This window comes from Mycobacterium sp. D16Q13, assembly GCF_002013375.1.
Lineage (GTDB): Bacteria > Actinomycetota > Actinomycetes > Mycobacteriales > Mycobacteriaceae > Mycobacterium.
In genome coordinates, this window is record NZ_MAEW01000023.1 from 1 (window position 1) to 57,671 (window position 57,671).

Below are 57,671 nucleotides of genomic sequence, written 5' to 3' on the forward strand. Positions count from 1 at the left end.
GGGGCGGTCCTCGGGGTGGAACCGGACAGGCCACGGCCGCAGACCGGCCAGGCGCCACGGCCTTGGCCCGCGAGCACCTTCTCGGCGATCGCGATCTGCTGTTCCTTGGTGGCCAGGTGAGCGGACGGGGCGTACTGGCCACCACCGCTGTTGATCCAGGTGCTGGGCGAGAACTGCAGTCCGCCCTGGTACCCGTTACCGGTGTTGATGGCCCAGTTGTTACCCGATTCGCAGCGCGCGACCTGGTCCCACTCGCCATCGGTGGCTGCTGCGGCCGTCGCGGCCATCATCAGACCGCCACCGACAAGGCCTGCACCTGCTACCGCGACCTTGGCCGCTTTAGCGCCCGCCTTGGTGGGCTTACTGTGCCGTCCACTCATATGTCCGTCGTATTCCTCTCTGTGACGCACCTGCGAGGTCAGCTGTCGGGTTCGAACGAGAGGTCGCTCGGCCCGGTTGCCCGGGCTTCACCCCAAGAACCATGGAGGTTCGTGCTGGAGATCGAGATCTCCGGCGGTTGGGTTCCCCGCCTCCGTCCCTTGGTTTACCGACGAGGTGCCACACCCGAGGGACGGAGCTCGGTGCGCGGGTATGGACTTCGGATGACGGTACGTGCCCGCGCGCATCTCGTCATGTTGGACATTCCCCGGTGTTTCGTCCACAACGGGGTGGGTTTATTCCCATCGGCGGTGAGGTCTGCGCAGGTTATTGGGTAGCTCCACCACCCCGTGTCCGCGTCGTGACCCTTCTGTGACCTTCGGATGTGTGTCGTAGATCACGGAATTACCTAGGGGTCCCTGTATGCAACTCTCAGAGTTACCTTAGAGCTTCCTTAGGAAAAGGACGGGCCAGCGCACTTCTATCCTCCAGCGAACGGAGGAAGAACATCCACGACAGAGCCTGATTCCGGCCGGTGGGAGCGGTCGCGGACCGCCACGCCGTCATAAAGAAAGGAACAACGCGCCAATACGCGTTCCAGTTCCGGTCCTTTCGTGGCCAGTTGACGGGTTAGATCGTCGAAAGAGGCCCCCGTGGGGAGCTCGACGGTCTCCTCCTGGACACCTGCGGCGGTCGCGGCAGCGGCGAAATACCGGACGTGGATGCTCACCTAGCCGCCGATCGCGCTCATCGGACGATCTGGCTGCAGGAACGAGGGGTCGTTGATCCCATGCCCCGGTTTCTTCCCCCACATGGCGACCTGCCACGCCGACGCCACCATCGCGTCGGTGGCGCCGGAGCGGAGCAGCCCGCGCAGGTCTGACTCTGCCGTGGCGAACAGGCAATTGCGCACCTGTCCGTCGGCCGTCAGCCGGGTGCGATCACAGTCCCCGCAGAACGGCCGCGATACCGACGCGATGATCCCGACCGTGGCAGGGCCTCCGTTGACCAGCCAGCGTTGTGCTGGTGCGCTGCCACGGGGTGCCGGGTCCGTGCTCAGGGTGAACTCCCGGCTCAGGGCGGCGTGGACTTCGTCGGCCGTCACCATGCGGTCGCGGTTCCAGTTGTGCTCGGCGTCCAAGGGCATCTGTTCGATGATCCGCAGCTCATATCCGTGTTCCAGGCTGAACCGCAGCAGTGCGAGGGCATCCTCTTTGTACTGCTCGGGTGTCAAAACTGCGTTGATCTTTATGGGCGATAGTCGGGCGGCGTCGGCGGCTTCGAGGCCTCTGAGCACATCGGATAACCGGTCGCGGCGGGTGATCGCGGCGAAGCGATCGGCGTCCAACGTATCCAGCGACACATTGATGCGGTCCAGCCCGGCGTCGCGTAGCGCGGCGGCCTTGCGATCCAGGCCGATGCCGTTGGTCGTCAGTGCGATATCGGGTCGCGGTGAGAGGGCGGCCACCGCGGCGACGAGTCGCTCCAAGTCCTTGTATATCAACGGTTCTCCGCCGGTGAACCGGACGCTACGGATTCCCAGCTCGGTCACCGCGATGCCGATAAGCCGAACGTATTCGTCGGCGGTGAGTAGCGCGTCGCTGCGCAACCAGTCCAGTCCCTCCGCGGGCATGCAGTACGTGCAACGCAGATTGCACCGGTCGGTCAATGACACCCGCAAGTCGGTCGCGATGCGGCCGAACGAATCAATCAACGGGGTCATAAGTCCAGCGTAGCGACCACTTGCACGAGCCGAGTAGGATGACCACTCACCGCGCCCTATTTGGGGCGCGTTAATCATGTGAGGTGAGTGCAGTGCCAACCGGCAAGGTCAAGTGGTACGACGCCGAGAAGGGCTTCGGCTTCCTGTCGCAAGAGGATGGCGAGGACGTGTACGTCCGGTCCTCGGCGCTGCCCGCTGGCGTTGAGGGGCTCAAGGCCGGACAGAAGGTCGAGTTCGGCATGGCTGCGGGCCGTCGCGGTCCGCAGGCGCTGAGCCTCAAGTTGATCGACGCGCCACCCTCGGTGCAGAAGACGCGCCGCGAGAGCAGTGGGCCGGTGAACCATAAGCACACCACCGACGAGCTCCACGGAATGATCGAGGACATGATCACCTTGCTGGAGGGCACGGTGCAGAGCGAGCTGCGCAAGGGGCGTTACCCGGACCGCAAGATCGCCCGCAAGGTCTCCGAGGTCGTGCGCGCGGTGGCCAGCGAGCTGGACGCCTGACCTGAGCTCCATCCGCGCCGACGATGTGATCGCGGCGCTCGATGCCGCCGGCGACTCCGGCCGGGCCACGAAGTCGGCACGGTTCTTCAAGACCGGGCCTGGTGAGTACGGCGAGGGCGATGTCTTCGTCGGCGTGTCCGTACCCGATCAGCGCAAGCTTGCGCGGCGATTCCGTGGCATCGGACGCGACGCGGTGGTGCGGCTGCTGGCCAGTGAGGTGCACGAGCATCGCTTGACCGGGTTGATCCTGGCAGTCTGGGAGTTCACCCACGCCGAAGGCGCCGAATGTGAAGCCTGGGTGCAGATGTACCTGCAGCAGGTTCGCGACGGCCGGGTGAACAACTGGGACCTGGTTGATTCCTCGGCTGAGCAGATCCTGGGGGAATGGCTTGTCGGCCAGGACTATTCGCTGTTGTTAGAGCTGGCGGCCGAAGATGACCTCTGGCGTCGGCGGGTGGGCATCATCGGAACCTTCGCCTTCACCAAACGCGGTGATGCGCAACCCCTTCTCGCGGTGGCGCCGCTGGTCATCGAGGACCGCCGGGACCTGATCCAGAAGGCTTACGGCTGGATGCTGCGTGAGGCCGGAAAGCGCTGTGGCGCCGAGATACTCGTCGAATACTTGGATGTGCATGCCGCGGCAATGGGCCGCACGGCACTCAGTTACGCCACGGAGCATCTCGATGCCGAGGCTCGCGCGGAGTATCGAGCCCGGCGCTAGTTCTGCCAGACCGTGGCCACGGACCAGGTGGCCCGTGCCTTGAAGACCTGCTCACCTAATTCGTTGACGCCGACCGTGGGCACTGCCACCTCGATACCCACCAGCTTCCTTCCCGCCCTGTCGACGGTCGGAACGGTGACCGCCGAGCGGTGATCCCAATAGATCACTTGGTCGCCGTACTTTGTCGACGGCGCCGCCAGATCGGCGTACGCCGGTGTGATCGCCCACGGACCTTTGGAGATCTGTGAGTCGACCGAAAGCTGAACGGGTTCAGCATCATTCACGAAAAGTTCGGCTATGCGACCCGGCGAGTCGCATTTGGCGAGCGTTCTATCGCAGTAGAGCAGCGGGCCTACTCGCACCAGGGTGCCGTGGGTGAAAGCGCTGATCTCGGGCCGCTCGTCCTGGTAGCCGCGTAGCTGCCAGGCGATGAACCCCACCATCGCGGCAGCGGTCAACACCAAGACGGCGGCAAGTGCCGCCAGTTTTGCCTTCACGCGACTACCTTGCCACCCTCTTGTTCGGCCATCACCGGGCGGTTGCCGCCCAGGCCCGGGATCAAGGAGACGCCGCGGAAGCTGGCCAGCGTCTGTGCCAGGCCGAGGAGGAGTACCGCCGATATCACCGTGAACCCGACCCATAGGTCGGTGTAGATCATCACGCCTATCGCGCCACCGAGCACCCAGGACAGCTGCAACAGCGCCTCGGAACGCCCGAACGCCGATGCGCGGGATTCCTCGGGCAGGTCGTCCTGCAGGGAGGCATCCAGCGATGCCTTGGCGATGGCGCTGACCCCCGATGTCACCAGTGTCGCGAACACCACCACCGCCAGGACCCCGGCGAAGGCCGCCGCGAGCGCCACCACCGTGACCGCGCTGGCGCACCGCACCACGAGCAGGGCGGGGCGGCCGAGCTTGAGCCGGGCACTGGTGGCATTGCCGGCGAAGTTCCCGATACCGGCGGCGGCGCCGATCATGCCCAGCATCGCGAGCTGTTGGAAGCCGTGCGCATCATGGGATTTGGCTACAAAGGCCGGGTACAGGGTGAGGAAACCGACCATCACCTTGATGGTGCAGTTGCCCCACAACGCGGTGATGATGTTGCGGCCCAGAGGCTGGCGGATCTTGTCCTGCTGCTTGTGGGAGCGGCGGAGCAATATCGTCGGGTGTTCGCCGTCGTCGCCGTGATAGCCGAACGTCGTGGGCACCTCACCGGCAGTCACCTCGACCCACTTCGGGATGCGCATGGACGCCCAGGCACCCACCGCCGCGGCGGCCATGACGGCGAAAAGTGCTCCGGGCAATTGGAACAGACGGGTGAACGACAGCTCGAAGGCTCCGGCGATCGCGCCGCCCACAATGGTCCCGCCGACCAAACCGAAGGTGGTGAGCCGCGAGTTGACTCGAACCAGGTCGATTGTGGGAGGCAGTACACGCGGCGTGACAGCGCTCCGCAACACGCCAAAGGACTTGGACAGCACCAGCATTGATAGCGCGCACGGATACAGCACCCAGGGCGGGAAGCTGCCGCTGGCACCGTCGTAGTTGGCGATCATGATGACGGCGAGCGCGATGCGCAGCCCAAACGATGCGGCGAGCGCGGCCCGGCGCCCGTGTTGCAAACGGTCGAGCGCGGGACCTATCAGCGGGGCGATGACCGCGAACGGCGCGATGGTGATGAGCAGATACAGCGCCACCTTGCTTTTGGATTCGGCGGTGGCGGCGGCGAAGAAGAGTGTGTTGGCGAGAGCCACGGCCATCGCGGCATCCACCGCGAAATTGGCCATGACCGGATAGGTGAGTGCGGTCAGGCCCGATTTGTCGGCGCCGTCGGCCGTCGCGGCCTTGTGGAACAGCCCGTACATCCGGGAGCCCATTTCACGGCTGCGCATCGCGGCGACCCGGGTGACCGTCAGCTTCGGCGGGATCTCCTGGTCGGGTGGGGGCTGCCGTCGCACCCGCTCCCGGTGTTCGTCGCCTAGTGGCGGCAGATACCGGTTCGATGAGCCGCTCGCACGACGAGGATCCCGCTTGGCGCCGCCCGTCGGATAATTGGCCATACCCGGGTGGGAGTTGGCGTCGCGCGCATCCTGATTTCGGCGACGAGATGGGGAGTCACTACCGGATTGGCGGTTCCCGAACCGCGCGTAGTCGTCCCGCACGCATCAATTGTCCCCCACGGTGAGAAGATGGTCAGCGATGGACATCACTATCTCCGGCCGCGACGCCCTTTACACCTGTATCGACCAGGCTCGTACAGCCATCGTCGAGTTCAGTGGGGAGACCGTGGGCAAGTACCTCGGCGCCTCCTCCGAGAGCACCGATCTGCACGCGTTGACCCACCGTTTCGAGGCGGAGCTGCCGGGATACCGCGGATGGCACTGGGAGGTGGTGATGGCCGCCCCACCGGGCGCGACCGTCGCCACCGTCAGTGAGGTCGTGCTTGTGCCGGGCACCGAGGCGCTGCGCGCACCGAACTGGGTGCCCTGGGATCAGCGCATCCGGCCGGGCGACCTTGGCCCCGGCGATCTGCTCGCGCCGCCGCCCAACGACCCTCGATTGGTGCCCGGATACACCGACAGCGGTGATCCACAGGTCACCGAGACCGCGGGTGAGATCGGGTTGGGACGCAAGCAGGTGCTCAGTCTGGCCGGGCGCGTCGACGCCGCGCAGCGGTGGTTCGAGGGCGACTGGGGGCCGGATACCGAGATGGCACGTGCCACCCGTCGGGTGTGCCGGTCCTGCGGTTTCTACCTGCCACTTGCCGGGTCATTGGGTGTCGCGTTCGGGGCATGCGCCAACTCGATGGCGGCCGACGGCCGTGTCGTGCACATCGAGTACGGCTGCGGCGCTCATTCCGATACGCCGCAGCCGGTCAACTCCGCGATGCCGTTGTACGAGCCCTTTGACGACGGCGTTCTGGATCTAGCGGACTAGGCGTTTTCCGCCGCATCTTTGATCTTCGACAGCGAGGTCCGCATCCCTTCGAGGAGCACCACGTCGAACACCTCAGTCCCGCCGAACATCAGGTTCTGCAGGTTGGTGGAGATGGGCGACCGCTTCTCGCCCAGCACGCGGCGCTCGGTCACCCTGGTGCCGCCGGTCGCGGTGGGCTCCAGGTCATAGCTCCACTCGCTGAGGTTGTCCTTGACGTGCCAGGCCAGGCGCCTGTTGGGCTCGACGGCGGTCAGCACGGCCCGTGTCGGCCACACCTTCCAGCCTTTGCGGTTGTAGTTGATGACGTTGGTGCCCGCCTGTACGGGTCCGCGCACGAACATCTTGCGAGTCTGGGGACTCCACCGGGGCATGTTGTCGAGGTCGGCGATCAGTCCCCATACCTTTTCCACGGGCGCATTGATCTCGACGACGGTTTCCAGCAGTGATGCGTTGGGCATGGGTTTGCTCCTCTTTCCAGGGTGTCTACGGGTTTTTTCGAGCTACAAGCCGGTTTGCGCACCGCGTGAGCCACGCCGTGCCGCACGCACTTGGAGCAGGACGATGGCCGTGCCCAGCGCGCCGGTACCGAGTCCGGCGAGTGTGATGGGACGCCAGCATTCGAACGCGGGAATGGTGAAGGCCAAGATGTTGGCAACGAGCCACAGCAGGGTGCCTGCGACGACAACCGGCCACGGATTGAGCAGTGCGGCCGGGAGCGGGGGCGGTTGGGGCGCGGGGGTATCCACTAGATGCGCAGCATACGTGGGAAGAACTACACCGGGCTAGGTCCCTGTGAAAGCCCTGGACGTGCCGTAAGGTTTGGGCCGTGAGCGACCCCGATGCCCGGCTGGCCAGCGATCTGTCGCTTGTTGTCATCCGCCTGGCCCGGCATTTGCGCTTTCGTCGTGCGGATTCCCCGGTCTCGCTGACACAGCTGTCGGCATTGGCAACATTGCTCAACGAAGGTGCGATGACCCCGGGCGCGCTGGCTGCCCGCGAGCGTGTGCAGCCGCCGTCGATGACACGGGTGATCGCCTCCTTGGCCGAGCTCGGGTTGGTGGAGCGTTCGGCGCATCCGACCGACGGCCGCCAGGTAGTTGTCTCGCTGTCGGAGGCAGGCGCAGACATCGTGCTGGCCGATCGCAGCGCCCGCGAGGAGTGGCTGCGCGAGCACCTCGACGATTTCACCCCGGACCAACGCGCGGTGCTGCGGCAGGCGACCGACCTGCTCTCGGCGCTGGTCAATGAAAACGGTTAGCTGACAATCTCGTTAGTCTCTAAAATGATCTACCGTGGCTGACCGCGGCGGGATATTCGTATCGCTGCGCGCACGCAATTACCGGCTGTGGATCAGCGGCCAGATGGTCTCGCTCATCGGAACGTGGATGCAGCGCGTGGCGCAGGACTGGCTGGTCCTGGACCTCTCGCATGGCAACGCCTTCTTGCTGGGTGTGGTGATGGCGCTGCAATTCGGGCCGACGCTTTTGCTGTCGGTATGGGGCGGGATGCTGGCCGATCGCTACGACAAGCGACGGATGCTCATGGTCACGCAGGCATTGATGGCGCTGTTCGCGTTGACGGTCGGTCTCTTGCAGGTCACCGGGCTGGTCCGGATCTGGCATGTGATGGTGGTGGCCTGTGCGATGGGATGCGCCGCGGCCATCGAGGCGCCCACCCGGCAGTCCTTCACCATCGAGATGGTGGGCCCGGAGCACCTGCCCAACGCGGTCGGGCTCAATTCGATGGTGTTCAACCTCGCGGGTGTCATCGGGCCGGCGATCTCCGGTGTACTGATCGGGCTGGTCGGCACCGGCTGGGTCTTCCTGCTGAACTTCGTCAGTTTCGTCGGTGTGGGAATCGCGCTGTGGCGGATGCGGCCAGATGAGCTGCACCCAAGTGATCCGGTTCCTCGCGCCAAGGGGCAGCTGCGCCAGGGATTCTCGTACGTATGGCACCGACGCGACTTGTTCATGATCATGCTGACGGTGTTCCTGGTCTCGACGTTCGGGCTCAACTTTTCGCTGACGCTCGCGGTACTGGCGCGCGAGACCTTCGGTCGTGGCGCGGAGTCGTACGGGCTGCTGTCGACGGCTCTGGCTATCGGCACGCTGTTAGGTGCCACCCTGGCCGCCCGGCGCACCGAGAAGGTGCGCATGAATTTGTTCTACAGTGCCGCAATGGCTTTCGGTATCTCTGAGGCCGTCGTCAGTGTGATGCCCTCCTACCTGTCGGTGGCCGTCGCTCTCATCCCGACGGGTCTGCTCGCGCTGACGTTCACCACGTCGGCGATGAATATCATTCAGCTGTCCGTGGATTCGCAGCTGCGAGGAAGGGTAATGGGTATCTACATGGTGGCTTTCCTGGGCGGCACCCCGCTGGGTAGCCCATTGGTGGGCTGGCTGGCCGATCTGCATGGCGGACGGATGCCGCTGCTGATCGGCGGGGTGGTATCGGTGGCCGCGGGGCTGATATGCGCGGCGTATCTGCGCCGTCATCCGTGTCCGGTTGTCGCCGAGGTGGTTCCGGTGGCCGGCCAGATAAGTCCTGGACTCATTCCGCCTGCTCCGGTCGCAACCCCGGTGTGTGAACCGACGCCGCTGGCGAAGCGGGTCTAGATGCTGGTCATCGATGTAGATAACCCTGCGGATCCCCGTTTGGACAGTTTCCGCGATCTCAACAGCGTCGACCGCAGGCCCGATCTGCCCAGTGGCAAGGGGCTGGTGATCGCCGAGGGTGTGCTTGTTGTGCAGCGCATGGTGGCCTCGCGATTCGCCCCCTTCGCGCTTTTGGGTACCGACCGTCGATTGACTGAGCTTGCCGACGATCTCGACCCCGTCGATGTTCCGTATTACCGGGCGAGTGCGGAGGTTATGGCGGAGGTCGTCGGCTTTCATCTCAACCGGGGGGTGCTCGCCGCGGCGCGGCGCCCGGTGGAACTGTCGGCGGCTGAACTGATGCAGAGCGCACGCACGGTGGCGGTGCTGGAAGGTGTCAACGATCACGAGAATCTGGGCTCGATCTTCCGCAATGCCGCGGGAATGGGAGTGGACGCGGTGTTCTTCGGCAGTGGCTGCGCCGACCCGCTGTATCGGAGGGCGGTGCGGGTGTCGATGGGGCACGCGCTGTTGGTGCCATTCGCGCGCCTTCCAGAATGGCCGAAGTCGCTGTACCGGCTGCGGGACAATGGATTCCGATTGCTGGCGATGACGCCGGCCGGGGACTCGCGGGCGTTGGCCGACGCGATGCCGCCGTTACAGGGGGAGAAGGTGGCGCTGATGGTGGGTGCCGAGGGCCCGGGACTGACCGATGTCGCATTGCGTGCCAGCGATTTTCGGGTGCGCATTCCCATGGCCAACGGCACTGACTCGCTGAACGTGGCCACCGCCGCCGCGTTGGCGTTCTATGAGCGCGCTAGGCTCGCGCCATGACCGGCGATCCTCAGCCCGCGCGACGAGTGAATGGCCCGTCGAACGCCGACACCCCGTGGGCCGAGGGCATCGTCTCGGCGATGTGCGTGGCCGTGGTGGTCGCGGTGGGTGTGGTGGTGCTGAGTCTCGGTCTGGCACATGTGCATCCGCTATGGGCGGTTCTGCTCAATATTGTTGCCGTGGGTGGTCTTTCGCCAACGTTGTGGGGTTGGCGGGAGCGTCCGGTGTTGCGATGGTTTGTGCTGGGTATCGCAATCGGGATCGCCGGCGGATGGGTGGCCGCCGTGGTGACCGCCCTGATCACCTAGAGCGCGGCCCCGCTTAGTTCTGGCCGCTGGAGCGAACGCCGAGCAGCACGTCTTCCCATGTGGGCACCGTCGGCTTACTCCGGCGCGAGCGCCGCGGTGCGGGGGCCGGTTGAACGTTGGTGTGCTCCTCGGCTGCCACGGGTTCCGGTTCGCGGACCGGTTCGGGCTGCGGCGCGGAGTGCTCGTTGAACAACTCCGGCTCGGGCTCGGGGAGGAGCGGAGCCACCGGTGCGACGGGGCGCAGGCTGCGGGTGAAGGTCGGGTCGATGAGCTCGCGTGCCGAATCGTCGAGCGCGGTCACCGTGCCGCCATGGGCCCCGGGAGTGAACCGGAAGTGTGCCTTGTTGTCCGAGCGGCCGGCGCGCCACAGTAGCTGCACGGTCCATCGGCCGTCCTCGACCTTCCAGGCGTCCCATTCAATGCCGTCGGGGTCGAGCCCCCGCGCGAACATCGCACCGGCGACGGTATCGGCGAGCGTGTTGACCGTGGGGCCATCGCTGCGAACGGGATGGGCCGCCGTGGCCATCTCGGCTGCGCGCTGTCGTTCCAGCAATACCGGATGGGCGAACCGTTCGATCCGCGAGACATCCACTCCGGCGGAGGTGGCGACTTGCTGGACGGTGGCGCCGGCCCGGATACGAGCCTGAATTTCCCGGGGTCGCAACGAGCTCTCCATTTCGATCTCGATCTGTCCCAGACGGGACAGATCGCGCCGGGCGGCTGCACGGAGTCTGTCGTCGGCGTCGATGACGAACTTGTCGGCGCCATTGGCGTCTTGGCAGACCACTCGCTTGCCGTCGGCCGACAATCCGATGACTTTCAGTTCGCGCACGATGTCCTCCTCGCCCTGGACTGGATGCTCCAGTTCTCCGGACCTTAGTGCAGGTAGAGGGCCATTCTGTGGTGACACGCGGGGGTAGGGGCTACTTGCTTTTCCGGAGGGTTCGCGCTATGTGACGTGTGTGGCAGATGTTGTTTGCCGCTGAGGCGGGTGGCTTGGTGCTAACGCGAATCGAGTGCGAGCCTGGCGCGGGTTCTTGGCATGATTTCCGCGGGAGGCTCGCACTCGATAGCGCGCTAGATCGGGATCGCGTGCCCTATGGGCAGGTGACCTCGATTTCGAATGGCTTGTTGGTGGGCTGCATGGGGTTGGCCATGTCCACAGCGATGGCGGTGCCTTCGATGTGGTACTTCTTGCCGTCCTTGGTGGCCTTTGCGCTCGCTCCGGGGGTGCCTTCGGAGAATGCCAGCGACTGACCGCTGAGGCTGCCCAGGCCCGCGGACTTCACCGTCGGTGAATCGCCTTCCGTCACCACAGCGCCAAAGCCCTGAGCGCCGCTGCCGATGACGATGTTGACGTTGCCGTTCGAGGCCTGGCAGACGACAGCACCTTCGATCTTCTGCTCCTTACCGTCGATGACGACCTTGGCGCTGCTGTTGGTCGCAACCGCGCCGGCGCCGTTGCTGACGGTGGTGCCCTTGGTCTCGGATTTGTCCTTATCGCTCGAACAGCCGACCAGACCTGCGGCGATAATCGCCGCGCCGCCAATGGCGACCACAAGCCCACGCTTCATAGCGTTCTCCTTATATGTGATGAGGGGTGGAGCCGGACAGGACAAAGTATGGGTCGGTAACGGGGCGGGGTACGCGGAACGCCGGTATACCTACGTACCCAGATTTGAGATATCGATTCCGGCTGATAGCAGAATCACCACCACCACGGTCAGGGTGGTCAGTGCGACGGGCCTGGCGCCGTGGTGCCAGTGTCCCCGGGCCAGCGCATGATGGCGCACGGTGCTGATCGCGACGACGCCGAGCACGACCCCGGTGGCGATCAATGATGCCCCCGCGGTCTGTTTGTGGATGAGTGCGTGGGTGATGAACACCGCGGCGGTTCCCGCGGCCGCCAACCCGGTGCGAAGCCAGGCCAGCGCCGTGCGCTCGGCAGCGCGGGTCTCGTGGGCAGCCCTCATCGGTAGAAGACCGCGATCGACGCGAGGATCGCGACCAGTCCGATGCTGACGGCGAGGAGAGGAACCAGCAGGGTGCCCTTGAGTGGTTGGTCCCGGTCCATCCGCTCCTTCACGTCGCGCCAATGCACATATGCGCCAATCGACACCACCACGGCAAGAGCCAGGCAAGACGCTGCCAGGACATGCCGGACTCCGGCGTGGTGAAACGGTTGGACGAGAGTCTGGACCGCGACACCGCCGGCGAGCAGTCCGAGCGCGGTGCGGATCCATGAGAGAAACGTGCGTTCGTTGGCCAGGGTGAAGCGGTAGTCGATCTGGGGGTCTTCGGGCGGTTCCGTCACCCCGCCCAACTTACCGAGCAGCGCGCCGGCGCCGGAGCGGGTTGGTTTCTCAGTTTCTATCAATCTAGAGACGATCGTAGTGAAATTGATAGGTACTCTGGATGTATGAAGGTTTTAGCTTTGGGTGGGGCGGGCGCAATGGGTGCTGTTGCCGTGCGTACCGCTCGGGAAATGTCGGGTGTCGGGGAGATCGTCATCGCCGATAGCGATCTCGGTGCTGCCGAGGGATTGGCGCGACAGTTGAGGGAGGGCCGCGTACCGGTCCGGGCCGTCGAGGTCGATGTCACCGATGAGGCGGCGTTGCGTCGAGTCCTGGAACCGGCCGATCTCGTTCTGAACACCGTTGGTCCGTACTTCCGTTTCGGATTGACGGTGCTGCGCGCGGCGATCGAGACGCGAACGCACTATCTCGACATCTGCGACGACTGGGAGCCGACGTTGCAGATGCTCGAGCTGGACGAGTTGGCACGTGAGCACGGGGTCTGTGCGGTGATTGGTATGGGGGCGAGTCCCGGGATCAGTAACTTGCTCGCCGCCATCGCCGCAACAGGATTCGATTCGATCCACGATATCTACACGGCGTGGCCAGTAGATGTCGGCACCGACGGTGACGACACCGAAGGTAAGGCCCAGTTGTTGAGCTCAGGTGGCCGGCCTACTGCCGCGGCAGTGCATTGGATGGAGCAGGCGAGCGGCACGATCACCGCGGTGAGTGCCGGGCAACTCGCCGAGCAGCGTCCGCTGAGACCGGTGGTATTGGACCTGCCGGCGGGACACCGCGGCACCGCCTATTCGATTGGACATCCGGAGCCGATCACGTTGCAACGCAGCCTGAAGCCGATCGGCACCGCACTGAACCTCATGGTCATCAAGCCGTGGACGGTAGCGTATCTCGACGCGCTGCGGCGCGATATCGACGCCGGATTGCTCACTCTGGAACAGGCTGCGGTCGCGTTCGCGGTGCCCGGATGGCGTCGCACGGTGCGCTCCGCGTGGACAGCGCTTCGCCTGCGGGGCCCCGGCACGCTCCCGCCGTTCTTCGCCGCGGTCACGGGCGAGCGGCAGGGAGGTCGGTGTGCCGCGGTCGCGCGCCTGAATATGGCTGGCCCGCAATCACAACCGATCAGAAGTGCCTTGCGGGATATGGCTCGCATCACCGGCGTGCCACTGGCCCTGGGTATGGCTCAGGTGATCGACGGCACGGCACGTCGTGCGGGCGTTCACCCGCCCGAGGCGGTCATCGAGCCGCAGCGGTTCTTCGCTGATCTCTCAGTGGCACTCGGGTGTGACAGTGGGGTTTCGCCGTACCTGCTTGAGCGGGAGTCACTGCCTTGATTCGATCGGGGCACCGCCGAACGTAGGATGATTGAACATAATGTGGCGGCGGCTTCGTGAGGTGAACGTTTGGACATCGAACACGTCCTGAACTCTGATGTCTCTACCCGCAGTGTGGTCGAGAGCATGATCCGTCAGGACGCGACCATTGCTGCCGGCGAGCTCTATGACGTCGCCAATATTCTCGGCATGAGCGACCAGCAGGTCCGCCTGTGCGTCAAACGACTTGTGGCCGAGGGACGTTTTACGCAGGAGGGGCGGGGCCGCAAGGCGATTCTGCATGCCACGGCGGCGACGAGGAGCACCCTCGAACCGGATTTGGACTTCGTGCGGTTCATGTACGAGCAGGATCGCGGCCTTGCCCCGTGGGATGGCCGGTGGCATCTTGTTGCGTTCGCGGTACCCGAATCGGTTCGCTCGGCCCGTGATGCCATGCGCGACAGCATCCTTCGGTTAGGCGGCGCGCCAATCCAGGGTGGCCTCTATGTGTGTGCCAACGACTGGGAGGCGCGCATCGGGGCGGCGGCCGAACAACTCGGCGTGGCTGATCACATCACGATGTTCACCACGACCGATCTTGTACTCGGCGGCGAATCCGGGGCCCGAGAGCTGGCTGAGCGGCTATGGCCGATCAATGCGATCGCCGACCGGCACCGCAAGCTCCTGGCGGTGGCGGAAGGGGTTCTTCCCGCGCTGCGCACCGCGTCGCAGACCGAAGTTCTCACCCTCGCCGTCGTGCTGGCGGCGGAGTTCACCCAGGCGGTCGAACCCGACCCGCTTTTACCGCCGCAGCTGCTCCGGCAGCCCTGGGTGGGCACTGCCGCCCGAGCAGCGGTCGCCGCGTGCTGGGGCGAGCTTGCGAAATATGAAGCTGAACAACCCATTCAATTGTTCGGCTGGTACGCCGAAGCCGTACGGCAGATCATCTGAGCCGTCCGGTGCGCGTCATCCGTGCGATCGCCGCGGCACCCAGCATGGCGCCAAGAATCGTCAGCGCAAACCAGAACCAGCCCCATGACGGTGGTAGCGGAGAGAGTATGAATGCCGCCAATGTGTACACGCCAACGGTCAGGCGAAGACGCAGTACGTTGTTGAGGTTCGCAAGTGTCACTGCGGCAGTGATTCGGCGCAAGACGAACAGCTTGGCGGCAAGCATTCCGACAAGAAACGTCAGGCCGAGCAGCTGAACCCACGGTGGTGGGGCGCCCTTCCACGGTGAGGAAAAGGGCATCGTCGTCACCGCCAGCGTTACGGCACCCGCGGCTTCGTAGAACGCCAGCCGTCGCGTGGTGTGCCGCTTGCTCCGCACGTTCAGCGCACTGCTTGTCCGGCAACGTAGTTCCGCAAGTTGTCCAAATATCCGGGGGCGTAGAGCGAACGCGGGGAGAACACCGCGATCATCGTCGAGCGCCAACTCTGGTCGTTGTCCAGATCGGCCTTGACGATGTTGTGGGACGCCTTCGGGTATCGCTGCACCGTCAGCTGGTGCGGCGGCAGTGACCGCCGGTAGACCTGCTCGGTCTCGTCGATATCGACGTTGAGGTCCTCGTCGCCGAGCGCCAGCAGGACCGGCACCGTGACCTGCGGCAGGATATCGGTCACATCGGACCGATAGTTCTTGTGCACAAAACTCCACCGATCAGCCGACATGGGATCCGAATCCTGTTGGACTGCAAGGTACTGCTCGTAGGTGGCATTGCCACGCAGTGCTTGCAGCGACTTCTCTCGGCGACTTAACGCGGCGTCGATGTCAGATGAGGAGGCTCCGCGGTCCCGCAGCTCGGCAAGCAGGTTGTACTTGCCCTGCCGTAGCCAATTCACAGCCGCGCCAACGAGAATCACGAATTCTAGATCTGGCCGACGTGCGGCGACCTCGGGTACCACCCACCCGCCTTGGCTGATGCCCCACATCCCGATCCGTCGCGGGTCGATATCGGTGCGCTGGCGTGCCCAGTCGATCGCCGCCTCAGCTTCCGCGGCCCGGTCGTGCATGCTTTGACTGAGCCAATTCCCCGGTGCCCCATCGACTCCCGGCTTGTTCCAGGACAGTGAGGCAAACCCCGCCTTGGCGAACGACTCCCATATCGGCTCGTAGAAGCCGTCGCGTGTCGCGTTCGCCGCACCGTCGCCATGCACGAAAACCACCACGCCGAATGGTCCGTCGCCATGCTGGGGCACGGCGAGTGTTGCCTCGAGCGGCCCGGTTGGGCCGGGAATGGTCAACCGCTGGGTCCTGATCGCGAAGTCATTCGCGTGCATCACCCAGCCGCCGGCATCCAAGATCAGCGCGATAACGCAGGCCAGGGCGACGAGGAGCCACTTGTTCCGGCGATTCGCACGGCGGAAGGAGACGCCAAAACTATTAAACACCACACGATCGTATATGAAGCAATAGATTAGGAGTGTGTGTTCAGGGAAGGCGTGTGCTGGGGGGGTGCGCCGTGCCAGCGCGTATAGGCATGCGTGAATGCCGCGGCCGTGGACGCCCGATGTCTACCGGCACCGGCTGGCCGCCGAACCGGCTTTGTCCGACTACGACCTCGTGGTGCGGGATGCCCGGGAGCGCGAAGCCGCGCGGCGGTAACCCCTCACAGGAAACTCACAGTGGCGACCCAGTCGCGTCGGAGCCGGAGACACCATTGTCACTGATGTGACCAGTGTGATGCAGCCGATCGAGACCGCGACGGCACCGACCGCAGTACTCGCGACGACCCTCGACATCGTGATCCCCGTATACAACGAGGAAAACGACCTGGAACCGTGCGTGCGCCGCCTGCACGAGTTCCTGGCCAACGAGGTGCCGTACACGGCGCGCATCACCATCGCCGACAACGCCAGCACCGATCGCACCCTGCAGATCGCCCATCGGCTCGCCGATGAGCTTGGCGGTGTTGACGTGCTGCACCTAGAGGAGAAGGGCCGGGGGCGCGCTCTGGCCGCGGCGTGGCTGTCCTCGGACGCCGAAGTTGTCGCCTACTGCGATGTGGACCTGTCCACCGACCTCAACGCGCTGATGCCGCTTGTCGCACCACTGATCTCGGGTCACTCGGATGTCGCCTACGGGTCGCGGCTCAACCGCAACTCACGTGTGGTCCGCGGCCCCAAGCGCGAGTTCATCTCCCGCACCTACAACCTGATCCTGCATGCGTCGCTGCAGGTGAGGTTCTCCGACGCCCAGTGCGGCTTCAAGGCGATCCGTACCGACGTTGCGCACCAACTACTTCCGCTTGTCGAGGACAAAGAATGGTTCTTCGATACCGAGCTGCTGGTGCTGGCCGAGCGCGTCGGCCTACGCATTCACGAGGTACCCGTCGACTGGGTCGATGACCCGGACAGCCGGGTCGACATCGTCGACACCGTGCGCAAGGACCTGCTCGGGATCTGGCGATTGGGCCGGGCGCTGATGCTCGGCACCCTGCCGCTGGACGAGCTTCGCCACAGCCTCGGCCGTGAACCACTCGTCGAGGGTGTGCCTCCCGGAATGGTCGGACAGCTGGTGCGATTCGGGATCATTGGTGTGGCAAGCACGTTGGCCTACGCGCTACTGTTCCTCGTCCTGCACGGGACGGTGGGGGATCAGGCCGCCAACTTCCTGGCGCTGCTCATCACCGCCGTGCTCAACACCTCTGCCAACAGGTTCTTCACCTTCGGGGTGCGGGGGCGGCGCAACGTTGCCAAGCATCAGTTCCAGGGGCTTGTCATCTTCGGCATCGGGCTGGCCTTGACCAGTGGCTCGCTTGTCGCGATGCACCACCTGGTTCCGGACGCCTCCAAGCATCTGCTGCTGATCGTGCTGACCGTGGCCAACCTGGTCGCAACCCTGGTCCGGTTCGTCGGATTGCGTTGGGTGTTCAGAAGCGCGAACGCTCGATGATTCGCGAGCGGATCAGCGTTGGTCTTCTGCTGATCGGCACCGCGGCGGCCTACCTGATCAACCTCGGCTCCAACGGCTGGGCCAACTCCTTCTATTCGGCAGCGGTGCAAGCGGGTTCGGTGTCGTGGAAGGCCGCGTTCTTCGGATCCTCGGACGCCGCCAACTCGATCACCGTCGATAAGCCCCCCGCCTCGCTGTGGCTCATGGAACTGTCGGTGCGGATCTTCGGGCTCAGCACCTGGAGCATTCTGGTGCCCCAGGTGCTTCTGGGTGTGGCGTCGGTCGGCCTGCTGTACCTGACCGTCCGCCGGTACTTCGGGCACCGGGCCGGCCTGCTGGCCGGGCTGGTACTTGCGGTCACGCCGGTGGCGGTGCTGATGTTCCGGTTCAACAATCCGGACGCGCTGTTGGTCTTCCTGATGATCGCCGCGGTGTGGGCGCTGTTACGCGCCATCGAGGATGGCCGCACCCGCTGGCTGCTCCTGGTCGGGGCGCTGGTCGGATTCGGTTTCCTGACCAAGCAGTTGCAAGTCCTGCTCGTCATCCCGCCCATCGCCGTGACTTACCTGATCGCCGGACCCGTGGGTGTCGGGAAGCGTCTGGCACAGCTCACCGGATCGGCTGCCGCGGCGGTAGTTTCGGCGGGATGGTGGATCGTCGCTGTCGAGTTGTGGCCACCCGGCTCGCGCCCGTGGATCGGCGGATCGCCCGATAACTCGATCCTCGAGCTCACCCTCGGCTACAACGGGCTGGGCCGTATCAACGGTAACGAGAAGGGCAGTGCCTCGGGTCCGCGTGACGAGATGTATGGCTTCGGCGGCCACTTCGGGAGCGAACCCGGGATCGGCAGGCTGTTCCAACCAGCCCTGGGCGGGCAGATTGCCTGGCTGCTTCCGGCGGCACTGTTCCTGGCGGTGTTGGGATTGGTCCTGCTGCGCAGGGAATCCCGGACGGATACGCGTCGGGCAGTGCTGCTTGTCTTCGGATTGTGGGTGCTCACCACGGGCGCCGTGTTCAGTTACATGCAGGGCATATTCCATCCCTACTACTCGGTGGCCCTGGCACCTGCCGTTGCCGCACTTGTGGGCGCGGGCGGATTCCTGGCCTGGCGGGAGCGCGAAAAACCCTGGGTAAGAGCATCTTTAGCGGCCACTCTGGCGTTTACCGCAGTGCTGGCCTGGATTCTGCTGGGCCGGTCAGCGGAGTTCCAGCCGTGGCTGCGTTGGGCGATATTGGCCCTGGGGGCGATCGCACTTCTCGGCATCGTCCTGAACAGATATCCCAAGGCTGTCGTCGCCATCTCGCTCATGGTGGCGCTCGCCGGTCCGATCGCGTACTCGGTCCAGACCATCGCGACGCCGCACAGCGGAGCGCTTCCCTCGGCTGGGCCCGAGGTCAAGGGAGGCGGTTTCCCGGACTTCCCGGATATGCCCGAGCGAGAGCATCGTCCGGAATTTGAGCGCGGTTCCCAGCGCGGTGGCGGTCTGCTGGATGGAAGCGATCCGGGCCCCAATATTGTCGCGGCTCTGGAGGCTAACGCCGATCGCTATACCTGGGTGGCCGCCGCGGTGGGCTCCAACCAGGCGTCGGGTTACCAGCTGTCCACTCGTCGGCCCGTCATGCCCATCGGAGGGTTCAACGGGACCGACCCGTCACCGACGCTGGCGCAGTTCCAGCAGTACGTGGCCGACGGTCAGATCCACTTCTTCTTAGATGGGGAGCGCGCTAACCACGGCGAGGGATTCGGCGCCCCCGGCAGTGAGACCTCGAAATCCATCCGCGAGTGGGTGCAGAAAACCTTCGCCAAACAGACCATCGACGACGTCGATGTCTATGACCTGACGGCACGGTAACTCCCGTCGAGTGGGAACCTGGCGAGGCTTTTGCGGTGATTTTCCTCGCGAGGTTCCCACTCGAGGCAGGAAATACTGGGTCAGAGGCGCTCGACGACCCAATCGATGCACTGCGTCAGCTTCGAGATGTCCTCGGGATCGATGGCCGCGAACATCGCCACCCGCAGCTGGTTGCGGCCCAGCTTGCGGTACGGCTCGGTGTCCACAACACCGTTGGCGCGCAACACCTTCGCAACGGCTGCCGCGTCCACGTCGTCGTTGAAGTCGATGGTGCCCACCACCTGCGAACGCTGCGCCGGGTCTGCCACGAAGGGTGTGGTGTACGCCGTCGCCTCGGCCCAGGTGTACAGCCGCGATGCCGAATCGGCGGTCCGCTTGGTGGCCCAGTCCAGGCCACCATTGCTCAGCAGCCAGTCGATCTGATCGGCCAGCAGCAGCAGCGTTCCGATGGCAGGGGTGTTGTAGGTCTGGTTCTTGAGGCTGTTCTCCACCGCGATGGGCAGGGACAGGATGTCCGGCACCCAGCGTCCGCTGCCGCCAATTTCCTCCACGCGCTCCAGCGCGGCCGGGCTCATGACAGCAAGCCACAGCCCGCCGTCGCCGGCGAAATTCTTCTGCGGCGCGAAGTAGTAGGCGTCTGCCTCGGTGACATCCACCGGCAGGCCACCGGCGCCGGAGGTGGCGTCGATGAGCACCAGCGCGTTCTCGGAGCCGGCCGGACGCTGTACCGGAACCATGACGCCGGTCGACGTCTCGTTGTGGGCCCAGGCGATCACATCGGCCGACGGATCCGAGACGGGCGCGGGCGCGCCACCGGGATCGGCGGTCACCTTGATGGGATCTCCGACGAAGGGGTTCTTGGCCACGCAGGAGGCGAACTTGGAGCTGAACTCGCCGAACGTCAAGTGCAGCGACTTCTCGCGGATCAGGCCGAAGGCGGCGGCGTCCCAGAACAGGGTGGAGCCGCCGTTGCCGAGAATGACCTCGTAACCGTCGGGTGCGGAGAAGAGCTCCTTGAGCCCCTCGCGGACGCGACCCACCAGGTTCTTGACCGGCGCTTGCCGATGCGAAGTACCGAAGAGGGAGGCTCCGGCGGTCACGAGCGATTGCAGCTGTTCGGGCCGCACTTTGGAGGGGCCGCAGCCGAAACGTCCGTCGGCGGGCAGGAGGTCAGCGGGGATGGTCAATTCAGCCACGGCTACCAGCCTAAACGGTGACCCAATGAGACCTGCCTCACATAAAACAATGCGTGCAGAGAACGTCACATGGGACGTTTCGTCCCAAACCTAGATAGGGGCTTCTCGCCCTGTTTACACTCGCCCAGAGCTTGTAGACTTCCAAGTAGCCCCAGAACGTAAAAGTTTGCAGGTCCGTTACCGCGTCTTTGGACGAATCAAAGGAGATAAGCCATGTCGCTCCGCGAGAAGCTCCGCGCGAAGAAGGAAGTACGCGCCGACGCGAGCTACGTCCAGGTACTCGAGACCTTGTCGCACGGCTCCACGAACCGGAACTTCGATCCCTTCATCGATATCGACTGGGATAACCCGGAGTATGCCGTCGTCCCCAATGATCCGCGCTGGGTTCTCCCGCACCGGACCGATCCGTTCGGCCGGCACCCGTGGTACCAGGCGCAGCCGCTGGAGAAGCAGATTGAGATCGGCATGTGGCGTCAGGCCAATGTCGCCAAGGTTGGTCTGCACTTCGAGAGCATCCTGATCCGCGGTCTGATCCAGTACGCGTTCAGCGTCCCCAATGGCTCACCGGAGTTCCGGTACCTCAACCACGAGTCCATCGAAGAGTGCAACCACACCCTGATGTTCCAGGAGATGGTCAACCGCCTCGGTGTCGACGTACCCGGGATGCCGCGCCTGCTGCGCTGGCTGTCCCCGTTCGTTCCGCTGGCCTCCACGCCGTTCCCCGAGATGTTCTTCGTGGGTGTGCTCGCCGGTGAAGAGCCCATCGACCACACGCAGAAGAACGTGCTGCGCGAGGGCGACAATCTGCACCCGATCATGAAGCGCGTCATGGAGATCCACGTGGCCGAGGAGGCCCGGCACATCTCCTTCGCGCATGAGTACCTGCGCAAGCGCGTGCCGGCCATGCACTGGTTCAACCGGTTTGTGTTGTCGATCGCCACCCCCATCACCATGCGGGTGCTGATGGGCGCCATCATGACGCCGCCGCGCAGCTTCGCCAAGAGATTCGACATCCCGCAAGAGGTGATGAAGGAAATCTTCTGGAAGAGCCCGGCCTCGCGGCAGACCATGAGCGAGGTCTTCTCCGACGTCCGGATGCTGGTCAGGGAGACCGGGATGATGAACCCGGTGGCCAAGCTGGTGTGGCGAGTGCTGCACATCGATGGCCGTGCCGCCCGCTACCGCAGCGAGCCGCAGCGCGGTCCGCTGGTGAACTACTCGGCCCCTGAAGCCGCAGTGACTGATTCGCACAGCGCTGTTCCCGCCTGATGCCGCACGTCGTTACCCAGGCGTGCTGTAACGAGGGCTCCTGCGTTTACGCATGCCCGGTGAACTGCATCCACCCCACGCCTGACGAACCGGATTTCCTCAAGGCGGAGATGTTGCACATCGACGCCTCCGCGTGTGTCGACTGTGGTGCTTGTGTTGCCGCCTGCCCAGTGGATGCCATCAAGCCGGATTCGGTGCTCAAGGAAGAGCAGTTGCCCTTCCTGCGGATTAACTCCGAGTTCTATCCGCGCGAAATCCCCCGCGCCAGTTTGGCTCCGGTCATTCAGGCGCCGCCGGTCCGCACGACCGGCCGCGCGCTGAAGGTGGCGATCGTCGGCTCCGGTCCGGCGGCGATGTACGCCGCCGACGAGCTGCTGACCCAGCCGCACGTGAAGGTCAACATGTTCGAACGGCTGCCCGCCCCCTACGGTTTGGTGCGTGCCGGGGTGGCCCCCGACCACCAGCAGACCAAGCGGGTGACGAAGCTTTTTGACACGATGGCCGCCCAGCCCAACTTCGAGTTCTTCTTGAATGTCGAGGTGGGTAAGGACATCACCCACGAGGAACTACTGGCGCATCACCATGCGGTGATCTACTCCGTCGGTGCGTCCTCGGATCGCCGCCTGAACATCCCGGGGATTGAATTGCCCGGCAACGCCACCGCCACCCAGGTGGTCGCGTGGATCAACGCGCACCCCGACTACACAGATTTCCGGGTGAACCTCGATCACCAGCGCGCCGTTGTCATCGGTAACGGAAACGTGGCCCTGGATGTCGCGCGGGTGCTCACCGGAGACACCGATCGCCTTGCGCGCACGGATATTTCGGATACCGCTCTGACCGCATTACGCAGTAGCAAGCTGCGTGAGGTTGTCATCGTCGGGCGCCGCGGTCCCGAGCATTCGGCGTTTACCCTGCCCGAGCTGCTCGGTCTCGTCGGCCTCCCCGATATGACGGTGGTCATCGATCAGGAAACAGCGGACCTCGTCGACGAGGCGCTGCAGACGCACCTGGAGCCGTTGACGCGGCAGAAGCTGGAAGTGCTCAGCACCTGCCCGCGTGAGGCGCGGGAGCCTGGCGGCAAGACCATCCGCTTCGCCTATAACCGCACCCCCATCAAGGTGCTCGGGGACGGGCGCGCGGAAGGTATCGAGTTCCAGCATGGCGAATCTGTGGACACCATCGAAGCGGGTTTGGTGCTCACCTCGATCGGCTATCGCGGTGTCCCGATGCCCGACGTGCCGTTCGACAACCAGCGTGCGATCATTCCGAACGAGCAAGGGCGGGTGACCGATCCGGACACCGGCAAGGCGCATCCCGGCACCTATGTGGCGGGATGGATCAAGCGCGGTCCGACCGGATTCATCGGGACCAACAAGTCCTGCTCGCAGCAGACCATCACCTCGCTGGTCGAGGACTACAACCACGGGCTGCTCGCCGATCCGGCGCACCGGCTGTCGGGTCTGTCCAAGCTGATTCAGCGGCGGCAGCCGACGATCGTTGGCCACGATGGTTGGCTGGCGATCGACCGTGCGGAGATTGCGCGCGGTAAGGGTGAAGGCCGTCCGCGCGACAAGTTCGTCTCGGTGCCCGAGATGCTCCGCGTTGCCGCGAATGCCCCGCAGCCACCATTGTGGCGCAAGGCAATTCGCGGGTCTGCGTTGGAAGACTTGCTGCGATAGCGGTTGTTCGGCGTTAGTCGACGCCGCCCGCGGCGTACTTCTTGAGGTCTTCGGGGTTGACGATCTTGACCGGTTGACCCAATGACCACAGGTGTCCGAACGGATCCTTGATGACGCCGAAGCGGTCGCCCCAGAACTGGTCTTCGAGCGGCATCTCGATGCTCGCCCCGGCGTCGACGGCACGGCTGAACCAGTCGTCGACATTGGGCACCGTCAGGTGAATGGTCACCGGAGTACCGCCGAGCGCGGTGGGGGTGCTGGATTTCCCGTCGTTGTACTCGGGGAAGTCGTCGTTCATCATGATCGTCGTGCCGTTGATCTTCACGGCAGCGTGCATCACTTTGCCGTCGGGAGTCTCCAGCAGGCCGAGCTCTTCGGCGCCAAAGGCGTTCTTATAGAACTCGATCGCCGCGCGGGAATCCTCGACGATGATGTAGGGAGAGACAGAGGGTTCTACAGGTGGGAGGTCGGGAGAGGTCATAGGCCCCACCCAACCATCTCACGCGTAGTGACGCCAGGACTTCGGGTTAAGCACCCACCCGAGAGCGCAGCAGCCCGAATCCTTCCACGGACTCGATGGAGCGCGGCCCCGGTCCTACATAGAGCGCGGCCGGACGCACCAGCTTGTCGAGACGCTTCTGCTCCATGATGTGTGCGCTCCAGCCCGCGGTGCGGGCGCAGGTGAACATTGCCGGCATCATGCGGGTCGGTACCTGTGCGAAGTCCAGAATGACCGCTGCCCAGAACTCGACATTGGTTTCGATGACGCGATCCGGACGACGTTCCCGCAGCTCGGACAGGGCAGCCTGTTCGACGGCGGCCGCCACCTCGTAGCGCGCGGCGCCGAGACGCTTGGCCGTACTGCGCAGCACGCGCGCACGCGGATCCTCGGCGCGGTATACCCGGTGGCCGAAGCCCATGAGCTTTTCGCGGCGGTCCAGAATGCCCTTGATGACGCCGCGGGCGTCACCCGTCTTTTCGGCCTGTTCGATCATCGGCAGCACGCGGGCAGGTGCGCCGCCATGCAGCGGGCCACTCATCGCGCCTACCGCACCCGAGAGCGCGGCAGCCACATCGGCGCCGGTGGAGGCGATGACCCGGGCGGTGAACGTGGAGGCGTTCATGCCGTGTTCGGCGGCCGACACCCAGTAGGCGTCGATGGCCTCGACATGCTTAGGGTCTGGCTCACCCTGCCAGCGAGTCATGAAACGTGATGTGACGGTGGAGCATTCGTCGATGACCTTTTGTGGCACGGCGGGCAGGGAACTGCCCCGCGCGGACTGGGCGACATACGAGAGGGCCATTACCGAGGCGCGGGCCAGCTGATGGCGCGCGATGGAATCCTCGGTGTCCAACAGCGGCTCAAAGCCCCAGATGGGCGCGAGCATGGCGAGTCCGGCCTGTACATCGACGCGGACATCCCCGGTGTGCACCGGGATGGGGAAGGGCTCGGCGGGCGGGAGTCCCTGGCCAAACTTGCCGTCGACCAACAGTGCCCACACATCGCCGAAAGTCACCCGTTGGGCGACCAGATCGTCGATGTCGACACCGCGGTAGCGCAGCGCCCCGCCGTCCTTGTCGGGCTCGGCGATCTCGGTGGCGAAGGCGGTCACGCCCTCCAGTCCAGGTGCGAAATCCGCTGGTAGCGGCGCTGCAACCGTCATGATTCTCGACTCCCTACCTGTGGGTAACAACTCGGTAAAGGCGATTCTTGCACCCACAATTAAGGGTGATTCTTAGTTCGTTCGATCTCTCTTAAGCGCCCGCCTGTAGCGTGCTTTTCGTGACCGAATGGCTGCGCTCGGACTACCGTCCCGGAGAAAAGGACGGCAGTGGCGATCTGGATGTTGACTGGCTTGCCGATGGCTGGCTTCCCTTGCTACACAAATGGTTTGACCTCGCGGTGTCCTCGGGCATCCCGGAACCGAACGCGATGGTGCTCGCTACTGTCGACAACGGCCGTCCGGTGACGCGCACGGTGCTGTGCAAGGGTTTCGACTCCGCGGGTGTGACGTTCTTCTCAAACTACGACTCCGCCAAGGGGCGCCAGCTCGACCACGCGCCGTATGCGAGTGTCACCTTTCCCTGGTACGCGCTGGGGCGGCAGGTCCACGTGCGCGGCGCGGTGACCAAGGTCGATCCGGCCCAGACCGCCAATTACTGGACCAACCGTCCGCGCGGATCGCAGCTGGGTGCCTGGGCGTCACAACAGTCGGCGCCCATCGAATCGCGAGCGGCGCTGTTGGCTCAGCTCGATGATGTCACCGCACGGTTCGCCGAGGTGGAGACGGTGCCGGTGCCGCCGAACTGGGGTGGTTATGTGATCGCTCCCGACACGGTGGAGTTCTGGCAGGGCCGTGAGAACCGCGTACACAACCGGATTGTCTTGCAAGACGGACGGATTGAGCGGCTGCAGCCCTGACACCCATGTGGATCACCCTGCTAGTGATGGCCATTGCCGTCAGCTTCGAACCCTTCCGTCTGGGTATGACGGTGCTGATGTTGAGTCGGCCACGCCCACAGCTGCAACTACTGGCATTCCTGTGCGGTGGTTTCGTCATGGGAATGGCGGTGGGGCTGGCGGTGCTGTTCGCCTTCCGGCACGTGTCCACCGGATCAGCACAGTTCACGTTGCCGCGGGTACAGGTTGGCATCGGGGTGGCGGCACTGCTGGTCGCCGCGTTACTGGCCTCGCGTGTGCGGGGTCCGACCTCCAACGCACAGTTGGACAAGGTCACCGCGCGTATCCAGTCCATCGCGACGGGTGGCTCGCTGTGGGTGGCCGCCGTCGCGGGTCTGGGGATCGCGCTGCCCTCCGTCGATTTCCTGGCCGCACTTGCCGTGATCGTGGCCTCGGGTTCTGCACCAGCCACGCAGGTCAGCGCGCTGCTGATGTTCAACATCATCGCCTTCGCGCTGATCGAAGTTCCGTTACTGGCTCATCTTGCTGCGCCGGAGCGGACGGCCGAGGCGATGGCACGGCTGAACAGCTGGATACAGTCCAACCGTCGCCGCAACATCGCGCTGGTGTTGGCTCTGGTCGGATGCGTGTTGCTCGCGGTGGGGATTGCCGGCATCTGACGGCGTTTCACCACCGAACGCGGGGTCAGGCAACCCCGACGCGAGTGTCCGCGTCCAACCGGGTGAACTGGTCCTGCAGATACTGCTCGACGCAGGCCGCACGCCGGATCTTGCCGCTTGTCGTGGTGGGAAGCGATCCGGGCGGCACGAGAACGAGATCTCCGACATTCACGCCGTGCTCATTGGATATCGCCGAGGTGATCTCGTTCTTGATCTCCTCGAGCCAGCGCGCCGCCTCTTCATCAGAATCGCCGCGCTTCTTGAGCTCGATGACGGTCACCAGCTTCTCGGTGCTGTCGAACGGAACCGATATCGCCGCGACCCGGCCGCGCGTGATCTCTTGAACCGTGGCCTCGATGTCCTCGGGATAGTAATTGCGTCCGCGGATGATCAGCAGGTCCTTGATGCGTCCGACGATGAACAGCTCGTCTTCGGAGATGAATCCCAGGTCACCGGTTCTCAACCAGGGCCCGTCCGGGGTGCCGGGCGACGGGTCGAGCACCGTTGCCCCGAAGCACCGCTGCTCCTCGGGCGACTTACGCCAGTAGCCGGAGGCCACATTTTCGCCGTGTACCCAGATCTCGCCGACCACGTCCGGTGCGCACTCCCGGTGTGTGTCGCTGTCGATGATCCGCACGGTGGGGGACTGCGGCACGTGGTACTTGACCAGTGCCGTCCCTGTCCCCGCCGGGCAACGCTGAACGCGGCCCGCGGACAGTTCTTCGACGTCGAAATGAGTCGCCGGCGTTGCCTCGCTCCATGTTCCGGAGGCCACGAAGACCGTTGCCTCCGCCAGCCCATAGGAAGGACGCATCATGTGATCCTGGAAATTGAAATGCGCGAACCGATCCACGAAGCGGCGCAAGGTGGCCTGTTCGACGCGTTCGGCGCCGCTGATGATGCCGAGCACCCCGCCCAGGTCGAGCCCGTCCAGGTCGCTGTCGGTGGTCTTGCGGGCCGCCATATCAAAGGCGAAGTTGGGTGCCGATGACCACGCGTGCGGACTCTTGGCCAGCGTGCGCACCCACCTTGACGGGCTTTCCAGGAATGCCATCGGACTGCTCAATTCGGCGCGATAGCCGCCCAGGATGGGGGCGCAGACTCCCAGCACCAAACCCATATCGTGATAGAAGGGCAACCACGACACGATGGTGGCGGACGACGGGATCCTGGAGCCAGTGTCCACGAAGAAGCTGCGCATCAGCTGATCGAAATTGGCCTGCAGATTGCGATGCGACAGCATGACGCCGGTGGGCGTTCGGGTCGAACCCGAGCTGTACTGCAGGTATGCGATGTTGGGCACGTCGGCCGGTGCGATGCTCGGCCCGCCGTCGATATCGAGGCGCAACCCGTCGATTTCGATGATCTTGGGGGCAATCGCGAGGCGCGACTGATCGACGTAGTCGCCGACGTCCCCGGCGACCGCCGATGTTGTGAGGACAACCGAAGGTGACGTGTCGTCGAAGACGGCACTCACCCGATCAAGACTTGAGCCGCGGTGCGGCAGGGGGAGCGGCACCGCGATCAGCCCGGCCTGCATGGAGCCGAGGAAGGCCAGGATGTACTCGAGGCTCTGCGGAGCCAGGATCAAGGCCCTATCGCCGACCGCCGCGTGCTGACTCAGCTCGCGGGCCACATTGAAGGTGCGGCGTGACAACTCCGACCACGTGAGGCTCTCGGCGATACCGGCCGGGTTGTGGGTGTAGTCGGTGAAGGTGAACGCGATGTCATCCGGACGCAGGCTGGCACGTCCGTGCAGCATCGAGAGGATGGATGACTGGGTTGAAGGTGTCATGTGTTTCGTCCGTACTTAATTGGGAGGGTTCGAGCGGGTGCCGTTACCCAGCACGGCCAGGGCGCCGCTGGTGATCTGTGAAATCGGGTCGGAGCCGCCGCCGAACGTCGCCTGATTGGCCGGCGCGGTGACTTTTGCGGGGTCGAAGCCGCGCACCGGATCCACAGTGATCGGTGCCGTTGCAGGATCGTCGTTTCGTGAATAACCGGCATCCACCCGGGGTTGCAGGATCGCGTCGAGCCTGTTCAGTGTTTCCTCGGGTACCCCGAGATACTTGAAGCCCAGCACCAGGGGAAGGTGCTGCTCGGGGATGAAGTAGGTCGTCGTCGACCCTCCCCGGGAGTTGAACTCCGTCCTGATGTTCTGCGCCGGAACCATTTTCGGGTTGGTGAAGGCAATGGCGGTGTGACCGGTGGCCAGACCCGCGATGGCGTTGGCGACCGCGAACAGGTTGTCCGGCCGGTCCGGCCAGTCCGCGATGCTGTCGTAGGCGGAGATGAACTGATCGGTGTGGTACTGACTTTCCACTGGCGCCGGTACCGGATAGTCCATGAACGGCACGACGGAGCCGACGGGGAAGTTCTGCGTCAGGAAGCTCTCACTGAAGGGGCTTTTCGCGATCGGGTCGCCGAACGTCGCAAAGGTGAGTGAATCCGGCGCCGGTGCGGTCGGATCGGTTGCCAACGCCGATTTGACGGCGTTGAGCACGAGCGCTCCCTCGGACAACCCCATCGCCGTTCCGGGACCGCCGGTGCGAATGGCGTTTTCGAGGTTGGGTTCTCCGATGTCGATCGACTCGCCGATGCTGGGGCCATCCAGACCCAAGCCGGGCATGATCTTTTCCCCCACCGGACCGATTCCGGGGAACAGCCGTTCCAGGGTATGGCCCTGCACCTGTCCCGCCGGGTACCAGATGTTTGCCCGCTTCATGCCCGGGAACCAGTCCTTGCCCGTCATCCGGATGTACTCGTCATAGGGGATACCGAGAACATGCGCGCCACCGAGGGCGTATGCGGTCCGGTCCGGCGACACCGGAGCGGCCATCGGTACCCCGCTAGCCGAAATCCCGGGAATGGGTGGACCTGGAACTTGTGGGTCATCGGCCACCGCGGACGGGATGCCGAAACAGCCTGTCATGCTGGCGACTACCAGCAGGGCCGCTCCTGCGAGGAGGTCTTTCATCCGTGCTCCTGACCGCTCGGCTTCATTTCAGTCTCACATACATTTCGCGTGCTAGCCCGCCTGCGTCGCCGGTGCGGAGGGGGGCGGTGATGTCACCGACGGTCTGTGACGCTTGCTGGCCTGGGACGGCCACCAGTTGGCCCAGCCCACCAATGCCGCGATGGCGGGCACCGTGATGGTCCGAACGACGAAGGTATCCAGCAGGATTCCCACGCCGATGACGAAGCCGCCCTGGACCACGATTCCAATGCTAGAGAAGAGCAGGCCGCCCACCGACGCAGCGAAGATCAGTCCGGCCGCCGTGATGACGCCACCTGTGGAATTCAGGGCACGGATGATGCCGTAGCGCACGCTGTTCGTGGACTCGTCGCGCATTCGCGAGACGAACAGCATGTTGTAGTCCGCGCCCACCGCGACCAGCACCACGAAAGCCAAGGGCGGCACGGTCCAGTGCAGCTGCTCGCCGAGCAGGAACTGGAATGTCAACACGCCGATTCCGATGGCCGCGAAGTACGACAGCACCACCGAACCGACGAGATACAGCGGTGCGACGATCGCCCGCAGCAATACCATCAATGTCAGCAGGACGACGATCAGGGTCGCCGCGATGATGAACTGGATGTCGTGCTGGTAGTAGTCGCGCGTGTCGCGCAGCGCGGTCGGGAACCCGCCCATCGATATCGTGGCGTCGGCCAGCGTGGTGTTGGGCTGCGCGCCCTTGGCGACATCGCTGATCTGGTTGACCTGGTCCATCGCCTCGGGACTGAACGGGTTGAGTTTCGTCTGAACCAAGTACCGCACCGAATGCCCGTCCGGTGAGATGAACGCTTTGGCGGCCCTCTGGAAATCTGGATTACTCAGCACCTCGGCGGGGATGTTGAAGCCCGCCTGTGATGGATCCGCGGCGTTGGTCTTCATCGTCAGCAGGAATGACGACGCCTGGTTGAGGCCGTTGACGATCACCTTGATCTGCCCGACGAGTTGATCCACCCCGCCAGCCACCTGCTGGCTGCCACCGGCCAGTCGGTCAGCGCCCTGCCGTAACTGGTTGAGTCCGGCCTGCGGGCCGCCGGGCTTATCCAGGCCCATGGCCTGCAGCCCGTTCATGACGCTCAGAAGCGACGTGTTCAGCTTGGTCACCGTCGCGGAGAGGGTTGCCTTGTTGCCCTGAGAGTTTCCGAGCTGATGAGCGAGCTGATTGATTTCATCGAGGCGTCCGCTGTTGCGCTCGCCGACCAGCCGCTCGAGCTGGCCGCGGGTGGTGGCGCAGGAGGCATCGGCATCGCAGACCGGGTTGGCCTGTAGCGCGTTCAAGACCGGGTTGATCCAGGCGAACATGTCCTTCGCGGCGGAGAAGTTCCACCCCATGTCGTTGGCGAGCGCATTGATGGCGTCGACGAGCTTGGCGGCGTTGTCCACGTTCCGCACCAGCTCGTCGCCGCCGGATTTGGTCTTCAGCGAGGCCGACGCGTCGAGCAGACTCTGCAGACCGGGGACGATCTTGTTGAGCTGGGTACGCAGGTCACCGAGGCTGCCGGCCAGGGTGTTGGCCCCGGAGGTGAGTCGATTCAGGTCGCTGCTGCGCTGGCTGATCTGGTTGGAGCCGTCGGCCAGACGGGTTCCGACGAGCCCCGCCTGATAAGTGGCCCTGAACTCCGGCGGCACCTCGCCCAGTGGGCGGGTGACACCGCTGACCAGGCCAACCTCCGGTAGCTGGGCGATGCGAGAGGCCATCTGTTCCAAGTCGGCGAGGGCCTGCGGGGTGCGCAGGTCACGCGGTGACTGGATGAGGATGTACTCGGGAATGGATTGGCTGAGAGGGAAGTGGCGCTCCAGCGCGGCGTACCCGACAGAACTCGGGGCTGACGGCGACACGGCCTTGCGGTCGTCATAGTTGTAGCGCGCGAGCAGGGCGCAGCTTCCGAGCAGCGCCAACACCAGCACGCTGGCAACCAGGTGGGGAATCGGGCGGCGCACGATGCGAATACCGGACCGCCGCCAGAACTGCGCGGTCAGCTCGCGCCGGGGCCTGACCCAGCCGCGAGGCCCGGCGAGCACCAGGATGGCGGGCAGCAGGGTCATTCCGGACAGGTACGCCACGCCGATCCCGATCGCCGACGACACACCGACCGTCTGGAAGACGCCCATCTTGGCGAAGCTCAGGAGCAGGAAGGTGATGCCCACCGTCGTGGCGGATGCGGTGATCACCTTCCCGATCGACATCATCGCGGCCCGGACCGCCTGCTCGTAGGTCTTACCCGACCGCAGATAGTCGTGATAGCGGCTGATCAGGAAAACCGCGTAGTCCGTGCCGGCTCCGGCCAGGATCGCGCTCAGGAACACGATGGACTGGTTCGAGACGCCCGCGCCGGTCAGATGCGAGTAGGCCGCCACCACGGACTGCGCGATCACCAGCGACGACCCGATGGTCACCAGCGGAAGCATCATGGTCAGCGCGCTGCGATAGACCAGGAGTAGCACCGCGAGCACCAGGATGGCGATCGCGAGCTCGATCGGCAGCCGATCCTGCTGGCCCGCGACGGTCAGATCGGCGACCGTGGCCGCGGGGCCGGTGATGTGCACAGTGGTCGGACTGCCGTCGATGCTGTGCTGGATGAGGCCGGTCACCCGGTTGTAGGAGTCGAAGGCTCTGGGTGTGCCCAACTCGCCCGCGAGGCCAATCGGCAGAACCCAGGTCTTGTTGTCCTGACTCGTCAGGAACTTTCGCAGTTCGGGTGTACCGATGAAGTCCTGTACCGACACGACGTTCGTCAGGTCGTGGCGTACCGCGTCGACCACTTTGCGGTAGGCCGCCGCGTCGTCGGCCCCCAGTCCGTTCTCGTTGATGAACACGACCAGGAGCAGATCGTCGTTGCTCGATTCGTGGAACGCCTCGGTCATCTTCTTGGCGGCAACACTCGACGGTGCGTCGGCGGGCAGGATGGCGAGCGGATGCTTCTCCGCCATCTCGGTCAGTGAGGGGAAGGTCAATGGCAGAGCGATGGCCAGCGCGACCCAGGCGCCGATCACCGCCCATGGCCATCGGACCACGAAATCGGCTAGCCGCCGCATATCTTCCTCACCCTCACGTTGATGTTGCTCAAGCTACGCGACGCGTCCCCAGTGCCCGCTGTCCGCGACCCGCACACACACCGACTTCATCGCCTCCATGTAGCGCAGCGAAGACTTCTCGGCGATGGGGTTGTCGGGGTGCATGATCGCCATCGCCGTGCCCTCCCCGTAGCGAAATATGTAAATGGTCAGCTGATAGGAGAAGCGGCCGTCCGGATAGATTCCGATGTTGTCGGCGAGGCCAAGCTCGCCCGCCGCGAGAATGGCGTTGAGCGGAGCCGCGCCGCCGTGGAAGAAGTTCGATACCGGAAAATTCGGTTCCGGCCACTTCAGCCACGGTGCCAATTCCAGTACCCGGTAATACGGCACCCGGGACATGTCCAGACTCGAATCGAAGGCGGTCTGCGCGGCGTATGCGGCATCGTTGAATGAGGTTGCCGCGATCGGAACGGTGATCGGGATTAGGCCGGTGAACCAGCCTTGCGTCATGAAGTTGTCGCTAGCTGTGCGGGAATCCCTCGGAGTCAGGCCGTAATACGTGAGCGCTCCGGTGAATTCGTGCTCCACCAGACCGAGGCAGGCGAACAAGCCGCCGACAAATCGGGAGCCGGCGGTCGAACAGGCGGATTCGAAGCGGTCTGTCTGCTCCGGGTTCATCAGCGACAGAGATGTCATGGTGCTGTTGGTCGCTTCGGACGGGTTACCCAGGGGAAGCGGGAACTCGGGGAAGGTTCCATTGTTGTTCTCGGCAAAGTCAATCCACGCGCGCACCCCCGGAGAGTCCAGGGTCAATGCGGAGGTGAAATCGCGCTCGCGAGTGCAGAAGTCGTCGAAGCTGCCGGGGTCCGGAAGCATGAGTGGCTGGCCGCCTCCGCTCAACGCGGAGTACATCCCGTTGGCTTCCATCATTGTGGTGCCAATCAACGTCGCGTCGCCATGCACATGATCCATGGCGGCGAAGAACGTAAAGTGGTTCTCGCCCTGGATGATTCCAAAGGTGAAGCATCCCCATTCCAGTGGACTCGGTATGTCGATGACGTGGCTGCGTATTTCATCGACCGACATATGCCCTTGCGTTACAGGCGCGAACTCGATGTCGCCTGGATCGCTGATGGAGTGCCTGATGAACTCCCCGTCGTCGGTGCGCTCGAACCAGCTGCGGAAGGTGTCATGCCTACGCAGGTATGCGTTGAGGGCATGGTCCATCGCGGAGATATCGCATTGGCCCGCAACATCGCAGCTGGCGATAATTTGGCGGGAGAAGTTTAGGCCAGCTGCGTTCCGTTCGTAGTAGTTTCGCAGATGTTGCGTCTGCATGTAGCTGACTGGCACCAAACTCACAGGTGCTTGCCGGGCTTTCTTAGCCGCGGCGGGGGTGGGGTGCCACGAGGTGACGGAGCCGGGGCTCAACGTCCATTCATCAAGTGCGCCAACCGTTATCGTGCCTATGCGCAACGCGCCGTCCTCTCATTCGGCCGGCCCCGCTCCGGCATCTCTCATCGCTGGCCAACATACCCTCGGTTTGACCGCGCAACCGCCGGTCGACCAAGACCCGGAAACCCCATGCGCCACATGGCATACCGGGAATAACTAGAACTCCTTGTCCTAGTTACCGTGAAGTTTGGGAACAACAGTGCGCACGATACTTGTTCGGCTAGAGTCGCGTTCGCACCCGCCGATGTCCCGAGTCACATTCTCGCCCGACGACGTCGAGGGCTACTCTCCCCACCCGCCGACGCAAGGAGGCCAAGCATGGAATCCGCTGACCATCCGATCAAGCCCGCCCCACGTTTTGCAATCATCGGATATGCAGCGCGTTTTCCCGGTGCCGCGAATGCGGACGAGTTCTGGGACGTGCTGCGTGAGGGCCGTGACGCGATATCGGAGGTGCCCGCTGACCGGTGGGATGCCGATGAATTCTTTGACCCTGAGCCCGGAGCTCCCGGCAAGGTCGTCACCCGCCGTGCGGGTTTCGTCGATGACGTGACGGGGTTTGATGCACCGTTCTTCGGTATGTCGACACGCGAGGTCAGGCTGATGGACCCGCAGCACCGACTGTTGCTGGAGATGGCGTGGCGGGCAGTGGAGCATTCCGGAATCGCCCCAACGGATTTGGCCGAGACCAATGCCGGCGTGTTCGTCGGTTTGGCCACGCATGACTACCTGGGAATGGCATCCGATGAGCTGACCTTCCCTGAGATCGAGGCCTACATGGCCATCGGTACCTCGAACGCCGCGGCAGCGGGCCGTATCAGCTACCGACTGGGACTGCAAGGCCCCTCGGTTGCCGTCGACACAGCGTGCAGCTCGTCATTGGTAGCAATTCATCAAGCGTGCCAAGCACTTCAGCTCGGAGAGTGCGACCTCGCGCTGGCCGGCGGCGCGAATGTCCTGCTGACTCCCGCGACAATGATCACGTTCTCGCACGCGCATATGCTCGCGCCCGACGGCAAGTGCAAGACCTTCGACGCGGCCGCGGACGGCTACGTGCGTGGTGAGGGATCGGGTGTCATCGTCATCAAGCGTCTTGAGGACGCGCTCCGCGACGGTGATCGGATCCGGGCTGTGATCCGGGGCAGTGCGATTAACCAAGACGGCGCATCGGGCGGGTTGACGGTACCCAATGGCGTTGCTCAGCAGCGTGTTATCGCCGATGCGCTCAAGCGTGCGGGTGTCGCACCGAGTGACGTCGGGTATCTGGAGGCGCACGGCACGGGAACATCGCTGGGCGATCCGATCGAGGCGCAGGCCGCGGGAGCGGCCTATGGCATCGGCCGTGAAGCCAACGATCCGTTGTTGATCGGATCGGCGAAGACCAACATCGGTCATCTGGAGGCAGCCGCGGGTATCGCGGGTGTCATCAAGGTCATCCTCTCGCTCGAGAACGAGTTGTTGCCGCAGCACCGCAACTTTCAGAATCCGTCGCCGCACATTCCCTGGGACCGGCTCCCGGTGGAGGTGGTCAAGGAACCCACTGCCTGGGAGCGCAACGAGCGGCCGCGCCTTGCGGGAGTCAGTTCGTTCGGATTCGCCGGGACCAATGCTCACGTCATTCTCGAAGAAGCACCCGAGCAGGCCGAGATCGACACGGCCCAGGAGCCCGGGGCGAACGTCGACGGCGCTGCGGGTTCGCGGTTCAGCATTCTGCCGCTCTCAGCACGCACACCCGCCGCGTTGGTGCAGATCGCCGATCAATACCGCAGCTGGCTGAACGCACACCCGGAAGCCACGTTGGCCGATGTGTGCCTCACCGCCGGAGTGGGGCGAGCGCACCTCGAGCACCGGGCCGCACTGGTGGTCAATTCGCGAGAAGGTGCCGTGGAGCTGCTCGGCGCTGTCGCCGACGATCGCCCGGCTCCGGGTCTTGGTCGCGGCGAGTCCTATGACGCGCCGAAGACGGCATGGCTCTTTACCGGTCAGGGCAGCCAGTACCCGGGCATGGCCCGGGAGTTGTTCGACACCGAACCGGTGTTCGCCGAGACGGTGAAGCGCTGTGCGGCAGTGGTCGCCGATGTTCTCGAAAAGCCTTTGCTAGATGTCATTTTCGACGTGGACGGTCCGGAAGCCGGAGAGACGCTGCGGCAGACCTCTTATGCCCAGCCTGCCTTGTTCGCGGTGGAGATGGGCCTGGCCCGGCTCTGGCAGTCGTGGGGCTTCGAGCCGGACGTGGTACTGGGACACAGTGTTGGCCAGTACTCGGCGGCGTGCGTCGCCGGTGTGTTCAGCCTTGAGGACGGCGCGCGGCTGATGGCCGAGCGCGGACGCCTGTTCGGCAGTCTGCCCGCGGGTGGCCGGATGGCGGCGGTGTTCGCCGCTGCCGAGCGGGTGGAGAGCCTGACCGACGAGTTCCCGAGCCTGTCGGTTGCGGCCTACAACGGCGCTAACACCGTATTGTCAGGTCCCGCACAGGATCTGGAAAAGGCAGTGGCGGGTCTGGTTGCCGAGGGAGTGCGATGCGATTTCCTGGAGACTAGTCACGCGTTCCATTCGGCCTTGCTGGACCCGATCCTCGACGAATTCGAATCGTATGCGGGCCAGTTCAATTACAAGACCCCACAACGGCTTCTGATCGACAACAGGACCGGGGCCGCGCTCGGTAGGAGTACAAAACTCGATGGCGCGTACTGGCGTCGTCACGCGCGCCAACCGGTGGAGTTCGCCAAGAGCGTGCGCACCCTCGCCGACCTGAACTGCAAGGTGTTGTTCGAGATCGGTCCCCAACCAGTGCTTACCGCCGCGGCCTTGCGGGCGTGGCCCGACCCCGCCACCGCACCGCGGGCGATCGCGTCGCTGCGCCGAAACACCGCAGACCACCGACAGATCACTGAAGCCGCCGCCGACGCGTACGTCCTAGGGCATGTGCCCAACTTCGGCGCGCTCCGGCACGGGCACGCGCGAAAGCTCGATCTACCCACCTATCCGTTTGAACATCGCCAGTACTGGTTCAGTGATAAGCGAGACGCCGCTGGACGAGACGCCGCGAATCAGCAACAGCGTTCCGGTGGCCCGCGCACCGAGGCTGTTCGGCTACTCGAAGACGGAAAGATCGAGGAACTCGCGAATCTGCTTGGCGGTGCCGGGGGCGACCAACAGACCCTCGCTGTGCTGACAAAACTTGCGGCACAACACAACCAGCAGCGCACCACCCAAACCATCGCGGACGATCGCTACCAGTTCCGCTGGGAGAAGTCGCCCACGCCACTGTCCGGTGCGGAATCCGGTGCGGGTATCACCTGGATTCTTGTCGGCGAGGTATCTGGCGCGGCCGCGCCGCTGGTCGATGCGCTGACCGCGCGTGGGCACCAGCATCGAATCCTCGGGTTGCCTGCGTCCGACGCCGACGAGCAACAGCTCGCAGATGCATTGCGCGCTGCGGCAGCTGACGCCTCGTCGCAGGAACAGGCGTTACGCATCGTGCACGTCGCGGCGCTCGACGCGGGTTCACCTTCGGCGCGGTCGCTGCTGCGGATGCAGCACCAGGTGCTGGCCGGAACGCGCCGACTCTTCCGCGCCGCGGTCGCTGCTGAATTGCGGGCGCCCCTCTGGTTACTCACCCGAGGTGCACAGCGAATCACCGACACCGACACCGTGGCGCCGGAGCAAGGCGCGCTGTGGGGATTCGGGCGCGCGGCCGCGCTGGAGCTTCCGCAGGTGTGGGGCGGACTTGCCGATCTGGCTGATGCCAGTGCCGACGAATGGTCACAGTTCATCGCCCGGGCCTCCGCATCTACCGACGCGGCCGTCCGGGAAGATCAGATCGCGCTGCGCGGTCACGCCGTCTACGTTCCCCGGCTGGTTCGGCGCGAGGGACTGCCCAGCGGCACACCACTGGAAGTGCGGGACAACGCAACGTATTTGGTAACCGGTGGACTTGGTTCGATCGGACTCGAGATCGCCGGATACTTGGCCGCGCGCGGTGCCAAGAATCTGGTGCTGACCAGTCGGCGCGAGCCCAGCGAGTCCGCGCAGCAGCGCATCGACGCATTGGGTGCCGAACACGGCTGCGGAGTCCGGGTTGTCACCGCCGATGTCGCGGACGCGCACGACGTTGCGCGCCTGCTAGCGGGTGTGCGGGCCGAGTTGCCGCCGTTGGCGGGCATCGTCCACGCTGCGGGGGAGATCGGTACCACCCCGCTCAGCGGTCTCGACGATGCCGAAGTGGATCGCGTATTTGCTGGAAAGGTCTGGGGTGCTTGGCATCTGAGCGAAGCCGCGGCCGACCTGAAGCTCGACTTCTTCATCAGTACCTCCTCCATCGCCTCGATCTGGGGTGGCTTCGGCCAGACCGCGTACAGCGCGGCCAATGCCTTCCTGGACGGGCTGGCCTGGCGTCTGCGTGAGCAAGGCATTGCCGGAACCAGCGTCAACTTCGGCCCGTGGACGGCGGGCATGGCGGACGCGGAATCCCGTGCACGACTGGAGCAACGAGGGATCAAGACGTTGTCACCGGCCGATGCACTGGCCGGCCTGGCCGATATCGTGGCGGCGTCCTCGCCGCAGGGCGTTATCGCCCGCATCGACTGGGCCCGTTTCCTGCCGCTCTACCAGCAGGCGGGCAGGCGGGCATTCCTGGCGGAGCTGGAGAGCGAGGTGCCCGCGCACCTTGCCGCATCGCCGGCGGTCACACCGTCGGGCAAGACGCAGTTGGTCGAACGGCTCGCGAGCGCCCCCATCCAGCAGCGCAAGAAGCTGTTGACCGACTACCTGCGCGACGCGGTGGCAGAGGTCACGCGTGTGGACGTATCCGAGATCCGCGAGGATGCCGGGTTCTTTGACCTGGGCATGGATTCGTTGATGGCCGTCGAACTGCGGCGTCGCATGGAACAGGGAGTCGGCAAGGAGATACCCGTCACCCTGGTGATGGATCATCCCCGTATTTCCGATGTGGCCGACTACCTGCTCGGCGAGGTACTCGGGCTCAACGAGCAGGTTAAGTCCGCGCCTCGGCAGGCGGCGACGACACGTACCGACGAACCGATTGCGATCGTCGCGGTGTCGTGCCGATTCCCCGGCGCGCCCGATCCGGAGGCCTTCTGGGACTTGCTGTCCGGCGGTGTCGATGCGATCCGGGAGGTCCCGGAGGACCGTTACGACATCGACGAGTTCTATGACCCGGATCCGGAGGTCGCGGGCAAGACCTACACCCGCTTCGGCGGATTCCTCGACGGAATCGATGGGTTCGATCCCGAGTTCTTCGGCATCTCGCCGCGCGAGGCGGTCTGGATCGAGCCGCAGCAGCGGCTGATGCTCGAAACGGTGTGGGAGGGCCTGGAGCGGGCCGGATATTCGCCGGCCGCGTTGCGCGGCAGCCGAACCGGCATCTTCGCGGGAGTGGGCGCCAACGAGTATGCGCACCTGCTGTCGTCGGAGTCGCTCGACAAGATCGAGCCCTACTTCATCACCGGCAATGCGCTCAACGCCATCTCCGGGCGGGTTGCCTTCGCGCTGGGATTTGAAGGACCTGCGGTGGCTGTCGATACCGCATGCAGCTCGGCTCTGGTGGCCGTTCATCAGGCGGTCCAGGCCTTGCACTCCGGTGACTGTGACTTGGCAGTGGCCGGTGGTGTGAACGTTCTACTGAGCCCGGTGACGGTGATCGCCGCCTCACGCGCCAGGATGCTGTCACCAGTTGGCCGATGCAAGACGTTCGACGCATCTGCCGATGGCTACGTGCGCAGCGAAGGCTGCGGAATCCTCGTACTCAAGAGGCTCAGCGACGCCCAGCGCGACGAGGATCGGATTCTCGCCGTCATTCCCGGCAGCGCGGTTAACCAGGATGGCGCATCCAGTGGTCTGACTGTGCCCAATGGCGGTGCGCAGCAACGGCTTATCGGTGCTGTGCTGGACCGGGCGGGTCTGGCAGGCGGGGACGTCGACTACCTCGAGGCGCACGGTACGGGCACTCCGCTGGGTGATCCGATCGAGGTGCAGGCCGCAGCGGCCGCGTACGGCGGCTCACGTGACGCGGACCGCCCGTTGCTGATGGGATCGGTGAAATCCAACATTGGTCACACCGAATCGGCATCCGGCGCAGCGGGTCTCATCAAGGTGGTGCTGTCACTTCAAAACGGGGTGCTGCCACAGAGCCTGCACTTCGACAAGCCCTCCCCGCATATTCCGTGGGACTCGTTGGCGGTACGGGTGGTGGACAAGGCCATTCCGTGGGAGGCCAACGGCAGGCCTCGGCGTGCCGGTGTGAGTTCGTTCGGATTCACCGGAACCAACGCGCACGTGCTCATCGAGGAGGCCCCGCAACGGCCGGCGGACGGGGAGGAGGGCGCTACCGACACCCCAGAAGCCGCGCCGGAACCGCAGGGTGACCAGGTGAGCGTACTCGCGCTGTCGGCGAGGTCGCCGGAGGCGCTGGTCGCGGTGGCGCAGCGTTACGAGACATGGCTGGCCGCTCATCCGGATGTCGACATCGAGGATGTGTGCCTGACGGCCGGCAGAGGCCGGTCGCACTTCGAGCATCGCGCCGCGCTGGTCGTGGATTCGGTCTCGGCCGCGCGCGAGGGGCTGGCCGAGCTGGTTCAGAATCGCCTGCGCCCCGGTGTGGTCCGTGGCGAGCACACGAATCATCCGACGACGGCATGGCTGTTCACCGGGCAGGGGAGCCAGTATCCCGGTATGGCGCGTGAGTTGTTTGATGCCGAGCCGGTTTTCGCTGAAACCGTGACGCGTTGCGCGGAAGCGGTTAAGGACATCGTGACGAGTCCGTTGCTCGAGGTGATGTTCGCCACCGATCGCGAAACTGGTGGGGAAGCCGGGAAAGTTCTGCGGCACACGTCCTTTGCGCAGCCGGCGATCTTCGCCATCGAGATGGGGCTGGCGCGTCTCTGGCAGTCATGGGGTATTGAGCCCGATGTGGTGCTGGGGCACAGTGTCGGCCAGTACGCTGCCGCATGCGTGGCCGGAGTGTTCAGCCTCGAGGACGGTGCGCGGCTGATCGCCGAGCGCGGCCGGTTGTTCGGCAGTCTGCCCGCGGGCGGGCGCATGGTGGCGGTGTTCAGCGACGCCAAGCATGTCGAGCAGATCGCGGGTGAGTTCCCGCGGGTATCGATCGGTGCCTACAACGGACCGAACACCGTGCTCTCGGGTCCGGGCGAGGATGTGGAACAGGCGGTCGCGCGCTTCGAGGGAGAGGGCATCCGCTGCACCTGGCTGGAGACCAGCCACGCCTTCCATTCGGAGTTGTTGGACCCTGTCCTCGACGAATTCGAGTCGTACGCAGCGCAAGTGCAGTTCGCCACCCCGACGTTGCCCTTGGTGTGCAACCGCACGGGTGCCGTACTGACGGCGCAGACCCCCATCGACGCCCAGTACTGGCGTCGACATTCGCGCCAGCCGGTGCAGTTCGCCGAAAGCGTTCGCACCGTCGCCGCACTGGGGTGCTCGGTGCTGATGGAGATCGGCCCGCAGCCCGTGCTGACCGGTGCCGCGGTGCAGGTCTGGCCGGAGCATTTGTCCGCGCCCCGGGCAATCGTCTCGCTACGCAAGGGGGTTGGTGACCGGCGCCAGATCGCCGAGGCACTTGCCGCGGCGTACGTGGGCGGACATCGTCCCAATTTCGCCGCGCTGCAACGTCACCCCCGGAACACTCTCGAGTTGCCGACCTACCCCTTCCAGCGTCGCCGCTTCTGGCCGAAGTCGTCCGGTGCCGCCATCGAAGGCGGGGGCGGCCTGACCGCGGGCATCCTGGGCAGGGGCGAAGATCTCGCCTCCGGCGATTCGGTGTACATCAGCCGGTTGTCGGTCAGGTCGCAGCCGTGGCTGTCCGACCATGTCATCTACGGCACCGTCGTTGTCCCCGGCGCGACGTACGCCGCGATGGCGCTGGCCGCCGTTGGCACTCCGGCACGGGCTAAGGATGTGTTCTTCTACGAGCCGATCATCCTGCCGGAGAAGAGCTCCCGTGAGGTGCAGCTGACTCTGCATCCGCTGGAGGATGGCAGCGGGTCGAAATTCCAGGTGCACAGCCGTCCCTACGGTGAACGCGACGTTGACTGGTCGTTGAACGCCGAGGGCACCGTCGTCACCGGTGTCGGCGACGACGCTGACGTGCCGGCGTCTGAGCCGGCGGAGCCCATTGATGCGGCCATCGAGCGGATGGAACGCATGCGTCCGATGGAGCTCTTCGAGATTTTTGCCGACCTGGAACTGGCCTGGGGCCCAACCTGGTCCGGTTCTCTGAAGTCGCTCTGGCTCGGTGAGGGCGAGGCGATCGGCGATGTCCTTGTCGGCGAGGAACTCGCCGAGCAACTGGGCACCGAGCCGATGCATCCGGTCTTGATGGACCTGTGCACCGGTGTTGCCTTCCCGGCGTTCCCTGCGCTGCTTGCCGCGGAGCAGGGTATCAACGACCTGTTCCTGCCCTTGCGGTACGGACAGGTGACGTTGAAGGAGAAGATGCCTCGGCGTTTCTACTGCCGCGCGCGCTGGCACCAGAGCCCATTGGACAGCGAGACGCAGGTCTTCGATCTGGATTACCTGGATCGCGATGGCCGTCACCTGGGTGGGATTCGCGAGTTCACCGTCAAGCGCGCACCGCGCGAGGCGCTGCTGCGCGGGCTCGGTGGCGATGCCACCCGCTTGCTGTACACCCTTGGCTGGCACGAGGTTCCGGTTCCGCCCGTGGAGGACGCGGCGGGCGAGACCAGCGGCACGTGGCTGATCGCCGGATTCGACGAGCTTGCCGCCAAGGTGCCGGGCTGCATCCCGTGTGACCGCACGACGGATCCGGAGTTGCTCGGGCAGGTGCTGGAACAGGCCAAGGAGCGCGGTGTGCCGTTCTCCGGTGTCGTCTGGCGTGCGGCAGGGCCGAGCGCGGAGGAAGGCGCCGGTTTCTCGGACGCTGAGGTCGCGCGTCTCGAAACGGAAATCGCCAACCTGCTCAGTGCCGTGCACACAGTGCAGAACGGTTCCCAAAACGGTGTGAAGCTTCCGCATGGTCTGTGGATCGTCACCGAGCGGGCCGTGGCCACCGAGTCCGGCGAGCCGGTCGATCCGGTGCAGGCCTCGCTGTGGGGATTCGGGCGCACCACTATCAACGAGGAACCGGCGCTACGTGCCAAGCTCGTCGATTGCGACGGGTCGCCCGAGGCCGTGCAGGCGCTGGCGAATCTGTTGACCACGCCGGTTGAGGAGCCGGAAATCGCTGTGCGGCAGGGCAAGCTGCTGGCATCCCGGTTACTGCCGTGGTCACGCAGTGGGAATCTCACGGTGCCGCGCGGGAGTGACTACGCTCTGTTGCCCACCGAACGTGGGGCCATCGACAACCTGAGGATCATCGAAAAGGACGTGCCGGCGCCGGACGAGGGCTACGTGCAGGTGCGGGTGGAGGCCGCAGGTCTTAACTTCCGTGACGTGCTCAACGTGCTGGGTCTGTACCCGGGTGATCCCGGCCCGATCGGCGGTGACTTCGCCGGTGTTGTTACACAATTGGGTGAGGGTGTCACCGAAGTCGAGGTGGGCCAGCGGGTGTACGGCTCCATGCAGGGTGCCTTCGCCAGCCGGTTCAATGCTCCGGCCCAGTTCCTGGCACCGATTCCCGACGGGGTCAGCGCGGTTGAGGCCGCCACGATCCCCGCCGCGGCGCTCACTGTCCGGCTGGCATTCGATTGGGCGCAGCTCAAGCCCGGCGATCGGGTGCTCATCCACGCGGCCAGTGGCGGCGTCGGATTGGCCGCCATCCAGATGGCGCAACAGCAGGGTGCTGAGGTCTATGCGACGGCGAGCACCTTCAAGCGGGCAACGGTGCGCAAGCTCGGTGTCAAGCATGTCTACGACTCGCGTACAACGGATTTCGCTGATCAGATTCTGGCGGATACCAACGGCGCCGGCGTCGATGTGGTGCTCAACAGCCTGACCAGTGAAGGTTTCGTCGAGGCGACCGTGCGGGCCACCGCCAAGAACGGCCGTTTCGCCGAGATTGCCAAGCGCGATATCTGGACTACGGAGCAGATGGCCGAGGTCCGACCCGATATCGCCTACGAGATCGTCGCGTTGGACACGGTGATGTTCCAAGAGCCCGAGCGCATTCGCGCCTTGCTGACCGAGGTGTCCGATGGGCTGGCCAAGGGGGAGTGGACGCCACTGCCTGCCGAGATCTACCCGTTGACGGAGGCCAGGACGGCGTTCCGGCGCATGCAGCAGGCCCGGCATATCGGCAAGATCGTGTGCCAGATGCCGAATCCGCTGGCACCGCGGCCGGATCGGACCTACCTGATCACCGGTGGTCTCGGTGCGATCGGTCTGCACACCGCGGGCTATCTGGCTCAGCTTGGTGCCGGTGACATCGTGTTGACCAGCCGCCGCACGCCCGATACCGACGCGCAGCGGTTGATCGAGGAGATTACGGAGCGTTCCAAGACCCGCATCCACGTCTTCACCGCTGACGTCGGTGAGGAGTCCGAGGTTGCCAAGCTCCTGGAGCGGATCCGTGCGGAGCTGCCGCCACTGGCGGGCATCGCGCATCTGGCGGGCGTGCTCGATGATGCGCTGCTCGGTCAGCAGAGCGTGGATCGGTTCCGGACGACCTTGGCGCCCAAGGCCTTCGGTGCGGGGTATCTGGATAAGTTGACGCAGGACGACGAGCTGGACTTCTTCATCGTGTCCTCCTCGGTGTCCAGCCTGTTCGGTTCACCCGGTCAGTCCAACTACGCAACGGCCAACGCATTGCTTGACGGCCTGATCGCGCAGCGCAGGGCACAGGGTCTGCCGGCCACCGGTGTCAACTTCGGGCCCTGGGGGCAGGGTGGTATGGCCTCCTCGGAGGCGGCGACCGCGAACATCAGTGCGCAGGGACTGATTCCGCTGGATCCGTCGGCGGCGCTCGCGGCACTCGCGGAGGTCATCGCCAACGGCACCGGACAAGCCACCGTCATCAAGGCCAACTGGCAGCGAGCCGCCAAGGTACTGGGCAGTTCGCGTCCGCCGATCCTGGACCTCGTCTTGCCGAGTGCCATCGGAGAGGTGACAGGCGACAGCGAGTTGCTCAAGCAGCTGATGGAGATCCCGGTGCCGCAACGGGCCGGATTCGTGACCGAATTCCTGCAGCGCGAGGTACAGAACTTCCTGCGACTGGCCCAACCGCCGGCCGCGACGAGTCGGTTTCTTGACCTCGGCACGGATTCACTGATGGCGATCGAGCTTCGCAACCGGCTGCATAGCCAGTTCGGCGGCAAGTTCACCATCAACGCGACCGCGGTGTTCGACTACCCGACCATCGGTGGTCTCGCCGAGTATCTCGTGGCCCAGCTGCCGGACGCGGAATCCGAGTCGGCGGAGGCGCAACCTGCTGCCGAGTCGGCGGAGGCCGACTCCGAAGCGGCGACACCTACGCCACCTGACGCAGTATCCGAGCCGAAGGAGTGATCCGGCGGCCTCCCGGGTACGTTAGCTAGCCTGGACACCGCGGTGTCAGTTAGCCGATAACGAGGGGAGCGGGTGCGGTCTGAGACGATTGTTTGCGGACATCACCCCTCTTCGGAACGCTGACTTCCGGCGTCTGTGGCTGGCCGGTGTTGTCACCGTCATCGGTGCCGGACTGACGCTGTTCGCGGTCCCGGTGCAGATCTATGCGCTTACCCACAGCTCGGCGTACGTCGGGCTGACGGGCGTTTTCGGTCTGGTGCCGTTGGTGGTGTTCGGTCTGTGGGGCGGTGCGCTGGCCGACCGGATGGACCGACGGACCCTGCTGATCATCACCGCGACCGGGTTGGGCGTCTCCTCGGTACTGCTGTGGCTGCAGGCCGCACTATCGGTCAACAACGTGTGGGTGGTGCTGTGCCTGCTCTCGGTGCAGCAGGCCTTCTTCGCGGTGAATTCACCGACGCGCGCCGCGGCGATTCCCCGGATGCTTCCGCTGGATCAGTTGCCCGCCGCCAACGCGCTGAACATGACCGTCCAACAGTTCGGGTTTATCGCCGGACCGCTGCTGGCCGGGGTGCTGCTGAAGTGGGTGGATCTATCCACCTTGTATCTGATTGATGCGATCGCGTGCGTGGCGCCCATCTGGGCGACGATTCGGTTGCACAAGATGCCGCCGAGTGGCGTGTCAAAGGACCTGCGAGCCAATACCTCCGGGCTTCGTGACGTACTCGAGGGTTTCCGCTATCTGGCGGGACACAAGATCGTGCTGATGTCTTTCGTGGTGGACCTCATCGCCATGATCTTCGGGATGCCGCGGATCCTGTTCCCGCAGATTGCCCACGAGGGATTCGGTGATCCCGCCGACGGCGGCACCGTGATCGCGTTGCTGTCGGCGGCGATATCGGTGGGTGCGGTGATCGGCGGGGTGTTCTCCGGCTGGTTCCAGCGGATCGATCGTCAGGGTTTCGCGGTGGTGGTCAGCATCGTGGTGTGGGGCTTGGCGATGGTGGGTTTTGGGCTCACCGCGCATGCTCCGCTGCTCTGGTTGGCCCTGCTGTTCCTGGTGATCGGCGGCATCGCGGACATGGTGTCGGCGGCCTTCCGGTCGACGATTCTGCAATCGGTGGCGACCGACGATGTACGGGGCCGGCTGCAAGGTGTGTTCACGGTGGTGGTCGCCGGGGGACCACGGGTCGCCGACGTTACGCACGGCGCCGCCGCTGCCGTGGTGGGTACGACGGCAGCAGCTACCGGTGGGGGTGCCCTCGTGGTGGTCGGGGTGATCATCGCTGCGCTACTGGTTCCGATGTTCGTTCGGTTCCGGACATCGGATGAGATCACCGAGGACGATACGAGCCAGGCCAACCCGGACCAGGTACAGCCCCAGTAGGTTTCACCCTATGGATGCTCTGACGGCCGAGGCTCTTCGGCGGCTTCCGCGGGATAAGCAGCTTGCTCTCGGTCGCGGGCTGCGTGATGGGATGCCACGGCGACGGCTCGGGGAACTCTCCGCCGAGCCGGGACGAGATCCGATAGCGGTACTCGCCGCACAGAACAAGGCCAGGATTCCGTCCTTGGTTCCGGTGCGCAGAGAGCGAATGTCGGAGTCGCCGTTCGCGTTCTACCGGGGTGCGGCTGCGGTGATGGCCTCTGATCTTGCACCCACGGCGTCAACCGGGGTACTGATTCAGACCTGCGGTGATGCGCACCTCTCCAATTTCGGGCTGTTCGCCTCGCGCGACCGGGCACTGTTGTTCGACGTCAACGACTTCGACGAAACCGCGGTCGGTCCCTGGGAGTGGGATGTCAAGCGCCTGGTCACGAGCGTGGCGATCCTCGGTGACGAATTCGGGATGCCGGACGATGCCGTGCGCCAGACGGTTATCAAGACCGTCGCCGCGTACCGCACCCGGATGAACGAATTGGCGCAGATGTCCGCCCTGGAGCGGTTCTATCTCAAGACGACCGCGCTGGAGGTGCTGGACTTGGTCTCCCGGCTCTCCAAGAGCGCGTCCAAGTTGGCGACCGACACGGTCGCCAAGGCGTCCCGCAACACGTCGCACCGTGCACTCAGGAAGCTGACCGCGACCACTGTCGATGGTCGCTACCGGATCGTCGAGCAACAGGACATCGCGGTCCGTGTGCCGGAGGTGGGCTTATCCGAGGCGGCGGCCATGGTCGACGAGTACTTCGGTTCGGTGCCCGAGGACGTCGTGGCGCTGTTGGCGTGTCATCAGTTCGAGGATGCCGTGGTGCGGGTGGTCGGTGTGGGCAGCGTGGGCACCCGCTGTTATCTCGCGCTGCTCACCGATGCGGATGGGTCGCCGTTGTTCCTGCAGATGAAGGAGGCCTCGGCCTCGGTGATCGAGGCGTACTTCCCGCAGGAGCTGCGGCTGGATCACGGGCGCCGGGTGGTGGCCGGGCAGCGCATCATGCAGGCCAGCGGCGATCCCTTTCTCGGGTATGTGTCCTCGGCGCGGCGTGGCAGCTTCTACGTCCGGCAGTTCCGCGACATGAAAGGTTCCGTGGAGATCACGAGCCTCACCGATCCCGATGATCTGGCGCTGTACGGCTCGCTGTGCGCGATGACGCTCGCGCGTTCCCACGCTCAATCGGGTGTGCCGGGAGTGATCGCGGGCTACCTCGGTACGGGAAGTGATCCCAACGCCGCGGACTCCGCGTTCGCGGATTTCGCCGAGGCCTACACGCAGCTCAACCGTGCGGACCACCAGCGGCTGCTCGCGGCCTCGGCGGAGCAGTGGCTGCCGAACTCCTGATGTCCTAATTTGTGGGATACCCGACCTGGACGCCATTACCCAGGTGGCGAACACTGAGAAACGTGACGCGTTCGGTCGTGATCCTGGGATTCCCGGGGGTGCAGGCCCTCGACCTGGTGGGGCCATACGAGGTGTTCGCGACCGCGTCGCAGTACTTGACCGGCACACCCGGCTACGACGTGTCGCTGGTATCGAGCGATGGTGTCCCGGTGTCCACGGGGTCGGGGATGGAGCTGGTTACCCATCAGCTGCCAAATCCCGACGAAGGATGTGACACGTTGCTCCTGCCCGGCGGCATCGGTGTGCCCGCGGTCCAGGGGGATGCCGCCCTCATGGAATGGATACGTACCTCAGCACGCTCTGCCCGACGAGTGGTGAGTGTTTGCAACGGTGCGTTTCTGGCCGCCTCGGCCGGCTTGCTCGACGGCTGCCGTGCCACCACGCACTGGGCGATTGCCGAAAAGCTTGCGGCTGAATTCCCGAGCATCACAGTGGATCCCGACCCGATTTTCATACGCAGTTCGGACAAGACGTGGACGGCTGCCGGCGTGACCGCGGGTATAGATCTGGCGCTGGCCCTCGTTGAGGACGATCACGGCGCAGAGGTGGCGCAGACCGTCGCGCGCTGGCTTGTTCTCTACCTGCGCCGCCCGGGCGGGCAGTCTCAATTCGCGGCTCCGGTCTGGATGCCGCGGGCCAAGCGAATGCCGATCCGGGACGTGCAGGAGGCCATCGAGGCGCAGCCCGGAGGATCGCACCGGGTGCCCGAGCTGGCCCGCCTGGCGGCGATGAGCCCGCGGCATTTCACGCGTGTGTTCACCGCGGAGGTTGGTGAGGCACCGTCGGCCTATGTGGAGCGCATCCGCTCCGAGGCCGCTCGCCGCCAGCTCGAAGAGACCGACGACACCATGGTGGTGATCGCGAACCGCTGCGGGTTTGGATCCGCGGAATCCTTGCGCCGCAACTTCGTTCGCCGCATGGGTGTATCGCCCGATCAGTACCGCAAGACCTTCCACCGCACAGAAAGGATTTCCCTATGACTTCCCGTACGACGCAGATCGCGATCGTGCTGTACCCGGATTTCACGGCACTGGATTTCATTGGCCCGTATGAGGTCCTGCGCTTCATGCCCGACACCGAGGTCCGGTTTGTGTGGCATCAGCCCGGGCCCGTCACCGCTGATTCCGGCGTGCTGGTCATCGGTGCCACGCACTCGTTCGACGAGACCCCCGCACCGGATGTCGTGCTGGTGCCCGGAGGGCCGGGAACGACGATAGCCGCGCGCGACGAACAGCTCCTGGAATGGTTGCGCCGGGTGCACCCGACGGCCACCTGGACCACGTCGGTATGCAGTGGTTCGGTGGTGCTGGCGGCGGCTGGTCTGCTCGAGGGCCACCGGGCCACCTCGCATTGGTCGACCCTGCCGCTGCTGAAACCGTTCGGGGTGACTCCGGTCGGCGACGAGCGCATCGTGCGGACCGGTCACGAGGGTGTGGTGACCGCGGCGGGGGTATCGGCGGGTATCGATCTGGGGCTGTGGCTCGCGGGCCAGATCGCGGGGGAGGAACGGGCCAAGGCGATCCAGCTGAGCATCGAGTACGACCCGCAGCCGCCCTTTGACTCCGGGCATATGTCCAAGGCCAGCGCCGCCACCAAGGCCACCGCGACCGCAGGGTTGGCCAAGGACACGTTCCGGCCGACGATCATCGCCGCGGGCGCGATGTTGTTGTGGGATGGCGCACTCGCGACGGTGCGCAGGAGAGGGGACCGACGCGGGTCGCTCCGCGGCCGCGTCGACCCCCGACCTCGACCCTGACCAGGCGCCCTGAAGGCGGAGCGACTACCTTCTCTATGAACGTTCTCACGGAGCCGCTCAACCTCAGAAGGGATGCCTGTGGCCGACAACAATGATTTCGCTACTCTCCAGTACCCCGGAGGCGAAACCAAGCTGGATATCGTCCGCGCGACCGAAGGCTCTGATGGCTTCGCGCTGGGCAAATTGCTGGCTGATACCGGCTACACCACCTTCGATGCGGGCTTCGTCAACACCGCATCGACGAAGAGCGCCATCACGTACATCGACGGCGACGTGGGCATCCTGCGCTACCGCGGTTACCCGATTGAGCAGCTGGCCGAAAAGTCCACCTTCATCGAGGTGAGCTACCTGCTCATCTACGGCGAGCTGCCCACCCCGCAGCAGCTGGAGGACTTCACCACCAAGATCCAGCGCCACACGCTGCTGCACGAGGATCTCAAGCGGTTCTTCGACGGCTTCCCGCGCAACGCGCACCCGATGCCGGTGCTGTCGAGCGCCGTGAACGCGCTCAGTGCTTACTACCAGGACTCGCTGGATCCGCATGATGACGCACAGGTCGAGCTGTCGACGATTCGCTTGCTGGCGAAGCTGCCGACCATCGCCGCCTACGCGTACAAGAAGTCGGCGGGACAGCCGTTCCTGTACCCGGACAACTCGCTGACCCTCGTCGAGAATTTCCTGCGGATGACCTTCGGCTTCCCCGCGGAGCCCTATGAGGTGGACCCGGAGATCGTGCGGGCCCTCGACATGCTCCTGATCCTGCACGCCGATCACGAACAGAACTGCTCGACCTCGACGGTGCGCTTGGTCGGCTCCTCGGACGCCAACCTGTTCACCTCCGTATCCGGTGGCATCAACGCGCTCTGGGGGCCGCTGCACGGCGGCGCGAACCAGGCGGTGTTGGAGATGTTGGAGCGCATCCGCGCCGAGGGCGGCGATACCCACGACTTCGTCCGCCGGGTCAAGAACCGCGAAGACGGCGTCAAGCTCATGGGCTTTGGGCACCGCGTCTACAAGAACTATGACCCGCGTGCACGCATCTGCAAGGAGCAGGCCGACAAGATCCTCGGCAAGCTCGGCGGCGACGACCAGCTGCTCGAGATCGCCAAGGCCCTTGAGGAAGCCGCGCTCACCGACGACTACTTCATCGAGCGCAAGCTGTACCCGAATGTCGACTTCTACACCGGTCTGATCTACCGGGCCATCGGCTTCCCGACCCGGATGTTCACGGTGCTGTTCGCCCTCGGGCGACTCCCGGGCTGGATCGCGCACTGGCGCGAGCTCCATTCGGAGCCGGGCAAGATCGGCCGTCCGCGCCAGATCTACACCGGCTACGGAGAGCGTCAGTACCCGTAGCGTTCGCTCGTGAGATGACAAAGCTCACACAAATCTGTTTGCATCGCTAACAGTTGTAGTTTCACAATAGTCATGTGGAACCAACCGTCGAGGCATTGAGCGAGCGCCGCAAGATCGTGATCCTCGGATCTTGCTGCCTGAGTCTGCTCATCGTGTCGATGGACTCCACCATCGTGAACGTCGCGCTGCCGACCATCCGGGCTGATTTCGGTGCCAGCACGTCACAGCTGCAATGGGTCATCGACATCTACACCCTGGGGCTGGCCTCGCTGCTCATGCTTTCCGGAGCCGCGGGTGACCGGCTGGGGCGCCGGAGGGTCTTCCACATCGGGCTTTCGATCTTCACGGTGGGCTCACTGCTGTGTAGCGTGGCACCCACCGTCGGATTGCTGATCGCCGCGCGTCTGCTGCAGGCGGTGGGTGGCTCGATGCTCAACCCGGTTGCGCTGTCCATCATTTCGCAGGTGTTTACCGGCCGCGTGGAACGCGCCAGGGCGCTGGGATTCTGGGGCGCGGTGGTGGGGATATCGATGGCGCTGGGCCCGATAGTCGGCGGGTTTCTGATCGAATGGGTGGGCTGGCGAGCCGTCTTCTGGATCAACCTGCCCGTGTGTGCGCTGGCATTCGTGCTGACGGCGATCTTTGTGCCGGAGAGCAAGTCTGCGACCATGCGCGATATCGACCCGGTGGGGCAGGTGCTCGCGGTGCTCTTCCTGTTCGGCATCGTGTTCACCTTGATTGAAGGTCCGTCGCTGGGATGGGCCACACCACAGCTCATCGCGGTTCTCATCACCGCGCTGGTGGCGTTCGCGGTATTCCTCAGGTACGAGTCCCGGCGCCGCCACCCCTTCATCGATCTGCGCTTCTTCCGCAGCGTCCCGTTCGCGTCCGCCACCCTCACCGCGATATGTGCGTGCGTGGCCTGGAGTGCGTTCCTGTTCACGATGTCGCTGTACCTGCAGGGGGAGCGCCACTTCTCGGCGATGCACACCGGGCTGGTCTATCTCCCAATTGCCATTGGGGCGCTGGTGTTCTCGCCGATCTCGGGCCGCATGGTGGGCCGGTTCGGCGCGCGGCCGTCATTGCTGACGGCGGGTGCCCTGTTCTTCACGGCATCGCTGCTGCTTACCCAGGTATCGACGGTGACACCGATCTGGGAGCTCCTGGTGGTTTTCGCCATCTTCGGCGCGGGTTTCTCCATGGTGAACGCACCGATCACCAATGCCGCGGTCAGCGGTATGCCACTGGATCGGGCCGGCGCGGCCTCAGCGGTCACCTCCACCAGTCGCCAGGTGGGCGTGAGTATCGGTGTGGCACTGTGCGGTTCGATCGGCGCTCCTGCGCTGTGGTTCATGTGCGCGGGCCTTGGTCTGGCCATCGCTACGCTCGGTATCGTGTCTACCTCTCCGTTCGCGCTGCGCTCGGCGCAGCGACTCGCGCCGCTTATCCAGAGCACCCCGGCACGGGAGGTTTCTCGTGCCGGATAGGTCCCTCGCGGACGACGTGTGGCGCGCCATGGCGAGCCTGGTGCTGGACAACCGTGACAGCTGGCGACGGACGGTCGTCGAGAAGACTGGACTGCCCTTCAGCCGCGTGCGCATCCTGCGAAGGCTTGCGCGACAGTCCATGACGGTGAAGGCAATAGCCGAGGCCACCGCCCTGGACGCTCCGGCGGCTACGGTGGCGGTGAGCGATCTGGAGCAGCGTGGGTTGGTGGTGCGTCGCATCGATCCCGACAATCGCCGATGCAAGCGGGTGTCGTTGACCGACGAAGGTCAGCAGCTGATGGCGGTCATTGCGGAGATGGATGACCCCGCACCGGCCGGTCTGGCCGCGTTGAGTGAGGACGAACTGAAGAACTTGCGGGCCATCCTGGAGAGGGCGGCGTCCTTCAGTTAGCGCCGAGCACCGCCATCGCGGCATGGTATCCGCCGAGCCCCGATACCCCGCCCCCGCGGCGGGAACCCGAGCCACAGAGCAGAATCCGATCGTGATCCGTGGCCACGCCCCAGCGGCGGGCGGGTGTATCCAGCGGTTCGTCATCCTCTGCGAATGGCCACCGCAGACCACCGTGGAAGATGTTTCCTGCCGTCATGCCGAGGGCGCGCTCCAAGTCTTCGGTGGTCTTGGTCTCGATACACGGGTTTCCCTGCGAGTCGTTGGCCAACACCTCGGTGATCGGCTCGGCCAGTACCGAGTTCAGCGATGCGAGCACGGCGGCCTGCAGTTCTTCGCGGGTTGCCTTCAGGCCATGCGGAGTGTGCAATCCGAACACCGTCAGCGTCTGCGCCCCGGAGGCGCGTAGTTCCGGAGACAGAATGCTGGGATCGGCCAGCGAATGACAGTAGATCTCGCACGGCAGCGGGTCTGGGATCTGGCCGGCGAGCGCCTGCCGGTAGGCATTGTCCAGCTGCGTGTAGGTCTCGTTGATGTGGAAAGTTCCGCCGAAAGCCTGCTCAGGCGTGACCTTCTCGTCACGCAGCCGCGGCAGACGCCTCAGGAGAAGGTTGACCTTGACCTGTGCGCCCGGCTGACCATCCGGTGGATCTTCTCCGAGCAGACGGGCCAATACCGCGGGTGTGACGCCGCTGAGAATATGTTCACCGATGGCGATGTGCTCGTCCTCGCCGATTCGGTAGTGCACCTCACCGTCGGGATTGATGGCCAAAACCTCTGCTCCGGTGCGTAATTCGGCACCATGGCGGCGTGCAGCGGATTCCAGCGAGCCAGTCACGGCGCCCATGCCGCCGATGGGGACATCCCAGGGATTCATCTGGTGATAGAGAAAGCAGATGTTCTGCTGCAGCGATGGGTCATCGGCACCGGCGAATGTTCCGATGAGCGCATCCGTCAGGAGGACCCCGCGTTGTAGGTCATCGGGTGTGGCCGCGCGGATCACTTCGCCGATGGGCGTCTCGATCAGCTCGGACCAGGCGCCGGTGCGCAATTGATGACGAGTGGGCAGCGGTCCGAGCATCGAATCCCACACGGGCTCTGTCACCGAGGCGCACAGGGCTCCGAACTCGGCGAAATCGTCTGGACGGGCGAGAAATCCGCTCCGGCCACCGGTTGATGGGTCCGGTGTGTACGACGCGTACTTACGTCGCGCCAGCTGCACCGATAGGCCCAGGTCGCCGATGATCTGGCGCGGGAGCAGGCTCACCAGATATGAGTACCGCGACAATCGGGCGTCAACGCCGTCGAATGCCGGTGCCGAGATCGCGGCACCGCCCAGCATATCGAGCCGCTCTAGGAGCAGCACCCGCTTGCCCGCGCGTGCCAGATACGCGGCGGCGGTCAGGGCATTGTGCCCGCCGCCGACGATCACTGTGTCAAACCGGTCAGATCCCGTGATGGCCATGGGAGGACTGTACGACCTGCCGGTGATCAGACGGCGCTTTTCAGGACGTCCTCGAACTCGGTGCAGAACCAGTCCACGTCCGATCGCGAGAACACCAGTGGGGGTCTGACTTTCAGCACGTTGCCATCCTGGCCGCAGACCGAGATCAATACCCGCCGATTTCGTAGCGCATTCACGATGCGCAGCGCGCCGGCACGGTCGGGGGTGCGGGAAACGGGGTCGACGACGATCTCGACTCCGGTGTACAGACCGGCACCCCGGATGTCGCCCAGCTCGACGTGACGCGAGGCTAAGGATCGCAACTCAGTGCGCAGCATCGCACCCACCTCTGCGGCATGCAGCTGTAGCTTCTCGTCTTCGATGACATCCAGCACGGCGGAGGCCGCGGCCATGGAGACCGGGTTTCCTCCGAAGGTGTTGAAATAGGGTACTTCCCGGGAAAACGGAGCGAGAATCGCGGAAGTCGCCGCCATCGCCGAAACCGGAATGCCATTGGCCATCGGTTTACCCATGGTGACCAGGTCGGGCACTACACCGTGACGAATGAACCCCCACATGGCCTCACCGGTGCGGGCGAATCCTGGCTGCACCTCGTCGGCGATGAGTACACCACCTGCCTTGCGCACAATCTCAGCGGCCGGCGCCAGTACCGACGGGTCGGGATAGATCCCGTCCGAGGAAAAGATGGTGTCCACTACCAAGCAGCTGAAACCATGATCCGCGGTGCGTAATTCATCGATGGCAGCCGATACGGCAGCGGCGAATGTGGCGGCCAGGTCGCCCGCTGATGTCCGATAGCTGTCGGGTGCCGGTACCACCCGCACGTGCGATCCAAGGGAGCTCCCACCGAGTGATGGGGAGATGGCGGTGACCGCCGCGGTGTTTCCGTGGTAGGCATCGCTGGTCACGATGACTCCCCTTGCTCCGGTGTACATCTCGGCCACCCGCAGCGCCAGGTCGTTGGCTTCCGATCCGGTGCATGCATACATCACCTGGTCGATGGCGCTGGGCATGGTGGCAAGGAGACGTTCCGAGTAGTCGACGATGCCTTCGTGGAGATACCGGGTGTGAGTGTTGAGTGTGGACAGCTGCCTGGTGACCGCCTCGACGACGTGGGGATGGCAGTGGCCAACGCTCGCCACGTTGTTGTAGGCGTCCAGATACCGGTTGCCTTCGGCATCGAACAGATGGCTACCCCGTCCGCGCACCAGGTGTACCGGCCGCTCGTAGAACAGCCGGTATGACGGGCCGAGCATCCGTTCTCTCGCTGAGATCAGTGTGTCGGTGGCCAGATCATCGTGTTCCCCCGCGTAGCTGTTCGAGTCCATGATGTTGGAAAAGCTCATCGTTCGGGTGCCTCCTCCAGGACGGTTCTTCCGAGGTCTTCGTAGCGGTCCGGTGCGGTGTACTTAAGGGTGAGAGCCAATGCGATACCGCCGATTCCGGTGACTGCGACCACCCACGGAATCGACGCGAAGATCCAGTCGCTGGCCGCGGTGCCAGCCGCGAACGAGGCATGTTTGGCCAGCAGGTAGACGACGTAGACCATGCCCAGCCCGCCCAGTAGCGGCGCCACCAGGGTGCGGAACCAGTGTGCTGTTTCCGGGTGGTTCCGCTGTACATGAAAGTACGAAATCACCGCGAAAGCAGTGAGTGCCTGGACGATCAGGATCGCGGTCGTACCCAGGAGAGCCATCAGCCCGTAGAGCCCGGTGTAGGGATCACGGTGGGTCAGCGCGAAGAAGAGCACCACCACTGTGGCGAAGGCGGTTTGGACGAATCCCGCCACGTGCGGTGAGCCATGAGCCGAATGAGTGGCTCCGATGGTCCGGCGCATCCCGGGTATGACATTCTCGCGTCCGATGGCATACAAGTAGCGGGCCGCACAGTTGTGGAAGGCCATGCCGCAGGCGAAGGAACCCGTCATCAGCAGCACCTTGAACAGGCTGACTGCCCACACCCCGAGGTGGCTCTGCACCGGGCCGAAGAAGATGTCACCGGCCGTCGATGAATCTTGAGCCAGCGCAACGGCATTGTCGGGGCCGGTGCCCACGATGGCGAGCCACGAAACGAGGACGTAGAAGATTCCCACACCGACTACTGAGGTCACTATTGCGATAGGGATGATCTTCTTGGGGTTCTTGGACTCCTCGGCATACATCGCACTGGACTCAAACCCGACCCAGGACCAGAACGCGAAGAATAGGCCGACGCCGGCAGAACCCGCGACCGCGATCGGGCCGGCCGGGCCATGGACCACTCCACCGAGATCGTGAAAGCCGTTGAGGGGATTAAGCGATTCCCAAGACCAGCCCTGCGGCCCGCCCCCGGTGAACAGCACCGACAGCGCCAGCAGCGACAGCATGAAGATCTCGGTCACCAGGAAGACACCTAATACCCGCGCCGCGAGATTGAGGTCGAAATAGGTGAGCACCGCGTTGGTGGCCAGCATGATCAGCGCGAAGACAATCCAGGGAACGTTGGCGTGGAACAACGTATGGAAGAGGTCGTTCGCGAAGAACGAGAAGATTCCGACCAAGGATGCCTCGAAGACCATATAGGCCAACGTGATCAGGAATCCTGAGCCCAGTCCGACGACGCGGCCGAGGCCGTGCGAGATGTATCCGTAAAACGCGCCCGTCGCGACGATGTGTCTGGACATGGCCGCATAACCGACAGCGAAGAGCGTGAGCACGATGGTGGCCACCAGGTATCCGGCGGGTGCGTACGCCCCGTTGCCAAATCCCACCGCCATGGGCACGTTGCCGACCATCGCGGTGATCGGCGCGGCGGTGGCCACCGCCATGAACAGCACTCCCATCAGGCCGACGGCATTGG

46 protein-coding genes and 1 riboswitch (1 of these 47 running past the window's edge) are annotated in these 57,671 nt (G+C 64.7%); of the genes, 23 read left to right on the forward strand and 23 right to left on the reverse strand.

Annotated elements, in window-relative coordinates:
* The 3 genes from B4400_RS21720 to moaA all read right to left on the reverse strand — a co-directional run.
* On the reverse strand, nucleotides 1–380 hold a 380-nt coding region (locus tag B4400_RS21720; RefSeq protein ID WP_139361529.1), incomplete at its 3' end, for a transglycosylase family protein.
* Nucleotides 381–390: 10 nt separating this feature from the next.
* A riboswitch (cyclic di-AMP (ydaO/yuaA leader) is annotated at nucleotides 391–568 on the reverse strand.
* Between the two features lie 291 nt (nucleotides 569–859).
* Nucleotides 860–1,108, reverse strand: a complete 249-nt coding sequence (locus B4400_RS21730) for a MoaD/ThiS family protein (protein WP_078312650.1) — start codon at nucleotides 1,106–1,108, stop codon at nucleotides 860–862.
* On the reverse strand, nucleotides 1,109–2,101 hold the full coding sequence (gene moaA, locus B4400_RS21735) for a GTP 3',8-cyclase MoaA (protein ID WP_078312651.1): 993 nt from the start codon (nucleotides 2,099–2,101) through the stop codon (nucleotides 1,109–1,111). It abuts the gene before it with no gap.
* A 92-nt stretch (nucleotides 2,102–2,193) separates the two neighbouring features.
* Here moaA and B4400_RS21740 point away from each other — a divergent pair, with 92 nt between their 5' ends.
* Together B4400_RS21740 and B4400_RS21745 are read left to right on the forward strand one after the other, a co-directional pair.
* Complete coding sequence (locus B4400_RS21740) at nucleotides 2,194–2,607, forward strand: cold-shock protein (RefSeq protein WP_078292787.1); 414 nt, start codon at nucleotides 2,194–2,196, stop codon at nucleotides 2,605–2,607.
* A 28-nt stretch (nucleotides 2,608–2,635) separates the two neighbouring features.
* Nucleotides 2,636–3,328: a DNA alkylation repair protein gene (locus tag B4400_RS21745; protein ID WP_078312708.1), complete on the forward strand. Its 693-nt coding sequence runs from the start codon at nucleotides 2,636–2,638 to the stop codon at nucleotides 3,326–3,328.
* Here B4400_RS21745 and B4400_RS21750 read toward each other — a convergent pair.
* Together B4400_RS21750 and B4400_RS21755 are read right to left on the reverse strand one after the other, a co-directional pair.
* A complete protein-coding gene (locus tag B4400_RS21750; RefSeq protein ID WP_078312652.1) occupies nucleotides 3,325–3,825 on the reverse strand; it encodes a DUF2771 domain-containing protein in 501 nt (166 codons plus the stop codon). The two genes, B4400_RS21745 and B4400_RS21750, sit on opposite strands and share 4 nt — an antisense overlap.
* Entirely contained in the window at nucleotides 3,822–5,489 is a 1,668-nt protein-coding gene (locus tag B4400_RS21755; RefSeq protein WP_139361530.1) for an MFS transporter, read from the reverse strand. The genes B4400_RS21750 and B4400_RS21755 overlap by 4 nt, the downstream gene beginning before the upstream one ends.
* 37 nt (nucleotides 5,490–5,526) lie before the next feature.
* Here B4400_RS21755 and B4400_RS21760 point away from each other — a divergent pair, with 37 nt between their 5' ends.
* Nucleotides 5,527–6,264, forward strand: a complete 738-nt coding sequence (locus tag B4400_RS21760) for a DUF3027 domain-containing protein (protein ID WP_078312654.1) — start codon at nucleotides 5,527–5,529, stop codon at nucleotides 6,262–6,264.
* Here the strand turns inward: B4400_RS21760 and B4400_RS21765 are convergent.
* Nucleotides 6,261–6,722 (reverse strand): SRPBCC family protein, encoded by a 462-nt coding sequence (locus B4400_RS21765; RefSeq protein WP_078312655.1) that lies wholly within the window; start codon nucleotides 6,720–6,722, stop codon nucleotides 6,261–6,263. The genes B4400_RS21760 and B4400_RS21765 overlap by 4 nt on opposite strands.
* 42 nt (nucleotides 6,723–6,764) lie before the next feature.
* Entirely contained in the window at nucleotides 6,765–7,010 is a 246-nt protein-coding gene (locus B4400_RS21770; protein WP_078312656.1) for a DUF2530 domain-containing protein, read from the reverse strand.
* Between the two features lie 80 nt (nucleotides 7,011–7,090).
* On the opposite strand from B4400_RS21770, the gene B4400_RS21775 reads away from it, so the two are divergent.
* Genes B4400_RS21775 through B4400_RS21790 form a run of 4 tightly spaced genes read left to right on the forward strand, consistent with a single transcriptional unit; the run spans nucleotide 7,091 to nucleotide 10,000 of the window.
* Nucleotides 7,091–7,522, forward strand: a complete 432-nt coding sequence (locus tag B4400_RS21775) for an Rv0880 family HTH-type transcriptional regulator (RefSeq protein WP_078292782.1) — start codon at nucleotides 7,091–7,093, stop codon at nucleotides 7,520–7,522.
* 34 nt (nucleotides 7,523–7,556) lie between these two features.
* On the forward strand, nucleotides 7,557–8,879 hold the full coding sequence (locus B4400_RS21780; protein WP_078312657.1) for an MFS transporter: 1,323 nt from the start codon (nucleotides 7,557–7,559) through the stop codon (nucleotides 8,877–8,879).
* On the forward strand, nucleotides 8,880–9,692 hold the full coding sequence (locus B4400_RS21785) for a TrmH family RNA methyltransferase (RefSeq protein ID WP_078312658.1): 813 nt from the start codon (nucleotides 8,880–8,882) through the stop codon (nucleotides 9,690–9,692).
* Nucleotides 9,689–10,000 (forward strand): DUF2537 domain-containing protein, encoded by a 312-nt coding sequence (locus tag B4400_RS21790; protein WP_078312659.1) that lies wholly within the window; start codon nucleotides 9,689–9,691, stop codon nucleotides 9,998–10,000. Before B4400_RS21785 ends, B4400_RS21790 begins: the two co-directional genes overlap by 4 nt.
* 13 nt (nucleotides 10,001–10,013) lie before the next feature.
* Here the strand turns inward: B4400_RS21790 and sepH are convergent, their stop codons facing one another.
* The 4 genes from sepH to B4400_RS21810 all read right to left on the reverse strand — a co-directional run bounded on the left by sepH (nucleotide 10,014) and on the right by B4400_RS21810 (nucleotide 12,314).
* Nucleotides 10,014–10,832: a septation protein SepH gene (sepH, locus tag B4400_RS21795; protein ID WP_078312660.1), complete on the reverse strand. Its 819-nt coding sequence runs from the start codon at nucleotides 10,830–10,832 to the stop codon at nucleotides 10,014–10,016.
* A 265-nt stretch (nucleotides 10,833–11,097) separates the two neighbouring features.
* Entirely contained in the window at nucleotides 11,098–11,574 is a 477-nt protein-coding gene (locus B4400_RS21800) for a lipoprotein LpqH (protein WP_078292777.1), read from the reverse strand.
* Nucleotides 11,575–11,664: 90 nt separating this feature from the next.
* Nucleotides 11,665–11,910, reverse strand: a complete 246-nt coding sequence (locus B4400_RS21805; protein ID WP_502688426.1) for a DUF202 domain-containing protein — start codon at nucleotides 11,908–11,910, stop codon at nucleotides 11,665–11,667.
* A gap of 59 nt (nucleotides 11,911–11,969) precedes the next feature.
* The gene (locus B4400_RS21810; RefSeq protein ID WP_078312662.1) at nucleotides 11,970–12,314 is read right to left on the reverse strand and encodes a YidH family protein; all 345 of its coding nucleotides are present in this window, start codon (nucleotides 12,312–12,314) and stop codon (nucleotides 11,970–11,972) included.
* Between the two features lie 105 nt (nucleotides 12,315–12,419).
* Between B4400_RS21810 and B4400_RS21815 the strand changes: the two genes are divergently transcribed.
* Both B4400_RS21815 and B4400_RS21820 read left to right on the forward strand, forming a co-directional pair.
* Nucleotides 12,420–13,649: a saccharopine dehydrogenase family protein gene (locus B4400_RS21815; RefSeq protein ID WP_078312663.1), complete on the forward strand. Its 1,230-nt coding sequence runs from the start codon at nucleotides 12,420–12,422 to the stop codon at nucleotides 13,647–13,649.
* Between the two features lie 69 nt (nucleotides 13,650–13,718).
* A complete protein-coding gene (locus B4400_RS21820; protein ID WP_078312664.1) occupies nucleotides 13,719–14,579 on the forward strand; it encodes a PaaX family transcriptional regulator C-terminal domain-containing protein in 861 nt (286 codons plus the stop codon).
* Here B4400_RS21820 and B4400_RS21825 read toward each other — a convergent pair.
* Together B4400_RS21825 and B4400_RS21830 are read right to left on the reverse strand one after the other, a co-directional pair.
* Nucleotides 14,572–14,958 (reverse strand): hypothetical protein, encoded by a 387-nt coding sequence (locus B4400_RS21825; protein WP_078312665.1) that lies wholly within the window; start codon nucleotides 14,956–14,958, stop codon nucleotides 14,572–14,574. The genes B4400_RS21820 and B4400_RS21825 overlap by 8 nt on opposite strands.
* A gap of 2 nt (nucleotides 14,959–14,960) precedes the next feature.
* Nucleotides 14,961–15,908 carry an alpha/beta hydrolase family protein gene (locus B4400_RS21830; RefSeq protein ID WP_078312709.1) on the reverse strand — a complete coding sequence of 316 codons (948 nt, stop codon included), beginning with the start codon at nucleotides 15,906–15,908 and terminating at the stop codon, nucleotides 14,961–14,963.
* 391 nt (nucleotides 15,909–16,299) lie between these two features.
* Here B4400_RS21830 and B4400_RS21835 point away from each other — a divergent pair, with 391 nt between their 5' ends.
* On the forward strand, nucleotides 16,300–17,523 hold the full coding sequence (locus tag B4400_RS21835) for a bifunctional glycosyltransferase family 2/GtrA family protein (RefSeq protein WP_078312666.1): 1,224 nt from the start codon (nucleotides 16,300–16,302) through the stop codon (nucleotides 17,521–17,523).
* The gene (locus B4400_RS21840) at nucleotides 17,520–19,376 is read left to right on the forward strand and encodes a glycosyltransferase family 39 protein (RefSeq protein ID WP_078312667.1); all 1,857 of its coding nucleotides are present in this window, start codon (nucleotides 17,520–17,522) and stop codon (nucleotides 19,374–19,376) included. The genes B4400_RS21835 and B4400_RS21840 overlap by 4 nt, the downstream gene beginning before the upstream one ends.
* A gap of 80 nt (nucleotides 19,377–19,456) precedes the next feature.
* Here B4400_RS21840 and serC read toward each other — a convergent pair whose 3' ends face one another.
* Nucleotides 19,457–20,572 (reverse strand): phosphoserine transaminase, encoded by a 1,116-nt coding sequence (gene serC / locus B4400_RS21845; RefSeq protein WP_078312668.1) that lies wholly within the window; start codon nucleotides 20,570–20,572, stop codon nucleotides 19,457–19,459.
* 213 nt (nucleotides 20,573–20,785) lie between these two features.
* Between serC and B4400_RS21850 the strand changes: the two genes are divergently transcribed.
* Both B4400_RS21850 and B4400_RS21855 read left to right on the forward strand, forming a co-directional pair.
* Entirely contained in the window at nucleotides 20,786–21,841 is a 1,056-nt protein-coding gene (locus tag B4400_RS21850) for an AurF N-oxygenase family protein (protein ID WP_078312669.1), read from the forward strand.
* Complete coding sequence (locus B4400_RS21855) at nucleotides 21,841–23,523, forward strand: FAD-dependent oxidoreductase (protein WP_139359941.1); 1,683 nt, start codon at nucleotides 21,841–21,843, stop codon at nucleotides 23,521–23,523. The genes B4400_RS21850 and B4400_RS21855 overlap by 1 nt, the downstream gene beginning before the upstream one ends.
* 13 nt (nucleotides 23,524–23,536) lie before the next feature.
* Here B4400_RS21855 and B4400_RS21860 read toward each other — a convergent pair whose 3' ends face one another.
* Both B4400_RS21860 and B4400_RS21865 read right to left on the reverse strand, forming a co-directional pair.
* Nucleotides 23,537–24,004, reverse strand: a complete 468-nt coding sequence (locus tag B4400_RS21860; protein ID WP_078312671.1) for a VOC family protein — start codon at nucleotides 24,002–24,004, stop codon at nucleotides 23,537–23,539.
* Nucleotides 24,005–24,050: 46 nt separating this feature from the next.
* Nucleotides 24,051–25,187 (reverse strand): citrate synthase 2, encoded by a 1,137-nt coding sequence (locus B4400_RS21865; RefSeq protein ID WP_078312672.1) that lies wholly within the window; start codon nucleotides 25,185–25,187, stop codon nucleotides 24,051–24,053.
* 110 nt (nucleotides 25,188–25,297) lie between these two features.
* On the opposite strand from B4400_RS21865, the gene pdxH reads away from it, so the two are divergent.
* Together pdxH and B4400_RS21875 are read left to right on the forward strand one after the other, a co-directional pair.
* Nucleotides 25,298–25,945: a pyridoxamine 5'-phosphate oxidase gene (gene pdxH / locus B4400_RS21870; RefSeq protein WP_078312673.1), complete on the forward strand. Its 648-nt coding sequence runs from the start codon at nucleotides 25,298–25,300 to the stop codon at nucleotides 25,943–25,945.
* 5 nt (nucleotides 25,946–25,950) lie between these two features.
* Nucleotides 25,951–26,604, forward strand: coding sequence for a GAP family protein (locus B4400_RS21875; RefSeq protein WP_078312674.1), 654 nt, complete (start codon nucleotides 25,951–25,953; stop codon nucleotides 26,602–26,604).
* A 25-nt stretch (nucleotides 26,605–26,629) separates the two neighbouring features.
* Here the strand turns inward: B4400_RS21875 and B4400_RS21880 are convergent, their stop codons facing one another.
* The 4 genes from B4400_RS21880 to B4400_RS21895 are packed head-to-tail and all read right to left on the reverse strand — an operon-like array spanning nucleotide 26,630 to nucleotide 34,108.
* Entirely contained in the window at nucleotides 26,630–28,399 is a 1,770-nt protein-coding gene (locus B4400_RS21880) for an AMP-binding protein (RefSeq protein ID WP_078312675.1), read from the reverse strand.
* Between the two features lie 15 nt (nucleotides 28,400–28,414).
* Entirely contained in the window at nucleotides 28,415–29,581 is a 1,167-nt protein-coding gene (pe, locus tag B4400_RS21885; RefSeq protein ID WP_078312676.1) for an acyltransferase PE, read from the reverse strand.
* Between the two features lie 51 nt (nucleotides 29,582–29,632).
* Nucleotides 29,633–32,653 (reverse strand): MMPL/RND family transporter, encoded by a 3,021-nt coding sequence (locus B4400_RS21890; protein ID WP_078312677.1) that lies wholly within the window; start codon nucleotides 32,651–32,653, stop codon nucleotides 29,633–29,635.
* Between the two features lie 33 nt (nucleotides 32,654–32,686).
* A complete protein-coding gene (locus B4400_RS21895) occupies nucleotides 32,687–34,108 on the reverse strand; it encodes a condensation domain-containing protein (protein WP_078312678.1) in 1,422 nt (473 codons plus the stop codon).
* 297 nt (nucleotides 34,109–34,405) lie between these two features.
* Between B4400_RS21895 and B4400_RS21900 the strand changes: the two genes are divergently transcribed.
* From B4400_RS21900 to B4400_RS21935, 8 genes are all read left to right on the forward strand, one after another.
* On the forward strand, nucleotides 34,406–45,526 hold the full coding sequence (locus tag B4400_RS21900) for a type I polyketide synthase (protein WP_078312679.1): 11,121 nt from the start codon (nucleotides 34,406–34,408) through the stop codon (nucleotides 45,524–45,526).
* Between the two features lie 100 nt (nucleotides 45,527–45,626).
* Entirely contained in the window at nucleotides 45,627–46,913 is a 1,287-nt protein-coding gene (locus B4400_RS21905; protein WP_139359940.1) for an MFS transporter, read from the forward strand.
* 10 nt (nucleotides 46,914–46,923) lie between these two features.
* The gene (locus B4400_RS21910) at nucleotides 46,924–48,300 is read left to right on the forward strand and encodes a DUF2252 domain-containing protein (protein ID WP_078312681.1); all 1,377 of its coding nucleotides are present in this window, start codon (nucleotides 46,924–46,926) and stop codon (nucleotides 48,298–48,300) included.
* 62 nt (nucleotides 48,301–48,362) lie between these two features.
* A complete protein-coding gene (locus B4400_RS21915) occupies nucleotides 48,363–49,340 on the forward strand; it encodes a GlxA family transcriptional regulator (RefSeq protein ID WP_078312682.1) in 978 nt (325 codons plus the stop codon).
* On the forward strand, nucleotides 49,337–50,116 hold the full coding sequence (locus B4400_RS21920; protein WP_078312683.1) for a DJ-1/PfpI family protein: 780 nt from the start codon (nucleotides 49,337–49,339) through the stop codon (nucleotides 50,114–50,116). Before B4400_RS21915 ends, B4400_RS21920 begins: the two co-directional genes overlap by 4 nt.
* Nucleotides 50,117–50,194: 78 nt before the next feature.
* On the forward strand, nucleotides 50,195–51,472 hold the full coding sequence (locus tag B4400_RS21925; RefSeq protein WP_078312710.1) for a citrate synthase: 1,278 nt from the start codon (nucleotides 50,195–50,197) through the stop codon (nucleotides 51,470–51,472).
* A gap of 74 nt (nucleotides 51,473–51,546) precedes the next feature.
* Nucleotides 51,547–52,959, forward strand: a complete 1,413-nt coding sequence (locus B4400_RS21930) for a DHA2 family efflux MFS transporter permease subunit (protein ID WP_078312684.1) — start codon at nucleotides 51,547–51,549, stop codon at nucleotides 52,957–52,959.
* A gap of 28 nt (nucleotides 52,960–52,987) precedes the next feature.
* A complete protein-coding gene (locus B4400_RS21935) occupies nucleotides 52,988–53,371 on the forward strand; it encodes a MarR family winged helix-turn-helix transcriptional regulator (RefSeq protein ID WP_078312685.1) in 384 nt (127 codons plus the stop codon).
* Here the strand turns inward: B4400_RS21935 and B4400_RS21940 are convergent.
* The 3 genes in view from B4400_RS21940 to B4400_RS21950 are tightly spaced (at most 26 nt apart) and all read right to left on the reverse strand, a layout consistent with a single transcriptional unit that may run on beyond the window.
* Nucleotides 53,364–54,833 (reverse strand): phytoene desaturase family protein, encoded by a 1,470-nt coding sequence (locus B4400_RS21940; protein ID WP_078312686.1) that lies wholly within the window; start codon nucleotides 54,831–54,833, stop codon nucleotides 53,364–53,366. The two genes, B4400_RS21935 and B4400_RS21940, sit on opposite strands and share 8 nt — an antisense overlap.
* A gap of 26 nt (nucleotides 54,834–54,859) precedes the next feature.
* A complete protein-coding gene (locus B4400_RS21945) occupies nucleotides 54,860–56,179 on the reverse strand; it encodes an aspartate aminotransferase family protein (protein WP_078312687.1) in 1,320 nt (439 codons plus the stop codon).
* Nucleotides 56,176–57,671 carry the 3' portion of an APC family permease gene (locus B4400_RS21950; RefSeq protein ID WP_078312711.1) on the reverse strand. Its footprint extends 76 nt past the window's final position, so the window shows 1,496 of its 1,572 coding nt (coding positions 77–1,572); its start codon lies beyond the right edge, outside the window; the stop codon is at nucleotides 56,176–56,178. Before B4400_RS21950 ends, B4400_RS21945 begins: the two co-directional genes overlap by 4 nt.

Excerpts from the sequence above, each read along its gene's own strand:
- moaA (WP_078312651.1), bottom strand. The coding sequence starts at position 2,101 with ATGACCCCGTTGATTGATTCGTTCGGCCGCATCGCGACCGACTTGCGG.
- B4400_RS21760 (WP_078312654.1), top strand. The coding sequence starts at position 5,527 with ATGGACATCACTATCTCCGGCCGCGACGCCCTTTACACCTGTATCGAC.
- B4400_RS21765 (WP_078312655.1), bottom strand. The coding sequence starts at position 6,722 with ATGCCCAACGCATCACTGCTGGAAACCGTCGTCGAGATCAATGCGCCC.
- B4400_RS21785 (WP_078312658.1), top strand. The coding sequence starts at position 8,880 with ATGCTGGTCATCGATGTAGATAACCCTGCGGATCCCCGTTTGGACAGT.
- B4400_RS21790 (WP_078312659.1), top strand. The coding sequence starts at position 9,689 with ATGACCGGCGATCCTCAGCCCGCGCGACGAGTGAATGGCCCGTCGAAC.
- B4400_RS21800 (WP_078292777.1), bottom strand. The coding sequence starts at position 11,574 with ATGAAGCGTGGGCTTGTGGTCGCCATTGGCGGCGCGGCGATTATCGCC.
- B4400_RS21815 (WP_078312663.1), top strand. The coding sequence starts at position 12,420 with ATGAAGGTTTTAGCTTTGGGTGGGGCGGGCGCAATGGGTGCTGTTGCC.
- B4400_RS21830 (WP_078312709.1), bottom strand. The coding sequence starts at position 15,908 with ATGCACGCGAATGACTTCGCGATCAGGACCCAGCGGTTGACCATTCCC.
- B4400_RS21840 (WP_078312667.1), top strand. The coding sequence starts at position 17,520 with ATGATTCGCGAGCGGATCAGCGTTGGTCTTCTGCTGATCGGCACCGCG.
- B4400_RS21850 (WP_078312669.1), top strand. The coding sequence starts at position 20,786 with ATGTCGCTCCGCGAGAAGCTCCGCGCGAAGAAGGAAGTACGCGCCGAC.
- B4400_RS21855 (WP_139359941.1), top strand. The coding sequence starts at position 21,841 with ATGCCGCACGTCGTTACCCAGGCGTGCTGTAACGAGGGCTCCTGCGTT.
- B4400_RS21860 (WP_078312671.1), bottom strand. The coding sequence starts at position 24,004 with ATGACCTCTCCCGACCTCCCACCTGTAGAACCCTCTGTCTCTCCCTAC.
- B4400_RS21865 (WP_078312672.1), bottom strand. The coding sequence starts at position 25,187 with ATGACGGTTGCAGCGCCGCTACCAGCGGATTTCGCACCTGGACTGGAG.
- B4400_RS21875 (WP_078312674.1), top strand. The coding sequence starts at position 25,951 with ATGTGGATCACCCTGCTAGTGATGGCCATTGCCGTCAGCTTCGAACCC.
- B4400_RS21880 (WP_078312675.1), bottom strand. The coding sequence starts at position 28,399 with ATGACACCTTCAACCCAGTCATCCATCCTCTCGATGCTGCACGGACGT.
- pe (WP_078312676.1), bottom strand. The coding sequence starts at position 29,581 with ATGAAAGACCTCCTCGCAGGAGCGGCCCTGCTGGTAGTCGCCAGCATG.
- B4400_RS21890 (WP_078312677.1), bottom strand. The coding sequence starts at position 32,653 with ATGCGGCGGCTAGCCGATTTCGTGGTCCGATGGCCATGGGCGGTGATC.
- B4400_RS21900 (WP_078312679.1), top strand. The coding sequence starts at position 34,406 with ATGGAATCCGCTGACCATCCGATCAAGCCCGCCCCACGTTTTGCAATC.
- B4400_RS21910 (WP_078312681.1), top strand. The coding sequence starts at position 46,924 with ATGGATGCTCTGACGGCCGAGGCTCTTCGGCGGCTTCCGCGGGATAAG.
- B4400_RS21920 (WP_078312683.1), top strand. The coding sequence starts at position 49,337 with ATGACTTCCCGTACGACGCAGATCGCGATCGTGCTGTACCCGGATTTC.
- B4400_RS21935 (WP_078312685.1), top strand. The coding sequence starts at position 52,988 with ATGGCGAGCCTGGTGCTGGACAACCGTGACAGCTGGCGACGGACGGTC.
- B4400_RS21940 (WP_078312686.1), bottom strand. The coding sequence starts at position 54,833 with ATGGCCATCACGGGATCTGACCGGTTTGACACAGTGATCGTCGGCGGC.
- B4400_RS21945 (WP_078312687.1), bottom strand. The coding sequence starts at position 56,179 with ATGAGCTTTTCCAACATCATGGACTCGAACAGCTACGCGGGGGAACAC.